This is a genomic window from Pseudomonas quasicaspiana, assembly GCF_021147825.1.
Lineage (GTDB): Bacteria > Pseudomonadota > Gammaproteobacteria > Pseudomonadales > Pseudomonadaceae > Aquipseudomonas > Aquipseudomonas quasicaspiana.
Window position 1 is genome coordinate 1 of the sequence record NZ_JAGTPI010000034.1, and the last position, 56,645, is coordinate 56,645.

Here is a 56,645-nt window from a genome sequence, read left to right on the forward strand (position 1 = left end):
CGATTCGGTCTGTCAGTCGATGAATATATTGCCTGTGCTGACGCGATCGCGGGCAAGCGCGCTCCTACAGATGAAAAAGTACTCCAAATCAAATAGTTGTAGTTTGTTTGATAGGAGCCGGGCAAGCCCAGCTCCCACAGGGAGCGCGTCTAATTCAACAGTGCAGTATCAAGCAGCCAGCAACCAAACACCCGCAGCCGCCGAGGCAGCACCGGCAATTCGCACCAATGGCGCAGCCGCTGTAGGCAGGTAGCGCACAACGGCATAACCAGCAGCGTGCAGGGCAGCAGTGGCGACTACGAAGCCGATGGCGTAGGCCGCCGGGCTGGACATGTCTGGCAGCTCAAGGCCGTGGGCAACACCGTGGAACAAAGCGAACAGCGCTGTGGCGCCTACGGCCATGAACAGCGGTGGACGAATCGCCAGTGCAACGGCCAGACCCAGCGCCAGCACCGAAGCCGCGATACCGCTTTCCAGCGCAGGCAGGTTCAGGCCTTCGAAGCCCAGCAAGCCACCGATCAGCATGGTGCCGACGAAGGTGCAAGGCAGGGCCCAGCGCGCAGCGCCTTTTTGTTGAGCGGCCCACAGGCCTACGGCCAACATGGCCAGCAAGTGATCCAGGCCACCAATCGGGTGGCTGATACCGGCAACGAGGCCGTTGTCGCCATGTCCAGGGTGAGCGAAGGCCAGCGCTGGAACCAGCAGCAGAGCAAGGGTGCCGAGGGCTTGTTTGTAGTTCATGCAAAGCTTCCTTGAGGGAGTGAAAATCAGGCCGCGTTGGTCAGCAGACCCTGGCGTTCGATGAAGGCGATGATCTGTTCCAGACCCTGGCCGGTTTTCTGGTTACTGAACACGAACGGCTTTTCGCCGCGCATCTTCTTCGTGTCGCGGTCCATCATTTCCAGGGACGCGCCCACCAGCGGTGCCAGATCGATTTTGTTGATCACCAGCAGGTCGGATTTGCAGATGCCAGGGCCGCCTTTGCGTGGCAGCTTGTCGCCCGCTGAGACGTCGATCACGTAGATGGTCAGGTCCGAGAGTTCAGGGCTGAAGGTGGCGGACAGGTTGTCGCCGCCTGACTCGACGATGATCAGGTCAAGGCCTTCAAAGCGACGGTTCAACTGGTCGACTGCTTCCAGGTTGATAGAAGCATCTTCGCGAATGGCCGTGTGCGGGCAGCCGCCGGTTTCCACACCAATAATGCGTTCCGGTGCCAAGGCTTCGTTGCGCACCAGGAAGTCAGCGTCTTCGCGGGTATAAATATCGTTGGTGACCACTGCGAGGTTGTAACGCTCACGCAGGGCCAGACACAGCGCCAGCGTCAGGGCTGTCTTGCCTGATCCGACCGGACCACCGATGCCGACACGCAGAGGTTGGCTGTTCATTGAGTTCTCCGTTGAGCTCTGGTTCTTGAGCTCTGTTAGTCATTTGCCAGGTAGAAGATCAGGACCGAAACAGCCGGCTGTATTGACGCTCATGGGCCATGCTCGCCAATGACAGACCGAAAGCGGCACTGCCAATATGTTGTGGATCAAGGTCTGTCGCATGCTGTTGGGCTTGCTGCAGCAACGGCAGCAACTCGCTGGTCAGGCGCTGCGCAGCCTGTTGACCCAGCGGCAGGGTTTTCATCAGGACTGCGAGCTGGTTTTCCAGCCAGCTCCACAACCAGGCAGCCAGAGCGTCCTGCGGGCTGATCTGCCAGGCACGAGCAGCCAAGGCCCAACCCAGTGCGAGATGTGGCTCCTCGGTTTGCGCCAGAAACTCCCGCGCAGGGCGATCAAGCTCTGGCAGCCCGATGAGTAGCTGTTTCAGGGAATAGCCCATTTGCCGACTTTCCAGATTCAGCTCGCGGGTTTCCCGACTGGCGCGATGTTCGTCGCTCAACTGCAGCAACTGGCACCAGTTTTCTTCTGCCGCTGCAACACAATGAGCGAGCAGCAGCGGAGCCTCGAAGCGGGCGAGGTTGAGCAGCAACTGGTCGCCGATCCAGCGTGACGCGCTGGCTGGATCAACCACCCGTTGGTTTTCCACCGCCATTTCCAGGCCTTGGGAGTAGCTGTAGCCGCCAATCGGTAATTGCGGACTGGCCAGGCGCAGCAGCGCCCAGGCGCTGTTCATATACGCACGCCAAACTGGTGCAGTTTCGGCGGGTAGTTGAAATCTTCCTCGCCTGCCCGTGAGTGGTGGTGGCCGCCACCATAGGCACCGGTTTCCGGGGAGAAGGGCGCTTCAATCGATTCCGTCGTTGCGCCCAACTGATCGAGCATCGCCTTGAGCACATAGTCGTCGAGCAGGCGCAGCCAGCCGTCCCCTACTTGCAGCGCAACGTGACGGTTGCCCAGATGGTAAGCGGCGCGGGTCAGTTCGAAGGTGCTGCTGCAGGTGACGTGCATCAATTGTTCGGGACGGGCGCAGACACGGACGATACGGCCGTCTTCGGCCTTTAGAAACTCACCATCGTGCAGCGGTTGCTGACCGCGCTCCAGAAAGAGGCCAACGTCTTCACCGTCGGCACTGTAGCAACGCAGGCGGCTTTTGCTGCGCGCCTCGAAATTCAAATGCAGCTCGGCGGCCCATTCGGTTTGAGAGTCGATTCTTTTGTGAATCACCAGCATCGGAAGGCATCCAGCTAATTGCGATGCTTCAAGACAGAGCAAGGGGCTTGCCAACAGTGCAGGTTGTAGGAAAAAGCCGACGGAAAAGGTGGGAATGAAACGCCGGTCGAGATATTTCGCACCTAAACAGTGCTATTCGTTTGGAGTGCACCAATTTGAGTCGACTGGCTATTCCGCGCTGGGCAGTCCGCGCCAATGTTTGGCACCACTGAAGATGAAACGCAGTTGGTGAGTGATCTTGGCCTGAGGCTTCAAGTGTACGGGCAGCGCATCGCTTGGTGGGTCGATCAGTTCAGGGAGCATGGCGAACACGCTTTTCACGACCAGGTCTGCAAGGATCGACAGCGATGCAGCGTCCAGATGCTGCCATTTAGGCATGGTACCCAAATCTGTCGCGAGGTCGGCACTGATGCCATCACGAAGTGCGCAGAGCGCTTGCCGCACCTGCCGGGAGCCGCCGTATTGCTCGCGGGCCAGAAACAAGAATTGCGCACGTTTGGCTGATACCACTTCGAGAAAGATACGAACCGATGCTTCGATCAGGCCGCCCATGACAAACTCGTTGTGACGCACCAGACGCAGGGTTTCGCGAAATGTCTGACCGACCTCGCTGACCAAAGCGAGACCCAACTGATCCATATCGTCGAAGTGGCGATAGAACCCCGTCGGCACGATGCCCGCGGTGCGCGCCACTTCCCGAAGGCTCAGGCTGCCGAAGCCGCGTCCGCTTTCCATGAGGGTGTGGGCGGCGTTGAGCAGCGCATGGCGGGTCTGTTGTTTCTGTTCGGCGCGGGGCAGCATGACGGTAGACAAATCCGGGATGACAGGCAGCACTTTAGCAAATGCGCTTTGGATGCGTCGAAGGGGTTTTAGCCTGGGCCAGTTGATCGGTCACCCGCAGGCGCTGCTACCTCGTCTACAGCCGCCGCTGTCGCGCTGTAAACACAGGATCTCTAGGAGCGCGCTTGCCCGCGATAGCGTCAGTGCAGCCGACATATTTATAGACTGACATACCGATTCGCGGGCAAGCGCGCTCCTACACAGACTGTGTGAAAACTACTGCAGGCTGGGCACCTTCGGTGCTACGCGCACAATACTGCGTTAAAAACAGGCGAAAAATGCTCATTTAGAACACTAGAGTCGGACGCGACCCCGGCCGTTTTTCGCCTGTTTTTGCCTTGTCTTGCCGTCGCTCGCTACGTTTTCACACAGTCTGTACAGGTTTAAAAGCATTCCAAATATATTGTCTGCATGGGAGATTTTCAGTTTCTAAACCCGCTGATACTGCTTGATCAACTGCGCATGGCCATCCTGCGCAATCGTCTCGTGCAGGGTCTGCATGCCCATCTTCACTTCAGCACTGGGTTCGCGCTCGGGCGCTGGTACGGCCCAGACGTTAGCGGCCAAAAAGGAAAAGGTCAGGGCGAGCCATACGCGTTTCATGATATTCGCTCCTCTCAAGAGCTTGCGGGGTGATGTATGGCAGCGATATTACGCCCGGCCTGTCGATAGAGAAGTTCGTATTCCTGATGGTGAAAATCATCGATATTGATTGATCCTCCAGCCCTTGCTGGCTGTGGCTTGCAGGCGTGGCTTCATATTTCCTCACATAGAAGCTTGGGTTTTAAGCCCTATGCTGTAATTTGCACATCCGATCAAACCCTCAGGTTTTTTGTAAGTCGAAGCTTAAAGTCGACTGCAACAGGCCTGGGCCGGTCTGTTGTTATCTGGAGAGTCATGCAATGACGCGCAGCCGTAAAATTTTTGCCTGGACCGGTGCCATTCTGTTGTTGGTACTGGCTGTATTGGTCGTTGTGATCGCCACGTTTGACTGGAACCGAATCAAGCCAACGCTCAACGAAAAAGTCAGTGAAGCGCTGCATCGTCCCTTCGCGATCAATGGCAACCTTGCGGTTATCTGGGGGCGTGAACCTGAGGAGGGCGGCTGGCGTGCGTGGGTACCATGGCCGCGTTTCGTGGCTGAGGACTTGAGCCTGGGTAACCCGGAGTGGTCGAAAACGCCGCAGATGGTCACCCTCAAGCGCGTCGAATTCCGCCTCTCGCCGTTGCCATTGATCGTGCAGCACGTTGTGATCCCGCGCATTGACCTGACCGGCCCGGATGCAAAACTTGAGCGCCTGGCTGATGGCCGCGCCAACTGGACGTTCGATTTGCCCAAATCTGACCCGAATGCTGAACCTTCCAGCTGGGTGCTGGACATCGGCGCCATCAAGTTCGACAAGGGGCTGGTGAGCTTCAACGATCAGACCCTTAACACTCAGGTGGACCTGGTGATCGACCCGCTGGGCAAGCCCATTCCATTCGGCGATATCGTCGGCAGTGGAGACGCAAAGAAAGCTGAGGAGAAGGGCGTCAGGCCGCAGGATTATGCGTTTGGTGTCACGTTCAAAGGCCAATATAAAGGCCAGAAGCTCAACGGCAGCGGTAAGCTCGGCGGGCTGCTGGCGCTCAAGGATGCTGCTCAGCCATTCCCGGTTCAGGTGGATGCTCACGTCGGTGACACCCACGCGGCTATTGCGGGCACCGTGACCGATCCGCAGAACCTGGGCGCGCTGGATCTGCGCCTCAAGTTGTCAGGCAGCAGCCTGAGCAATCTCTATCCGTTGACCGGCGTGACACTGCCGGATTCGCCGGCTTATTCCACGGACGGTCGACTGATCGCCAAAATCCATGACCCCGCGGGCGCCAACTTCCGCTATGAAGGCTTCAACGGCAAGATCGGCAACAGCGACATTCATGGCGATCTGGGTTTTGTCGCCAGTCAGCCAAGGCCGAAACTCACCGGCACGCTGGTTTCCAATCAACTGCTGTTTACCGACCTGGCACCTTTGATCGGCGCAGACTCCAACGCCGCTCAGAAAAAACGCGGCGGGGAAAGCAAGCAGCCAACGGGCAAGGTGCTGCCTGTGGAAGAGTTCCAGACTGACCGCTGGCGGGCCATGGACGCCGATGTCGAGTTCACCGGCAAGCGCATCGTGCAAAGCCCGGACCTGCCGTTCTCTGACCTTTATACCCACGTCGTGTTGAACGACGGGCAACTGAGCCTGCAACCGCTGCGATTCGGCGTTGCGGGCGGCAAGCTCGACGCCGACATTCGTCTTGATGGTCGCAGCAAACCGATGCAGGGCAGGGCGAAGCTTTCTGCGCGCAACCTCAAGCTCAAGCAGCTGTTCCCGACCTTTGAACCAATGAAAACCAGCTTTGGTGAACTGGCGGGTGATGCCGACATCAGCGGCAAGGGCAACTCGGTTGCGGCGTTGCTGGGCACTTCCAATGGTGACTTGAAGATGCTGGTCAACGACGGCGCGATCAGCCGCAGCCTGATGGAAATCGCCGGGCTCAACGTTGGTAATTATGTGGTGGGCAAGTTGTTCGGCGATCAGGACGTGAAGATTAACTGCGCAGCGTCTGACGTGGGCATCAAGGACGGTCTGGCGACGCCTCGTCTGTTTGTGTTCGATACCGAGAACGCGATTATCTTTATCGATGGCACGGCCAACCTTAAAACCGAGCAACTGGACTTGAGCGTCAAGCCTGAGTCGAAAGGCTTCCGCGTATTCTCGTTGCGGTCTCCTCTTTATGTGCGCGGGCCGTTCGCCAAACCGAATGCGGGCGTGCAGTCCGGGCCGTTGCTGTTGCGCGGAGCGGGGATGGTACTACTGGGTGCCGCAATCGGACCGGCTGCTGGTTTGCTCGCCCTTGTTGCGCCTAGCAGTGGTGAGGAGCCCAACCAGTGCGCGCCCTTGCTGGAGCAGATGAGATCGGGCAAAGCGCCGAAGACGGTGCAGTAACTCCATAGGCGAAATACATCTCTGTTGGAGCCGAGCTTGCTCGCGATATTGGCGACGCGGTTTCATAGCTCAGTACCGCGTCATCGTTCATCGCGAGCAAGCTCGGCTCCCACAGGGTCTCAGCAATCCCGTGGGATCGGCTTTGGCCGGAAAGAGGCCGTTACAGGCACTAAAAAATGAGTCGTCAGAAATACCGCCGTCGCGTCTATTTTGTGGGAGCAGAGCTTGCTCGCGAAGCAGTCGACGCGGTACGTCAGATCTAGCGCGTCATCGTTCTTCGCGGGCAAGCCTCGCTCCAACAGGATCTCTGCCAGTCCTACAGTTCTTCGCATTGGCAGGCACAAAAAAGCCAGGACTCAGTCCCGGCTTTTTTGCATCACGACTCACCGATCACAGGTCGTTGAGAATATCCGCCATGTCGTCGGCGTGTTCTTCTTCCTGAGCCAGGATGGTTTCGAAGATACGGCGAGTCGTCGGGTCATCTTCGCCGATGTATTTGATGATTTCGCTGTAGCTGTCGATGGCGATACGTTCAGCCACCAGGTCTTCGTAGACCATCTCCTTCAGCGTCGTGCCTGCCACGTACTGGGCGTGGGAATTCTTCGACAGCAGGTCAGGGTTGAATTCCGGCTCGCCACCCAGTTGCACAATGCGCTCGGCCAGTAGATCAGCGTGTTCGGCTTCCTGCTGCGCGTGCTCAAGAAACTCGGCAGCGGCGACGCTGGCCTTGAGGCCGGTCGCCATATAGTAGTGGCGCTTGTAACGCAGCACGCACACCAGCTCGGTAGCCAGCGATTCGTTCAGCAGGCGCAGTACCGTTTCGCGGTCAGCGCTATAGCCTTCAGTGACAGCGCCGTTCTCGACGTTCTGGCGCGCACGTGCGCGCAGGGTGCTTACATCCGACAATTGTTGGTCGTGGTTCATGGTTTATCTCCAAAGCTAATCCGGTATCCGTCTCGCTCTTGATGCGCCAATCCTCTACAGCATTGAGTGGCGCCCGGCATGATCGGTAACAGGTGTGAGTGCTCGGCTTCGGGAAAAGTTTTATTCTTTTGCATCATTGGTTGATGAACAAAATATTAGGAAACGACTGTTACACGCCGCGGTCCCAACCTTGAGACGAAAATATATGGAGATACACAATGCTCAAGTTCCTCGGCAGCACCATCGGCATCATCTTTCTGATCGGCCTTATTGTGGTCATCGCCCTGTTCAAGCTGGTTTTCTAAGCGCGAACGACTGCACCTGTAAAAGCGCCGCCCAATAAAAAGCCCGATGCATATGCATCGGGCTTTTGCGTATCAACGACCCGCTTACATGGCGCGTTCGTTGGCTTCGCGTTGCTCGCAGGTCATGAAACCCTTGTTATCCACGCGACCGTTGGCGTTGAAGCTGACGTGATAGACCTGCTCGTGGCCGTCTTTAGTCATCACGTAGTTGTTGCAAACACCCGGATGCACCTTGCGCTGTACACGAGTAGACGGCGTGCCGCCGATGGTCAGCACTTGCTGCTCGGTCATGCCGTCTTCGACTTGCTTGACCAGCGGCTCGTTGCGATAGGTCACGTAATCAACCGGGTTCTGCACGGTGGTGTTGGCGCAACCGCTGACTGCGGCGATAACGAAAGCTGCTGCGAGGCTCTTCTTGATCATGAAATACCACTCCAATGACAGAGCCATTGTTGGCCCGTTGCAGCTTGGAGCTGCGAAGGTTCGCAAGAGTTCGATTATTTGATGGCCTTTGAATACTACGTACGTCGCACGGTGATTTCGTTACCTGACAGTCAGGCATCTGACTGCAATCGTAACCGCCCGTAGGGCAGCAGCCTGACTTGATGAAAGTTGCTCGCACGTTCACGAAAGGGCGCGGTCAATGTGATGGCATGGTCGGGAGATTCAGTTCTCACCTGGGTGCCGTCATCGGTGATGACTACCCCCGACCACCGTAAACCCTGTGAAATTGTTTGTTGAGCACGCCGCGCGCCTCAAGGCTGCGGGCCTTTAGCTATCCCAGCTGTTGTTCGTAGTTTGCCGCCCGGTCGGGTCGGCATTGGAGTGATGCAATGAGCGATAAAGAACACTACGCAATCGAGTACACCCTGGCGGGCGAGCACCACGTGGACGTGATCGAGAATCTTGATGTACCGATCATCGACGTAGTTCACGAGCTGGCACAGAAGCATCACGTCGTACTGGATGACGACGTGCAGAGTTTTATCGCCGTGGATGAGGCAACGGCTCACGCATCGGGTATCACCGATGTGTCGATTCACAGCATCGAAGAAGAGGAACTGCGACTCGACACGCGCAACGTCGGGTAGGTCTGAACTGAGCGGGTCGCGCCGCATATTCCTTGGCTACACTCCAAAGCAGGCCACGCTGGTCGGCATGGCCACTGTGGAGTGGATAACCATGAAAATGCTGCGCGTCCCTGTGTTGTTGGTGAGTCTGTTGATGTGTGCCCAGAGTTATGCGGCCACTGCGCAACAGAACAAGATGACCACCTGTAATGCCGATGCTTCAGCTCAGTCCTTGAAAGGCGATGAGCGCAAGACGTTCATGAGCACCTGCCTTAAAGCGTCACCACCGCAAACCCAGCAACAAAAGATGACCAGTTGTAACGCAACGGCTACGACTGAGGCGCTCAAGGGCGATGCTCGTAAGGCTTTTATGAGCGATTGTCTCAAGAAGAAATAATTTTCCATTGACCGTTCAGGCGCTGGAAAACGTGCCGTTCAGCGCCCTGAAACCTTTAATTCCGGCGTCTGGTGCAGGTGGCTTATTCATCGGTCTGTAGGTCGTTTCCGATGGGGTCGTCTGATCACTGGTCCTTAGCTCAGAACGCTGGCAGACTGCCTGCCTCTTAGCGCCGTTCGTCTTGAGGCTATATGCCAACGTTTTCCTCGCGACAAGTGTTGTTGGCCAGCTGGATTCTGATATTCGGCGGTCTGTTGATGGTTCTGCCGTTCAAACTGCTGCCGAGTCTATTGGCCGGGTTGCTGGTCTATGAGCTGGTCAACATGCTGACGCCCAAGCTGCAAAGGCTGATCGCCGGGGAGCGTGCCCGCTGGGTCGCGGTGGCGTTGCTTGGGACGCTCGTGGTCAGTGTGCTGGCGTTGATCTTCGCCGGAGCCTTCAGCTTCGTGCTGCATGAGGCGGAAAACCCCGGCGCGTCGCTGGATAAATTCATGATCCTCGTGGATCGCGCTCGCGGTCAGCTTCCGCCGTTCATCGACGCTTATTTACCGGCCAGCGCTGCCGAGTTCCGGATATCGCTGGGCGAATGGATACAGAAGCACGTTGGTGAACTGCAGCTGATTGGTAAAGGCGCGGCGCATATGTTTGTCACCATGCTGATCGGCATGGTGCTGGGCGCAATCATTGCCTTGCAGCGCATTTCCGATGTGCATACCCGCAAGCCGCTGGCGGCTGCGCTGTTTGACCGTCTCAGCCTGTTGAGCAAAGCGTTCCGCAACATCGTTTTCGCCCAGATCAAAATCTCGCTGCTGAACACCGCGTTCACGTCGGTGTTTCTGGTCATCGTGCTGCCGTTGTGCGGCATTCACCTGCCGTTGACCAAAACCCTGATCATCATGACGTTCCTGCTCGGCTTGTTGCCGGTAGTGGGTAACCTGATGTCCAACACGTTGATCTTCATCGTCGGCATGTCGATTTCAATCTGGGTGGCGCTGGCGGCGCTGGGTTACCTGATCGTGATCCACAAGGTTGAGTACTTCCTCAACGCGCGGATCGTTGGCGGGCAAATCAATGCCAAGTCGTGGGAGTTGCTGCTGGCGATGCTGATTTTCGAAGCCGCGTTCGGCCTGCCGGGGGTTGTGGCCGGGCCGATTTACTACGCGTACCTGAAGAGCGAGTTGCAGCGGGAAGGGTTGGTGTAAGAGAGCAGCTGCAAGCTTTAAGCTTCAAGCTTCAAGAGGCGCACGGCCTGCTTTTAACTTGTAGCTTGAGGCTTGCAGCTTGCAGCTGCCCTTCAGCCATAGCGCTTCTTCGCCTCAATCGCCAACCCGCTGCCGATGCTGCCAAAGATATTCCCTTCAACATGACGCGCGTTGGGCAGCATGGCCGAGACGCTGTTGCGCAGGGCCGGGATGCCGCTAGAGCCACCGGTGAAGAAGACTGTGTTGACCTGATCAACGCCCGCACCCGCCTTGAGCAGCAATTCGCTCACGCTGTTACGTACGCGCTCCAGCTGCGAATCAATGGCGGCTTCGAACATTACACGGCTCAAGTCCACACTCAAGCCCGGTTCGATGCGATCCATCGGCAGATGACGGCTTTCGGTGTGGGTCAGCTGGATCTTGGTTTCTTCCACTTCCATGGCCAGCCAGTGCCCGGCGCGCTGTTCAATCAGCTTGAACAGGCGATCAATGCCCTGTGTGTCTTCAATGTCGTAACGCATGCTGCCTAACGCCAACTGGGACTTCTGCGAATAGACCGAGTTGATGGTGTGCCACGTTGCCAGGTTCATGTGGTGGCTGGTCGGCATGTACGCCTGGCTTTTCATCCGGCTGCCGTAGCCGAACAGCGGCATGACGCCTTGAATGCTCAGTTGCTTGTCGAAGTCGGTCCCTCCGATATGCACGCCACCGGTGGCGAGAATGTCTTCGTGACGGTCATCGTAGAAGCGGCGGTCAGGTGACAGGCGCACCAGGGAGAAGTCCGACGTACCACCGCCGATGTCGACAATCAGTACCAGCTCTTCTTTGTTAATCGTTGATTCATAGTCGAAAGCGGCGGCGATAGGCTCGTACTGGAACGACACGTCCTTGAAGCCGATCTTGCGGGCGACTTCGGCCAGCGTGTCCTCGGCTTCCTGATCAGCGGTAATGTCGTCATCGACGAAATGCACCGGGCGACCCAGCACCACTTCTTCGAATTCACGACCGGCGTTGGCTTCGGCACGCTTCTTCAACTCGCCGATAAACAGCGCCAGCAGGTCCTTGAACGGCATTGCCGTACCCAGCACGCTGGTGTCGTGTTTGATCAGCTTGGAGCCCAGCAGGCTCTTGAGCGAGCGCATCAGGCGGCCTTCGTAGCCTTCCAGGTACTCGTGCAGCGCAAGGCGGCCGTAAACCGGGCGGCGTTCTTCCATGTTGAAGAACACCACCGAAGGCAGGGTGATCTTGCCGTCCTCCAGCTCAATCAGCGATTCCATGCCGGGGCGCAGCCAGCCGACGGTGGAATTGGACGTGCCGAAATCGATACCGCAGGCACGGGCCGGGGATTGGTCATTCATGTCTTTTACGTTCCAGTCAAAAAACGGCCGCGCAGTGTATGTCAGTGCACGCCGGATGCGTAGGGCGAAACATCGGTTAAATGTAGATAACTGTATTTGTATGCCTGACTTGAACTAACCGACCGGACCCCCAATCTTCAGTGAATTGTGTTCACATCAGGCCGTCGAACCTTTCAGGCATCAAGCGGGCGGGTTGCACGGCCGATATATCTCAACGTATTGGATTCAGAGACCTCACACAGAGGATGCTGTGCGCAGTGTTCAGCGCTGCACGGCGTAACCGGGGAAAGCATTAGATGGACTTTAAAGACTATTACAAGATTCTTGCGGTGGATCCGACTGCGGATGAGAAAGCGATCAAGGTCGCTTACCGCAAGTTGGCGCGCAAGTATCACCCGGACGTCAGCAAAGAGGCTGGCGCGGAAGAAAAATTCAAAGAAGCGAACGAAGCGTACGAGGTGCTGAGCAGCCCTGAAAAGCGCGCCGAATACGACGACTTACGCAAATACGGTCGCCAGGGCCAACCCTTCCAGGCACCACCGGGCTGGCAGAGCCGAGCGGGTGCGGGCGGGTTTGGCGGCGCTGATAACGGCGACTTCTCCGACTTCTTCAGCTCGATCTTTGGTGGTCGTCCGCAGCAGGGCGGCCGATCTCGCAACCCTGGGCGCAAGGGACAAGACGTCGAAATGGAGTTGGCTATCTTCCTGGAGGAGACCCTGTCGGGCGAATCCAAGCAGGTCAGCTTCAAGGTGCCGCAACACAATGCAGCGGGCCAGCGTGTGGCTGATGTCACCAAGACGCTGAATGTGAAGATTCCTGCCGGTGTCACCGACGGCGAGCGTATTCGCCTCAAGGGGCAGGGTGCGCCAGGTGTTGCAGGGGGTGAGAGCGGTGATCTGTACCTGATCATCCGCCTCGCGCCGCATCCGAAGTTCGAAGTCGAAGGCCATGACCTGATCATCACTGTGCCCGTGGCCCCATGGGAAGCTGCGTTGGGTGCCAAAGTCGCTGTGCCGACCCTCACGGGCAAGATCAACCTTACTGTCCGTCCCGACAGTCAGAATGGTCAGCGACTGCGCATCAAAGGCAATGGCTTGCTGAACAAACAAGGACAGCGTGGCGACTTGCTCGCGCAGATCAAAGTGGTAATGCCAAGGTCCAGCGATGAGGCGACTCAGGAACTGTGGAAAAAACTGGCTGACAAGGCAGCGTTTGATCCGCGGGCGCAGTGGTGAGTCAAGCTCCGGCTGCGGCCGCTCCCATAAATGCGGTTTTTATGTGGGAGCCGGGCTTGCCCGCGATAAGATCAACGCGATTTGACTGACATACGCGGCGGCATTATCGCGGGCAAGCCCGGCTCCCACATGAGATTGCATCCATCCAGTCAGCTAAACGCTCTTCGGCAACACCACCGTAAACGTCGTCCCGTCACCTACGTTAGACGTCACGGTAATGCTGCCGCCGTGGGCGTTGACCACTTCCTTGACGATGAACAGGCCCAGACCAAGGCTGGTTGACCGACCGCTGGGCGTCGAGCCCTCGCTGATGGCGCGTACCAATGGGTCAAAGATGCTGCCGATGGCGTCTTCGGAAATGGGGTCGCCGAGGTTGTGCACGATCAACTGCACATGATCCTGCTCACCGCAGACTTTGACGTTGACCTCTTCCTCCCCCTTGCCATGCTGCAGGGCATTGCCGATCAGGTTCTGCAATAACTGGTCGATACGTCCGCGATCCCAATGACCGACCGTATCGCCCTCCACGACCAGATGCGGATGTGAGTCCGGGCGACCGGCACAGGCTTCATCGATGGCCTCGCGGCACGCTTTGCCCAGGTCCATTGCATTGCGTTCAACCGGCAGGCTGGCACCAAGGCGGCTGCGCACGAACTCCAGCAGATCGCTGACCATCGCGCCCATGTGTCGAGTGCTGCTCTTGATCCTCGAAACGTAGCCCTGGGACTTCGCATCAAGTTCTTTTCTGTGCTCCAGCAGGTCGGCGGACATGCTCACCGCTTGCAGAGGTGCGCGCAGGTCATGGCCAAGAATGGCCAGGAAGATATCTCGCGAACGTGCCACCTGCTCGGCATACGCCGCAGTCGATTCGGCCAGGGCTTCGTCAATGGCTTCGTTGAAGCGGATCATGTCAGTGAAGTAGGCCAGGTCAGGCGTTTTCAGGCTTTCGACCCACAACCGGATGACACTGGCGCGCAGATGGCGGAACTCGGAAGTCATCTGCACCAGATCAAACCCGACCATGTGCCGCAGTTCGCCGTGGCTGGCGGCCGCTTCGTCAAGGCTGGGTGTCTTTTGCAGGTCTGCGCCCTTTGACTTGGCCGCTTGCTCGCTTTTGGTCTGCGAGGTGTTCATGTCCCGTGCTGCGGCCAGCAGAATGGCTTGGGCGTGATCGCGCAACTCGACACTGTTCATGGCATCGGCGGCAGGCTTGATGGTTTTTGCGAAGTTTTCCCACTCGTCGACGATACGATCCACATGAGCAACGATGAAGTCCGAGAGGCGCATGGCCGGTTACCTTGCTGCGGGAGCTGTAATGAAGATGGCGCATCTTACAGCCTTTAACCTTCGGGTATCGAGACAGCGACCGGAGGCCAAGGTCATTTCCGGCAAAAGAGGCAAGCAGCGGCCAGGCTTGTCGGCAAAAAATAAAGGCAGCCGTAGCTGCCTTATTTGCGAGTGTAGTGGATCAGAACAGGAAATACCGCTGCGCCATTGGCAGGACATCCGCCGGCTCGCACCACAGCAGTACACCGTCTGCCTTGACCTGATAAGTCTGTGGGTCGACGTCGATTTTCGGCAGGTAGTCGTTGTGGATCAGGTCTTTCTTCTGCACGGACCGGCAGCCTTTGACGACGCTGATCACCTTTTTCAGCCCCAGTGATTCAGGCACACCGGCGTCGAACGCTGCCTGGCTGATGAAGGTCAGGCTGGTAGCGTGCAACGAACTGCCGTAGCTGGCGAACATCGGACGATAATGCACGGGCTGCGGTGTCGGAATCGATGCGTTGGCGTCGCCCATCAGGCTCGCGGCAATCGCTCCGCCCTTGAGGATCAGGGTCGGTTTGACGCCGAAGAACGCAGGGCGCCACAGCACCAGATCAGCCCATTTACCCACTTCCACCGAGCCGACTTCATGGCTTATGCCGTGGGTGATTGCCGGGTTGATGGTGTATTTGGCGATGTAGCGTTTGGCGCGGAAGTTATCGTTGCCTTCACCATCGCCAGGCAGCGGACCACGCTGGCGCTTCATCTTGTCGGCGGTTTGCCAGGTGCGCATGATCACCTCGCCAACCCGGCCCATGGCCTGACTGTCGGAGCTGAGCATCGAGAAGGCACCCAGGTCGTGCAGGATGTCTTCGGCAGCAATGGTTTCCCGGCGAATACGGCTTTCAGCGAAGGCTACGTCTTCGGCGATGCTTGGGTCCAGGTGATGGCAGACCATCAGCATGTCCAGGTGTTCGTCGATGGTGTTGCGCGTGAACGGCCGGGTCGGATTGGTCGAGCTAGGCAAGACGTTGGGGAAGCCGCAGGCCTTGATGATGTCCGGCGCGTGACCGCCGCCCGCACCTTCGGTGTGATAGGTGTGAATCGTGCGGTTCTTGAACGCCGCCAGCGTCGTTTCGACAAAGCCGGATTCATTCAGGGTGTCGGTGTGGATCGCAACCTGCACATCGTATTCGTCGGCGACGCTCAGGCAGTTATCGATGGCCGCTGGCGTGGTGCCCCAGTCTTCGTGCAGCTTCAGACCAATTGCACCGGCTTTGACTTGCTCCACAAGCGGCCCAGGCAGGCTGACGTTGCCTTTGCCGGTAAAGCCGATGTTCATCGGGAAGGAGTCGGCCGCTTGAAGCATGCGCGCCATGTGCCAGGGGCCAGGCGTCACGGTGGTTGCGTTGGTGCCGGTTGCCGGGCCGGTACCGCCGCCGATCATGGTGGTCACGCCGCTCATCAACGCTTCTTCGATCTGCTGCGGGCAGATGAAGTGGATGTGCGTGTCGACGCCGCCCGCAGTGAGGATCATGCCTTCGCCGGCAATGATTTCAGTGGAGGCGCCGATGGCGATGGTCACGTCGGGCTGGATGTCCGGATTGCCCGCTTTGCCGATGGCCGCAATGCGACCGTTCTTGAGGCCCACGTCGGCTTTGACGATGCCCCAGTGGTCGACGATCAAGGCGTTGGTGATCAGCGTGTCGACGACTTCGGCCGCCAGTAATTGACCCTGGCCCATGCCGTCACGGATGACCTTGCCACCCCCGAATTTCACTTCTTCGCCGTAAGTCGTGAAGTCTTTCTCGACCTCAATCCACAGCTCGGTGTCGGCCAACCGTACCCGGTCGCCCACGGTGGGGCCGAACATGTCGGCATAGGCTTGTCTGGAAATCTTCATGGCGATTCCTTGAATTCAAAAAGTGCAGTGCTGAAACGCGGACTGTAGGAGCGCGCTTGCCCGCGATCGGCTGCGAAGCAGTCGCAAAATCAGTGAACACACCGCCGCAGGAAAGTCGTTCCGACTTTATCGCGGGCAAGCGCGCTCCTACCGGGGTTAGAGATCACCCATCACCCGCCCGGCAAAGCCGAACACCCGCCGATGCCCGGCCAGATCCACCAATTCCACATCCCGCGACTGCCCTGGTTCGAAGCGCACGGCGGTGCCGGCCGGAATGTTCAGGCGCATGCCGCGGCTGGCGGCGCGGTCGAAGGTGAGGGCGTCGTTGGTTTCAAAAAAATGGAAATGCGAGCCGACCTGAATCGGCCGGTCACCACTGTTGGCGACGTTTAGGCTGATGGTCCTGCGCCCGGCATTGAGTTCGATTTCACCGGGTTGAATCTGGTATTGGCCAGGAATCATGCGGGTTGTCCCAAGGTCTTGAAGTAGATAGCGGTCGGCGTATAACGGCCGTCCGGGCTTTGGCAGTAGTTGGGCAGTTCGCCGACGCGGGTGTAGCCCAGCGAAAGATAGAACGCTTCGGCGGGTGATCCGGCTTCGGTGTCGAGAAACAACAAGCCGCGCTTGAGCTGACGCGCCGCCTGTTCCAGCGCTTGCATCAATTGCTGCCCCAAGCCGCGCCGTCGCGCTTCTTTGAGCACCATCAGTTTTTGCACCTCGGCACGGTTCAGGCCATTGGCCTTCTGGCAAAGAGCGAGCTGAGTGCTGGCCAGTACCTGCTCATCCTCAACCACAACCCACAACAGCAGGTTGCCGTTGGCGACGTCTTCCCGAAGTCCGTCGCACCAGGCGTACGCGTCTTCGAAGGTCAAGTCGGCCATGAAACCCACCGATGCGCCGTTGTTCACAGCGTCCAGCAGTAAGGTCGCCAGTCCGTGGCGGTAGTGAGCAAAACTTTCATCCGTGACGCGGCGTAGCTGGGCAGGATTCATGATCGCCTCTCAGTTGGAAACGGGAGCTTGTGACGGTGGGGCCGATGCGCCGGGTGACAAATCCAGTTGCATGAATGTCAGGTCCAGCCAGCGTCCAAATTTAGTGCCGACCTGTGGCATCTGGCCGGTCGTGATGAAGCCCAGTCGTTCATGCAGGCTGATAGAGGCCGCGTTGCCGCTTTCAATCGCCGCGACCATGATGTGTTTGTCGCACAGGCGAGCGCGGTCGATCAGAGCGTTCATCAACTTGGGGCCGAGGCCTTTGCCGCGCTGATCGGCGCGCACGTAGACGGAATGCTCTACGGTGTGACGGAAGCCTTCAAAAGGGCGCCAGTCGCCAAACGACGAATAACCCGTGACCTGGCCGTCATCGTCAATGGCGACCAGAATCGGATAACCCTGAGTCTGGCGCGCATCGAACCAGGCCTGACGATTGGCCAGATCTACCGGTTGCTCGTTCCAGATCGCGGTGGTGTTAAGCACTGCGTCGGTATAAATCGCCAGGATGCCCGGCAGATCAGCCGGGAGGGCGTCGCGAATCGTATGGCTCATGATCAGTTCCAGAGTCTCGTTCGGGGTCAGGCGATAGGCTGGTGCACGGTGACCAGCTTGGTGCCGTCCGGGAAAGTCGCTTCGACCTGAATTTCAGGAATCATTTCCGGGATGCCTTCCATGACCTGTTCGCGAGTCAGCAGCGTTGTGCCGTAGTGCATCAGATCCGCGACGGTTTGCCCGTCGCGCGCGCCTTCAAGCAACGCCGCCGAGATGTAAGCCATGGCTTCCGGGTAGTTGAGCTTCACGCCACGGGCCAGCCGCCGTTCGGCAACCAGGCCTGCGGTGAAAATCAGCATCTTGTCTTTTTCGCGTGGGGTGAGATCCATGTTGGTTCCGTGTGTGAGTTTGATTGCTTTACCTGTGGGAGCTGGGCTTGCCCGCGATAAGGCTGGACGCGGTTCACTTTAGATCGCGTCGCTCTTATCGCGGGCAAGCCTCGCTCCCACAGGATCAAGTACTCCAGATCCTCGGCGCCACCGCTTCGCGGCCCAGCACCGCCGGGCGCAGCAGTTTCCATAATTCGATCATCCAGGCCCGGGCATGCAGCGCCTCATCAGCCAGACAGCGGGCAACCAGCAAACCGGGCAGTTGGGTCAGATCACCGCGTACCGGATTGGGCACCGATCGGCAGGCCTCAAGCAATTCGCTGTCAATGTCGCCGGTGACCAGCAACGTGCCAAATACGGTTTTGCCATCCAGACCAATCGGTGACTGGAGCAAGCCGTCGCCACCGATGATGCGTTGCCGTTCATGCCACAGCAACTTGCCGTCGCGGCGCACATCCAGATGCGCCTGGAAATGCCCGGTCTCGAAGCGCTCGCCGCTCGCCGGTCTGCCCAGCGCCACGACGTCCCAGTAAAGCAGCCGCGCATCGCCTTGCAGATCGATGCGAGTGGTCAGTTCGGCCTGTGCGGCACTGAACACGATGGTTTCCTGCGGCAGCCATTCCAGCGTCGCACCGGGCGCGACAGTCAGGTCAAGTTGCTGATACGCCGGACCAGCCGCGCGATACCACTTGGCTGCGCCGGGGCTGGTCAATTGTGCCCAGGCATCAGGGCCAACGCTGGCACTGATGTCCAGTCGGTCGCCGCCGGCAATGCCACCGGGTGGATGAACAATAATGTGCTGGCAAACTTCCGGGCCTTCGGCGTACAGGTGTTTTTGTACCCGCAGCGGCCCTTTGTGGCGGCGCTGGGTCGGTCGCGTGCTGTCGCCAAAACGACCGTAGCCCAGCTCCAGCTCGGCATGCCAGCTGGGCGTGAACAATGCGGTGTGGGCGGGAAGATTCATGTGATCGCTTTCATGCTTTTGGAAAACAACAGTTCTGGAAACTGCACCTTAACGGAATACCACTCAGATGGTCACCAGACCACGCACGCCTTCGGCTTCCATATTCTCGCCCCGGCCCTGCTGAACGATCTCGCCACGGGACATCACCAGATACTGGTCGGCCAGCTCGGCGGCGAAGTCGTAAAACTGTTCAACCAGCAGAATAGCCATGTCGCCTCGCTCCGCGAGCTTCTTGATCACTACGCCGATTTCCTTGATCACCGACGGCTGAATGCCTTCGGTGGGCTCATCGAGGATTAGCAAGCGTGGACGGCTGGCCAGCGCACGACCAATCGCCAGTTGCTGCTGTTGACCGCCGGACAGGTCGCCGCCGCGTCGATGCTTCATCTGCAGCAACACAGGGAACAGCTCGTAAATGAATGCCGGGACTTCCTTTGCTTCAGAGCCCGGGAATCGCGACAGCCCCATCAACAGGTTCTCTTCCACGGTCAACCGGCCAAAAATTTCCCGGCCCTGTGGCACGTAAGCGATCCCGGCGTGCACCCGTTGATGAGGTTTGAAACCGGTGATCTTCTTGCCTTCCCATTGCACTGCGCCTTCTTTTGCAGGCAGCAGGCCCATGAGCACCTTGAGCAAAGTGGTTTTGCCCACGCCGTTACGGCCCAGCAGGCACGTTACTTCGCCGACCTTCACATCAAAGGACAGCCCGCGCAGGATGTGGCTACCGCCGTAGTACTGATGAAGTTGGCTAACGTGCAGCATTTGAGTTCCTCGATCATCAGCTTCAAGCGGCAAGCTTCAAGCTGTAAGAAAAAGCGGGTTTTGCTTTGGCTTCTAACTTGTCGCTTGCAGCTAGAAGCTTGCAGCTGGGCGCTTTAGCGACCCAAATACACTTCGATGACCCTTTCATCCGCCTGCACATCCGCCAGCGAGCCTTCGGCCAATACGCTGCCCTGATGCAGCACGGTCACGTGGTCGGCAATCGAACCCACAAAGCCCATGTCATGTTCCACCACCATCAACGAATGCTTGACCGCCAGGCTCTTGAACAGCTCGGCGGTGAATTCGGTTTCGGCGTCGGTCATGCCTGCGACTGGCTCGTCGAGCAGCAGCAATTGCGGATCCTGGACCAGCAACATGCCGATTTCCAGAAACTGTTTTTGACCGTGTGAAAGCAGACCGGCCGGGCGCTGCATGGACGATGTCAATCGTATGGTTTCCAGTACTTCGTCGATGCGGTCGCGTTGTTCGCCGCTGAGTTTCGCCCTCAGGCTGGCCCACACCGATTTATCAGTCTTCTGCGCCAGTTCGAGGTTTTCGAACACGCTCAAGGCTTCAAACACAGTGGGCTTCTGAAACTTGCGTCCGATGCCCGCCTGAGCAATTTCCACTTCGCTCATCTGCGTCAGGTCCAGGGTTTCACCGAACCAGGCCTTGCCGTGACTTGGGCGAGTCTTGCCGGTTATCACGTCCATCAGCGTGGTCTTGCCCGCGCCATTGGGGCCGATGATGCAGCGCAGTTCGCCGACGCTGATGTACAGATTCAGGTCGTTGAGTGCCTTGAAACCATCGAAACTGACGCTGATGTCTTCCAGCGTAAGGATCGTGCCGTGGCGCGTGTTCAGCCCTTTGCCGACGCTTTGCCCCAGGCCAATCGAATCGCGACTGGTGCCTGCATCAGCATTGGGGTCGAGAATAGGTTCGAGCATGAATGCCGGTGTCGGAGTGGTTTTCATTGTTCGCCCCTCTTCTTGAGCAAACCGATCACGCCTTTAGGCAGATACAGCGTGACGATGATGAACAGCGCGCCGAGGAAGAACAGCCAGTACTCCGGGAAGGCTACGGTGAACCAGCTCTTCATGCCGTTCACGAGGCCGGCACCCAGCAGCGGGCCGATCAGCGTTCCGCGCCCGCCAAGTGCTACCCAGACGGCGGCTTCAATGGAATTGGTCGGTGACATTTCGCTCGGGTTGATGATGCCGACCTGCGGCACATACAGCGCGCCAGCCAAACCACACAGCACTGCGCTCAATACCCAGACAAACAGTTTGAAACCACGCGGGTCGTAGCCGCAGAACATCAGGCGGTTTTCGGCATCGCGCAGGGCGGTCAGCACCCGGCCAAACTTGCTCTGCGCCAGACGCCAACCCACATACAGGCTCGCCACCAGCAGGATCACAGTCGCCAGAAACAGCGTGGCGCGGGTGCCTTGAGAGCTGATGCTGAAACCGAGAATGCTGCGGAAGTTGGTGAAGCCGTTGTTGCCGCCAAAACCGGTTTCATTACGGAAGAACAGCAACATACCGGCGAAGGTCAGGGCCTGCGTCATGATCGAGAAATACACGCCTTTGATCCGCGAACGGAAGGCGAAGAATCCGAACACCAGCGCCAGCAGACCCGGCGCCAACACTACAAGACACATGGCCCACAGGAAGTTATCCGTACCTGCCCAATACCACGGCAGTTCGGTCCATGACAGAAAGGTCATGAATGCGGGCAAGCCATCGCCCGCCGCTTCGCGCATCAGGTACATGCCCATGGCATAGCCGCCGAGTGCGAAGAACAGGCCATGGCCCAAGGAGAGCAAACCGGCGTAACCCCAGACCAGATCCAGTGCCAGCGCGACGATGGCGTAACAGAGAATCTTGCCTACCAGCGTCAGGGTGTAGGCCGACACCTGAAAGCTGTTATCGGCAGGCAGCAAGGACAGCAGTGGCATCGCGAGCAGAATTGCCAGCACGACAACGCCAACCGCCACAGTACCTTTGGGGCCGACTTTTTGTGCGGCAGTGACCATCAATGGTTGGTTCATCAGTCGATCACCCGTCCTTTCAATGCGAAGAGGCCTTGCGGACGTTTCTGGATAAACAGAATGATCAGTGCCAGGATCAGGATCTTGCCTAATACAGCGCCGATTTGCGGTTCGAGAATCTTGTTGGCGATGCCCAGACCGAAGGCCGCCATGACGCTACCGGCCAGTTGCCCGACACCGCCGAGCACCACCACCAGGAACGAGTCAATGATGTAGCTCTGGCCCAGGTCCGGGCCGACGTTGCCGATCTGACTCAGGGCTACGCCGCCCAGCCCGGCAATGCCGGAGCCGAGCCCGAAGGCCATCATGTCGATGCGCCCGGTCGGCACACCGCAGCAGGCGGCCATGTTGCGGTTCTGGGTCACGGCACGCACGTTCAGGCCCAAGCGGGTTTTGTTCAGCAGCAGCCAGGTCAACACCACTACGAATAGCGCAAACGCAATGATCACGATGCGGTTGTAGGGCAGTACGAGGTTGGGCAGTACTTGGAACCCGCCAGAGAGCCATTCAGGGTTGGCCACTTCAACGTTCTGCGCACCGAAGGCCAGACGCACGGCCTGTATCAGCATCAGGCTGATACCCCAGGTGGCAAGCAGGGTTTCCAGTGGTCGGCCATACAGATGGCGGATCACCGTGCGCTCCAGTGCCATGCCGATGGCCGCCGTAACGAAAAATGCCACTGGCAAGGCAATCAGCGGGTAATACTCGATAGCACCCGGCGCATAGCGCTGGAACATCAACTGCACGACATACGTGGAGTACGCCCCAAGCATCAGCATTTCGCCGTGGGCCATGTTGATCACGCCCAGCAAACCGAAGGTGATTGCCAGACCGAGCGCCGCAAGCAGCAGAATCGAGCCCAGCGACATGCCGCTGAAAGCCTGACCGAGTAACTCGCCTACCATCAGTTTGCGTTTGACTTGCGCCAGGCTGGTTTCGGCTGCGATACGCACACTGGCGTCAGTTTCAACGCCCGGTGCCAACAAGGTTTCAAGACGAGTGCGGGCCAGCGGATCACCGGTTTCACCGAGCAGGCGCACGGCCGCCAGGCGGACGGTCGGGCTGGAGTCAACCAGTTGCAGATTGGCCAGTGCCAGTGTGAGTGCGTCGTGGACGTCATCATCTTTCTCATCGGCCAGTCGCACGCTCAGGAATGGCAACTGAGCAGGGCGGGCTGATTTTTGCAATTGCAGCGCCGCTGACAGACGCAGCTTTGCATCCTCAGACAGCAGTTGGTGGCTGGCCAGTGCGGTATCGACCAAACCACGCAAGCGGTTATTCAGGCGCAGTTTGCGCGGCTCATCGGTTGTTGGCGTATCAGCATCGACCGCGACGTATTTGTCGCCGGTTTCGATAAATGCACGTTTGCTGCTGTCAGCAGCGACTCGGCCTTCCTGCAGGGCATTGATCAAATCAATGCGTTCCGGAATGGGCTGGGCGGCCCAGCTCTCGAGGAGTTCGGCCTGTTGTGCGGAACTGGCCGCCACGAAATCACCGGCATCGCTGGCCTGTGCCGCCATGGGCAGCAGCAAGGCGAGGGTGAAGATGAAGCGGTACAGAATGTTGGGCATGGCATTAGCCTGGATGTCGGCGACGGTATTCCAACAGGAAACCGTGTTGAGGCATTTCGCGAATGAATTCGCTCCCACAGGTGGAACGTATTTCAATGTGGGAGCGAATTCATTCGCGAAGGCGTCGTTTCAAACAACAATTTTTGATGGCCCCGGCGCAGAACGCAGGGGCCATCGCTTTACTTAGTTACTCTTCACCGCATGATCCGGCTTCTTGTCGTTACCCGGGATGTACGGGCTCCATGGCTGGGCGCGGATAGGCTCTTTGGTCTGCCAGACGACGTTGAACTGACCGTTGTCCTCGACTTCGCCGATCATCACTGGCTTGTGCAGGTGATGGTTGGTCTTGTCCATGGTCAGGGTGAAGCCCGACGGCGCGGCGAAAGTCTGGCCAGCCATGGCTTCGCGGACTTTATCCACATCGGTGGACTTGGCTTTCTCGACCGCTTGCGCCCACATGTGGATGCCCACGTAAGTGGCTTCCATCGGGTCGTTGGTGACGGCTTTGTCTGCACCCGGCAGGTTTTTCTTCTTGGCGTAGGCTTTCCAGTCAGCAACGAACTTGGTGTTGACCGGGTTCTCGACGGACTGGAAGTAGTTCCAGGCGGCCAGGTGACCCACCAGCGGTTTGGTGTCGATGCCGCGCAGTTCTTCTTCACCCACCGAGAACGCTACAACCGGAACGTCGGTAGCCTTCAGGCCCTGGTTGGCCAGTTCTTTGTAGAACGGCACGTTGGAGTCGCCGTTGACGGTCGAGATAACAGCCGTCTTGCCGCCCGCAGAGAACTTCTTGATGTTGGCAACGATGGTTTGATAGTCAGCGTGGCCGAACGGGGTGTAGACCTCTTCGATGTCCTTGTCCGCTACACCTTTGGAGTGCAGGAACGAGCGTAGAATCTTGTTGGTAGTGCGTGGGTAAACGTAGTCGGTGCCCAGCAGGAAGTAACGCTTGGCTGCGCCACCGTCTTCGCTCATCAGGTACTCGACCGCAGGAATCGCCTGTTGGTTAGGCGCTGCGCCGGTGTAGAACACGTTGGGCGACATTTCTTCGCCTTCGTATTGAACCGGGTAGAACAGCAGGCCGTTGAGTTCTTCGAACACCGGCAGCACGGATTTGCGTGATACCGAGGTCCAGCAGCCGAACACCACGGCAACCTTGTCCTGAGTCAGCAACTGACGACCTTTTTCAGCGAACAACGGCCAGTTGGACGCCGGGTCAACGACTACTGCTTCCAGCATCTTGCCGTTGACGCCGCCCTTGGCGTTGATTTCGTCGATGGTCATCAACGCCATGTCTTTGAGCGATGTTTCGGAGATAGCCATGGTGCCCGACAGCGAATGCAGAATGCCGACCTTGATGGTCTCGGCAGCTTGAACGGTCCATGTAAGGCCCATGGCCGCGATGGACGCGGACAGGGTAAACGCTTTGATCAGACTGCGACGCTTCATTGGGCTAGCTCCGTTATTGGTATTCGATGGGGCACACGAGATAACGCATATCTGATTCCTGTTTAGCAAAGGCTGGGCCAAGGCGCGAAATAGCGCGCCTGAACGGGAAGTTGTCTTGTTGGACAGGAATGTTGCGCACCAGTGTGGAACTTGTCCTGCGCACTGGTGCGTGGCATTGCGCCTTATTGGTGCTTGATCGTCAGAGCATCAGTTCGGTATTGCCGGAATAAAGATCAAACATCTTTTCCGGAGTGGCGGCCGGGCTTTTGAAGTAAACGTAGAAACGCTTGCCGACCAAGCGGCTTGCAACCAGTTGCAACGGAGTTGAGGGTGCAATCGCCACGTGGTCCCCCAAAAAGCTGGTGAACAGGTTTTTCTTCGGCACAGACTCATTGAAAATGACAAATACGGTGCTGTCTTCACTGCCGGCCGCCTCGCGGATGAATCCGTCGCGGCTCCACTGCTCGCTGCTCCAGCGGCTGACAGAAGCAGACTGAATACCGTTATCGACGAACACCTGTCCGATCTCGGTGGTCAGTTTTCGCAGCCCGGCGGCGCTGACCAATGCTGCGCGATAAGCCCGCCCCTGATATTCGTTGAGGCAATAGAACTCGTTCAGAAAACGAAGGGTCCACGGTGTGCGCATTCTGGCGCGCAGCAGGCTGTTGATGGGCTGCGAGCCGCCTTCACAGTAATCCAGTATTTCAGGCAGTTCGCTGGCGTTGGAGGTTTGTGCCAGATGCAGATAGTTACGATTGAATGCCAGTTTGGAGACGGTGCTGACCTCCTCCGCCGAGCTCGGCCAATCCCTTGTTACATCGCCCAGTTCCCTATCCGACTGCCTCAACAGCAGGCTGCTTATCCGGGTGCGCAGGGTTTCTATTTTGCTCCAGACGCCCGGGCTGGATTCCACGGCGTAGGCGCGCTCTGCAATCAGCAAGTCGGGATTAGTGACGTCTACCCGATAGAGCCGACAGTGGCCGAATAGCCAGGGCTGACGTTTGATGAAGTATTGCTGCTCGCCTATCTGGACAGCATGGAACTGGTTAGCATCGTAGGGCACAACGGCGTCAAGGTCTGTGCGTTGCGATGTAGGGCTGGATGATTCCAGATAGCCGATCTGCTCCTCACCTTCAGAGGTGGTGCGCTGTACCAGTGGCGTGGCTGATCGCAGATCCTCCAGCGGGGTGAAAGGCTCGCGATTTATGACCCAGCGACCCAGTGCAGCAGCGCCAAGGTAGCCAACCGCACACAACAACTCGAAGGCAGCACCATGGTAATCACCTTCTCTGAGATGTTGAAAAGCCTCCCAGAGTTTGAACAGGCCTATACCCGCCGCCAAGGCAATGAGTACCGGTGATGGAATGAACAGCATGGCAATATTCAGCGCGATGCTGCCAAACAATGAACCGTGTTTTTTGATCACTTCGGGACGGAAGTGAAGCTCATGCCTGCGGTTATGCTTGAGGTCGTGATGGGTCATGAGGTAGTCCTCGCCCTCCTCAACGTAATCAGGTTCACCAAAAATAAAGCTGGGTAGCCTGGCTGGCGCTTTCAGGTGTTTGTACGTTTCCCGTGCACGAAAGTGCTTGAGCCATTGCTCGTACTCTTCGGCGCTGCATTCAACCGGGCGACTTTCCTCGGGTAACTGGCGTAGCAGGTATCGGGTGAAGTCGGGATGATCCAGAAACTGCTCACGCATGGCCTTCTCGTTGGGGTACCAGCGAAATACCCGACTGTCCGGGGCATTGAGGGTACAGAGCAACATCGGCTGATCGGCTGTTGAATCTTGCGGTGCGATACGCATGACGTCAGGGATCGGGTGTTGCTCAAGGATCATGAAGTCGAGGTTGATCGTTTTGCCATCGACCTGCTGCCGGGTCTCGACGCAGGGGTTATCAATGATGACCTTCATCCATGCCTTGGCCGCGTCGGGTAGCGGGTCAGCCTGAGCCCGTACCTGGTCCATGCGCAATTGGGCGATGGCGAGGCTTCTCACGTTCTCAAGCCAGGCTGTCTGATGACTTCCCTGAGGTTGCGGGCCATCGGGTATGTTTTTGCACAGATGATGCAGCTGGATGATCGATTTACTGTAATCCTGCGCGGCAGCCACCCAGCGTTGCTGGTGCTCGTGGCTGACTGTTGACCACCAGTGCGGCATGCTGCCAGCGATCAGTCGATGGTCGTTGCGATCAAGCATCAGCGCATTGTCCAGATGCGCAGCCTGCGCAAGTCGCTGCGGCAGGGTGCGCGCAAACTGATCTGCGTCCGTCTTCAGCGCTTTTGCCTGGCCTAACAGATAACTGAAATCGGCCTGTTGTCTGGCTAACTGTTGGTCAAACAACACCTGCAGTAGATCGCCATCCATGACCGACAAGCGCCACATTGGGGCTTTGGTCGGGAATGTGAGGAGTTTAGCCCGAGACGCGGCGCTGAGGTTTTGCAGTACAACCTGTTTTTGTATGGCGTCACTAAAGCGCATCTCCAGCGAGTGGATCATCGCTGCGATGTTTGCAAAGCCTTCCAGGCCTTGATGTTCAGTGCGCAGCAACACCTCCCCCAGACTGCTGTCATTCAATGCGGGCGGGACCAGACTATGGGTGTGCGTGAGGACAAACGCCCCGGGAAAAATATGCACTTCGCCCTGGCCATCTGTCAGTGCCAGTTGAAAGGCCCCGTATTTCTGGACGGTGTCGTCATCGGCGGTACGTGGCCTGTTGAGTTGATCTTCAAGCATGGCGTGCTGGCTAATAGTGAGCAGGTTTTGCTCGACTGCCGCTTCGGACTCCAGCCGTAATGCTTTTTTGCGCTCGGTGATGAATCGCTCGCGTCGGCTGATGCCCTTGTCCAGGTAGCTCCAGTAGTCAGCCAATTGCTGGCGATAAGCAGGCTCAAGCGCACTGTTGAAGTTCGTGTACAGATTCAGAATGTGCTCACATTCGAGATGCGCGATTTCGTCGGATTCAGCCACTGTGTCGGCGGCTTTGTAGAAGCCTGCGTGGGCCGACAAATCGAAACTCTTGCGACCCAGAGCATGATCGAGGAGCGTGGCTCGAACCGGTTCCGAATACCGGAACTGACGCAGTGAGCGTTCAATGGTGGGGTGGCCTTGCACGGGTAACTGGGTGAAAGGCGGGATCGTCAGGCTTTTCAGCATGTAGGACGTCAGCCAGGTGTGGTTGATGTCGATGCTGACGCCAGGGTGATCGCGCTTGAGCAGGCGCAGAAACTCCTGTTCTGCGACGGTACGCAAATCGGGTGGGTACGTCGCGTTGCTGGCAGCGGGTGAAGCAGATTGAGTCGTCATGATTCCGTTTCGTTTTGTGAAAGATGCAGCTCACGAAATCGGATTTAGGGGAGGGTGTCTGTCGGCTGGAGGGCTTTTCTTGTTGGGGTTATTCTGCAAGAGCTGTAGGCATCAGGTCTGTGAGCCCTGTAGGACTGGCTTTAGCGGTGAACTTGAGGTTGATGCATATCTTGTGGGAGCGAATTCATTCGCGAAAGGGCCGATAGATTCACAGCATTTTCGTCGTCAGGGATGCGGCCCTCCTGGCTAAAGCCAGTCCTACAAGATCAAAACCCTGTCAATGACTGTGCGCGGATGCCCCAGGCGGCTGCTTCAGCACTTCGACCTCTACCGTGACCGCACCTGACTTCTCGAAATGCAGGGTCAACGGGAAGCTTTTACCCTCCGTAAGCGCAGCCTTGTCCTTCAGGTCCAGCAGCATGACGTGATAACCCATTGGCGCGAATACGGCGTCGCCTCCCGCCGGGACTTCCACGTTTGGCACTTGCTGCATCTTCATCAAACCGTTGGCGTGAACGTGTTCGTGAAGCTGAGCCGTGCCTGCGATGGGCGTGTCTACGCTGAGCAGGCGGTCTGTGCTCTGCCCATTGTTGTGAATGACAAAATAGGCCGCGACGTTGGGCGCATTCGGCGGCAGCTCCATTGACCATGGGCTGGCAATATTCAGCTCGGCGGCGCGATAGTCATTGGCGTTGGCGTAACTCACTGGCAGCAACAACGCTGTCAGCATGAGCAGGTGCTTCAACATTAAAGAGACTCCTGTCGATTGAGCTGCCATTTAGCCTGAACAGCCTAGCGATGTAAAAAGCCCGGAATGTGGCGCGATGCCGCGCTGTCGCAAAGCAACGTAGGACCTGCAGGAGCGCGCTTGGTCTGGGCCGCATCCGGACGATAACGTCAGCACAGCCGATATATTTATTGGCTGACACACCGAATCGCGGGCAAGCGCGCTCCTACAGGTAAAAAATCCTTCAGCAATCAGCATCAGAGCTGATACTGATCCAGCGCCTCAAGCAATGCCGCCGCAGAACCAAACTCCCGATCCACCTGCGGTAACTCCGGACGCTGGAGTATCAACACCGGCACTTTCAGTTCCCGCGCGACTTCCAGCTTGGCCTCGGTCGCATCACCACCGCTGTTCTTGCTGATCAGCACGTCAATGGTGCGCCTCTCAAAGAGCGCGCGCTCGTCCTCAAGCAGAAACGGACCACGCGCACCGATGACTTCGCAGCGCTCGTGCTGCGGCACGTCGCGCAGGGTATTTTCGAGGGCGCGTAACGTCCAGAACTGATGTGTGGGGATTTCATCCAGATGCTGCAAGGGTTCACGACCCAAGGTGAACAATGGACGCTTGAAGGGCTGCAGCGCTTTGATCAGCTCGGCCCAGTCCGCCACTTCGCGCCAATCGTCGCCCGGTCCCGGTTGCCAGGCGGGCCTGCGCAATGCCCAGCACGGCACGTTGGCGAGCCCGGCGGCGCGGGCCGCGTTCTGGCTGATTTGGGCCGCGTAAGGATGGGTCGCGTCGACCAGTAAATCGATGCCTTGCCCGGTAATGAACTGCGCCAGCCCTTCAGCGCCGCCGTAACCACCGACTCGCACTTCGCAGACAAGATCAGTCGGTACCCGGCCTACGCCTGCAAGGCTGTAAATATGCTGCGGCCCCAGCGTGCGGGCGATGGTCAGTGCGTCGGTCACTCCGCCAAGCAATAACACGCGCTTCAAGCACTGACTCCGGCTGTTCCGACGATGCCGCCCTGACGATCAATCGCGAAGACTTCCACTTCAACCTGCGATGGCACAACGCTGCGGGCGAAGTCCAGTGCGTGCTGGCAAACGATGTCACCCAGCGGCACCTCTGCTGCCGAGCACATCGCCAGAGCCTGCTGGCTGGTATTGGCTTCGAGAATGGCCTGCTGCAGTGCTTCATCGGCTCCTCCATCCGCCGCCCAGCGCGCCAGTTGCGGCAGGTCGATGCTGGAATGACGGCTGTGCAGGTCCATATGTTTTGCAGCCAGTTTGCTGATCTTGCCGAACCCGCCGCAGATACTCAGTTTGGCCACTGGCACCTTGCGCAGGTGTTTGAGCACAGCCCCGACGAAGTCGCCCATCTCGATCAAGGCGATGTCCGGCATCTGATAGAAGCGGCGCATGGTGTCTTCGCTGGCGTTGCCCGTACAGGCAGCGATGTGTTGATAACCGTTGGTTTTGGCGACGTCGATGCCCTGGTGGATCGACGCAATATAGGCCGCGCAGGAGAATGGCCGGACAATGCCGCTGGTGCCCAGAATCGACAGCCCGCCGACAATTCCGAGGCGCGGATTCATGGTCTTCAGCGCCAGGGCCTCACCGCCTTCGACATTGACCGTGATTTCAAAACCGCCGGTGTAATTGAGCTCGTTGGCCAGCGCTTGCAGGTGTTCGATGATCATCATCCGTGGCACCGGATTGATCGCCGGCTCGCCCACTTTCAGGACCAGACCCGGTCGCGTGACAGTGCCTACGCCCTGACCTGCAATAAAAATTACCGTCGCAACATCCAGCAGCCGCACCCGGGAAAAAACCAGTGCGCCATGGGTGACGTCGGGGTCGTCCCCGGCATCCTTGATAGTACCGGCTTCTGCACCGTCCCCCGCCAATCGGCAGAACTCCAGGCGCATTTGCACGTGCTTGCCCTTGGGCAGGACGATTTCCACCGCATCGTTGACTTCACCGCCCAACAACAACCGCGCCGCCGCCAGACTGGTGGCGGTTGCGCAACTGCCGGTGGTCAGGCCACTTCGCAAGGGGGCGGGTTGTTCTGCGGTTTCGTTACGCATCAGGGTTTGACCACATCCAGCAGAGTGATAGGCAGAGCCTGACGCCACGTATCGAATTCGCCCAGCGGTTTGGCGTGGGCGATGTGGATGCGGGTCAGTTCACCGCCATGTAGATCACGCCAGGCCATCAACGTTGCTTCGCTTTGCAATGTGACGGCATTGGCTACCAGTCGGCCGCCCGAGCGCAGTTGCTGCCAGCAGGTATCCAGCACACCGGGGCGGGTTACGCCGCCGCCGATAAAAATCGCATCGGGACGTTCCAGCCCGGCCAGCGCCTGAGGCGCACTGCCGCGCACCAGTTGCAGGCCCGGCACGCCCAGCGCATCGCGATTGAATTCGATCAGTTGCTGGCGGCCTTCATCGGCTTCAATGGCCAGGGTTCGGCAGGTGGGATGGGCGCGCATCCATTCGATGCCAATCGACCCGCAACCCGCGCCGACGTCCCACAATAACTCGCCCGGTACCGGGGCCAGGCGCGCCAGGGTGATCGCCCGCACATCGCGTTTAGTCAGTTGGCCGTCATGCTCGAAGGCTTCATCGGGCAAACCGGCCAACGGCGAAAGACGCAACGCGCTGGCATCGGCACGGCAATCGATCGCCACTACATTCAAGGCGGCGATTTCGGGGTTGGCCCATTCACTGGCCAACCCGTCCACGCGACGCTCGGCCGGACCGCCCAGATGCTCAAGCACGGTCATGTGGCTTGGGCCGAAACCACGTTCACGCAGCAAACCGGCAATCGCCGCCGGGCTCGTGCCGTCATTACTCAGAATCAGCAGGCGCACACCGTGATGGAACCGGGCATTCAACGCGGCCAGCGGTCGGGCCACCACGGACAGCGTGACCACGTCCTGCAACGGCCAGCCCAAACGGGCCGCCGCCAGGGAATAGGAGGAGGGTGCCGGCAGGATCAGCATTTCTTCGACAGGCACAACGCGCGTCAGGCTGGCGCCTACCCCAAACAGCATCGGATCGCCGCTGGCCAGCACGCACACCTCAGCGCCGCGTTGTTCGAGCACAGGGTTCAGAGAGAAAGGGCTGGGCCAGGCGCGGCGTTCAGCCTTGATGCAAGGCGGCAGCAACTCCAGCTGACGCGGCCCGCCGAACACCTGATCGGCGTGCAATAGAGCGTGCCGGGCGTTCTTGCCAAGGCCTTTGTAGCCGTCTTCACCAATTCCCACGACCGTCAGCCAGGGCGACATTTGCGTACCTCAATCCGATCTTCCGACAGAGCGGCTTTTCATGCCTGCGGACAAAGCAGGCATAATACCGCGCCTGATAGACACAAGTGCCTATTCAAACCAATTGATGGTGATCCATTGACCGAGCCGAAGTTCGCTCGCACGCCTCTAACGTCCTTACGCCCCTCGGCTTGTCCGGGGTTGCTGCGTATCGTCCCGGCACTGGATGGCGGCATCTGCCGGATCAAGCTGGCAGGCGGCTCGCTCAACGCGGCGCAGGCTAACGCCGTTGCACAGGCGGCGCACGCCTACGCCCATGGGGTGATCGAAGCCACTAATCGCGCCAACCTGCAGATTCGCGGCATTGGTGAGCAACAGGCGCAACTGATCGACACGCTGCTCGGGGCCGGGCTCGGCCCGAACAACCCCGACAGCGATGACGTGCGCAACCTGATGCTCAGCCCCGTGGCGGGCCTGGACCCACAGATGCTGCTGGACGTGCGACCTTTGGCCGCGCAGATTCTGGCTGCGCTGGAAAGCAATCCGCGCTTTCATGACCTGTCGCCCAAGTTCGCCCTGTCTCTGGACGGCGGCGAAGGCATGGTGATGCTCGAACATCCCCATGATCTGTGGCTGTCGGCGCTCAACGTGGACGGCGATATCATGCTGGGCTTCGGTCTTGCGGGTTGTCCTGCTCAAAGTTCGCCCTTGGCAGCGGTTCCGGTGGCTAGCGGGCTGGAGCTGGTATTGGCGGTTCTGGAGCTGTTTCTGGATCTGGCGCGTCCCGAGCAGGTGCGCATGCGACATCTGTTAGAGGAAGTTTCGGCGCAGCAATTGCTTGAACAATTACAGCTGCGTCTGAGTGTTGAACTGCGAGCTGATCAAAAAGTGACCACCTGGCGTCGTCCTGCAATCAGCCCGAACCAGCACTTGGGAATTTATCCACAGCGGCAAACCGGCCTGGTAGCAGTAGGCGGTGCTGTGCCATTAGGGCGCATTGATCCGGCGATGCTGAACACTGTTGCGCAACTGGCGACCGGGTTCGGCGATGGCAGCTTGCGCCTGACCCCTTGGCAAAGCGTGCTGTTGCCGAATATCCCGAGCGGGCAGGGTGCACAGGTGCTGTCGGCGTTGCAGGACGCCGGGCTGTTGTGCTCCGCCGATCAGCCGTTGGCACAGATCATCGCCTGCACCGGTTCGACCGATTGCGCCAAGGGACTGGCCGACACCAAGGCCGATGCAAAGCTGCTGGCCGGGCAATTGCAACGCAGCGGAGTCAGCCGACCAGTACATCTTTCAGCCTGCAAGCGTTCGTGTGCAGCGGCGCATCTGGCCTCGGTAACGTTACTGGCGGTTTCTCCCGGCCACTATGACCTTTATTTTCGCGATGCAGCGCAGTCCGGTTTCGGTGCCCTGCAAGCGCGTGACCTCACTATTGAAGCAGCCGGCGCATTGTTGATCGCCGACTCACGGAGCAGTACCCATGATTGATTACATCCGCGATGGTCAGGAGATTTATCGCAACTCCTTCGCGATCATTCGTGCGGAAGCGCGCCTGGATACGATCCCTGCCGACCTGGAAAAACTCGCCGTGCGCGTGATCCATGCCTGCGGCATGGTTGAGGTCATCGAAGACCTGCGTTTCTCGGAAGGTGCTGGCAAGGCCGGGCGCGACGCGCTGGCCGCTGGTGCGCCGATCCTGTGCGATGCGCGCATGGTGTCCGAGGGCATCACGCGTACTCGCCTGCCTGCCAACAATCAGATCATTTGCACATTGCACGATGAGGGTGTGCGGGAGTTGGCTCTGGAGCTGGGTAACACTCGTTCCGCCGTAGCGCTGGAGCACTGGCGTGAACATCTTGAGGGCAGCGTCGTGGTGATCGGCAATGCGCCGACCGCCTTGTTCTATCTGCTGGAAATGCTTGATGCGGGCGCGCCTAAACCGGCCCTGATTCTCGGCTTCCCGGTCGGTTTCGTCGGGGCGGCCGAATCCAAGGCCATGCTTGCCGCCGACAGTCGTGGCGTACCGTTCGTGATCATGCAGGGGCGTCGTGGCGGCAGTGCCATGGCCGTGGCTGCCCTCAACGCACTGGCCACGGAGATCGAATGATGCAGGCACGCGGTCGATTGATTGGCCTGGGCGTCGGCCCTGGCGACCCCGAGCTGATTACCGTCAAAGCCCTGCGCTTGCTGCGTGAGTCGCCAGTGGTCGCGTACTTCGTGGCCAAGGGCAAGAAGGGCAATGCGTTCGGCATCATCGAAGGTCATTTGCAGGACGCCCAGACCTTGATGCCGCTGGTCTACCCGGTGACAACCGAAGCGCTGCCTGCACCGATGTCTTACGAAAAAGTCATCAGTGATTTCTACGATGAGGCCAGTTTCGATGTGGCGGCCCATCTGGACGCTGGTCGTGACGTGGCGGTGATCTGCGAAGGCGATCCGTTCTTTTACGGTTCCTACATGTACCTGCATGACCGCCTTGCCGATAAATACGAAGCTCAGGTCATACCGGGGGTCTGTTCGATGCTGGGGGGCGCATCGGTGTTGGGCGCGCCGCTGGTGTATCGCAATCAGAGTCTGTCGGTCTTGTCCGGCGTGCTGCCCCATGAAGAACTCAAGCGCAAACTGGCCGATGCCGACGCAGCGGTGATCATGAAGCTGGGTCGCAACTTTCCAAAAGTCCGCCAGGTGCTGGAAGAATTGGGCCTTGCAGAGCGGGCGCTGTACGTTGAGCGGGCGACCATGGCCAATCAGAAAATCGTACCGCTGGATGAAGTGGTGCCGATGTCTTCGCCGTACTTCTCGCTGATCATTGTTCCTGGCGAAAGGTGGCGGGGCTGATGGCGCACAACATTCCAGCCATTGTGATTCTGGGCAATGGCAGCCTGGCGACTGCCCGACGCATTCAGCAGCTCTATCCGGACTCGCTGATTTACGGCTTGATTGATCGAGTACAGGACGCGGACCGGACCTACAGCGAGTTTGGTGCAACCTTGCGTCAGTTCTATCAACAGAACACGCCGATCATTGCCCTGTGTGCGGCGGGTATCGTGATTCGCACCCTTGCACCTTTGCTGCTGGAAAAAGGCGCTGAACCCGCCGTGCTTGCCATCGCTGAAGACGCTAGCGCCGTAGTACCGCTGCTGGGCGGCCTCGGCGGGGTCAATGTCATGGCCCGGGAAATCGCTGCCGGTCTGGGTATCGCGCCTGCGATCACCACCAGTGGCGAATTGCGTTTCGGCACGTGTCTGCTCAATCCTCCGAGTGGCTATGCGCTGGGTGATCTGGAACTGGGCAAGCGTTTTGTCTCTGATTTGCTATCCGGAGAAAGCGTACGCATTGAAGGTTCTGCGCCCTGGCTGGCCGATGCAAAACTGCCGGAGGACGAGCAGGCGCAATTGGCAATTCACGTCAGCTGCACCGAGCGTGAGCCGTCGGCCCATGAACTGCTGATCTACCCGCGCAGCGTAGCGGTGGCTGTAACGGTAACCAGCACTGAGCTGGCTGTTGGCATCCGCGCTGCGCTGCACGATGCGGGTATCGCTATTCAGTCACTGGCCTGTCTGTTGGCGGCTGATTCGCAGATGGCCGATCCGTTGCTGCATCAGGCGGCCCGCGAACTCGACGTGCCACTGCGTTTTGTTACTGCGGCTTCAGCGGTTGATATGGCTGCGCAAGCCGTGCCGCAACTGCTGCCGCCGATCAGCGTCAACGAGGGGTTGGCAATTACTGTAGCCCCTCAACCGCTGGATGTTGAAAAGATTGGCAAGGGGCGCGGCAGGCTTGCCGTTATCGGCCTTGGGCCGGGTGCCGCAGAGCTGATGGTGCCCGCCGTCAAGGCCGAACTGGCCCGGGCCAATGACATTCTGGGTTACGAAACCTATGTGCGCATGGCCGGGCCGTTTCGGGCTGATCAGGTCATGCACTGCACCGATAACCGTGAAGAAATGCAGCGCGCCCGACATGCCTTTGAACTGGCAGCTTCCGGGCGCTCAGTCGTGGTCGTGTCGTCCGGCGACCCCGGTGTGTTTGCCATGGCCGCAGCGGTGCTGGAAGCGCTGCACGAATCGACCGATGCCGATTGGCACAACGTCGAGCTGGAAATCCTGCCCGGAGTCTCCGCGTCGCTGGCAACCGCCGCTCAGGCAGGGGCGCCGTTGGGCCATGACTTCTGCGTGATGTCGCTCTCGGACAATCTCAAACCGTGGGACATCATCGAAAAGCGTCTGGATCTGGCCTCTCAGGCTGATCTGGCGCTGGCCTTCTACAACCCGATTTCCCGCTCCCGTCCCTGGCAGCTGGGGCGCGCGCTGGAAATCGTCCGCCAGCATCGCACGCCTGAAACGCCTGTCACGCTGGGGCGAGATATAGGCCGACCGGGGCAAACCTTGCGGATTCTTACGCTGGGCGAGCTGACACCTGATCAGGTGGACATGCGCACCATGGTGCTGATTGGCTCTTCGACGACCTGCACATTTGCTCGGGCAGATGGCAGTCAATGGGTTTACACGCCCCGTTGGTATGGCGAAAAGCCGACTGGCTAGCGCAGGCATTCGAGTGGGCAGCATCCCGGTTTGTATGCTTCCAGCACACAGGATCGGGAGCTGCCGACAGCAGCTTCCTGCTCGTCAGATCACCTCCTGAAGCAGCAGGCGCTATCTTTCAGTGCCCGGACTACTACTTCCCATATTTTTTATGTATTCATTTCGTGTAGGAATATACGACTTCTGACCGGCTTTCTATAACTTGTCCTGTCCGAAAGTTATTTTGTGGAAGTAAGGATCTAGTCTCCAAGCCCTGTTTGCTGCAAGTTGCCAATGTAATAAATTATGTGTCATGGATGATCGACAGTTGCTATCGGTAAATGACTTGCCTAGGCTGAGCGTGTGGTCTTGATGTTGCGGATGTTATGAGTTTGACCATTTGATTTGTTACCGCTTCTGAAAGGACATCCCATTATATTTATTGGCTTTATGTCGATGAGGTGAAATTTGACCTTGTCAGTCCGCATGGCCTGAATACGAACTCGTGGACGAGTCGTTAACTAAAAGGAATTTTTTATGAATGATGCATTGGACTTTCGTAAAAGTCCGGCTGAACGGATCAGTTTTGTACAAGGGCTGGACTTCGATACTGCTTCACCGGTCGCCATGAACCGTACACGAATGACGCGGACGCTGGACCTTGATCCAAAGAACGATGAAGCGGCCGTGGTTGCCAACACTATTCTGGGGTTCGTCGCGGGGATGTCGCGAGAAAACAAGGATGCCGTGAAAAAGACGGTATTGCTGGCGGTGCTCGTTGCCGACAACGCATTTGGTCTGGAGCGCGGGGGCGAAAACTGGTTCAACAAATTTTACAGCGTCATGAATGGGGTGGGCTGGGTTCCGGAACACTGGGATTACGCTCAATACCGGACGACCGATCAGCGCTTCACCATGGAGCAGGTCGGGCTCAAAATTCTCGGTTCGGCTATTGCCACCATGGCAGGCTCAGGTCCAGCCGCAATGATATTGGCCAAAGTTGCAAAGGACGCTATCGAGGCGCTTCAAGTCAGCAACGAGCCAGTGGAACTGTTCAAAAGGCATACCCGCGACTACGACAAAGGAAATTTCTGTATTGGCTCGTGTATTGAATCTCAAGGGGAAGTTTATTTTGCATTAGGTGCGCTGCGTTGCAACGTGCGGATCAATACGGTCGACGTATTGTTCACGGAGTGGCATAACTCCACGATCAATATTTCTCGCGGGGAGGCTGCCTGGATTCTCGATCAGGAAGAGTACAGCTTCCACCGTGGGGCTATTGTCAGCAAGTTGCGTGACAAAGCAACGCGCGATATTGCCAGCTATCCGATCTGAAGTTATCAAGGGGGGTGTGAGCCCCCCGTCTATTTTATATTCGGGAGGAATGCCATGTGTGATATCACACTGGATGCTTATGTTAATGCCCGGGATTTTATAATGTTCGACCGGCGGGTTGAATCCACCGTGAAGTCGGATATTCTTGCGTCGACACTTTATACGCAACTTGCAGCCGATAACAAAGTACCGAGCGTTTCCGATTATTCCAGGTGGCGGCAAACTTATCTGGACGCAATGACTACCTTTGGCTGGCGGTTATCCACCAGCAAGGCATATAGCCATGCGCCGGATACTTCAGTCGGGTTTAACGTGTGGACGCTGATCACCGATATTTTTGCGCGGTCATGCGTGACAAGGTTACCTGATGCCGCGTCTGGTCTGGCTGCTCTGGCCAGCCCGTTGCTGGCACAGATGAGGCAAAGAGAGGGGACCGCTCGCATCGCTCATACAACACCGATCGGGTTGTCCAGCCAGCAGGTTCAGGTCAGCTTTGTGTCTGCAGAGCACATCCTGTACTCGGTATTGGTTTCGATTAATACAACGCAACCTCTTGATGATGATCCGCTGCTGAAGTCGCTCGATCCAGCGCTCATTGTCGGTGCCATTGACGTCATGTTCTTTTCCGCAGAACTGCTGGATATCCACTACGAGATGTACCGGGATGCTTTCGAATCGGCCTTGGCTGAGAGAAAGAAGGCGCTGACTGTAAGAGTAGGGGTGGGCGATGAGTGAGATGACATCGAGTGTCGTAGTCGCTGGCAGTAACCTTATTTCCTTCATGGCAGGGCTCACGCGTGAAGAAAAGAAAGATGTCTCGGATTTGCTGAGGTACGCCGACTACTTTGCCAGCCAAACCTACGACCGCAGTGAGTTATGGACCAGCTGGATGGGGTACTACCGTAACCGACTGGAGAAATTCAGCACGGTAAAGGCTCGCATTGTAAAAGAGCCCATGGTGATAACCGACGCTGAAGAGCTGGAGCAGATCACCGCCAGCGTCGTAGGGACGACTGGCTCGACCAGCCTCGCCAGGCTGATGCAACACAGCCTCAGGACGGTCAGAATCGACAAGGACGCTCAATTGTTTTTCCAGCATGGCCGGGGCAGTGGTCGTCTGCGTACGTTCCAGGTGGTTGGCTGCGAGAAGACGCCTGCCGGTCAGATCTTGATCGTGCTGTGCGCCTTACACGCCAATGCTTACACCGAGGTGGATATTCTGGGCCTTTCCGAGCGGATCCAGCGCGACATTGTGCTGCGTATCAGCGGCGGAGTGTATGAGTTGGATCGTGAGCAATATGCGATGCAGCGGGAAAGCATCACGTCGAAACTGAGGTACGTCACCCGCCTTGCAATTCAGGACATATGATCAAGGCACGAGATAGCCGCGAACGCCGGTAAAGATAATCTGCGCGGCCAGCGCACATACAAACAAACCCATCAACCGGCTGACGATCTGCAAGCCTTGTTCGCCCAGAATGCGTTCAATGTTGTTGGCCAGGTACAGCACCACGCCAACAGTGAGACTGGCCAGGGCAATACTGACAATGGCTGTCAGCTTGTCATCCCAGTGAGGCTGGCTCACGCCCATCACCAACAGCGCACCAATAGTACCGGGGCCGACAGTGAGCGGAATTGTCAGCGGGACGATGGTCACGTCCTGCTGAACATTGTCGGTCTGTACCGCCGATTTGCCTTGCGCCATGCCCAGCGCCGAAATGAACAACACGCTGCCCGCGCCAATCCGGAAGGCATCAACGGTGATGCCGAATACACTGAATATCACTCGTCCGAACAAATACAGCAGCACGCTGGAAATCAGGGTTGCCAGCGCCACCTTCCACGCCAGACGTCGTTGCTCTTTGCGGGAGTGGCCACGCGTCAGGCTGATGAAGCAGGACAGGACGAAGAACGGGCTGTAAAGCACCAGCATCTTCAGATAAACGCTGAACAACACATGGAGCATGGCTTGGGCTCGGCAGCAGATAAGACGGGGCGAGTCTATCAGGGCGCAATAGACGTCGATGACAACAGATCAGTTTTGTTGGTACAAGTCACCGGCCGAGGTCAGCGTACGAACCTTCTCACGTTGTGCGACCCAGTGCTCCACCAACTCGCGCAGTTGCGACAACTCCACAGGTTTGGCCATGTGTCCATCCATGCCCGCCTGACGGGCGCGATCCTTGTGTTCGGTAAGAATGTGCGCAGTCAACGCTACCACCGGTGTTCTGACCCGTTGATTGCCGACTTCCCAGGCCCGTAGCTGTTCGGTGGCAGAGAAGCCATCCAGAATTGGCATCTCGCAGTCCATCAACACCAGGTCATAGCGCTGGGCCTTCATTGCGCGCAATGCCTCTTCGCCGTTGCTGGCGGTGTCCGGGTTCAGGTTGAGTTTGCCCAGCATGCCGCGAATCACTTTGGTGGAGATGTTGTTATCTTCTGCGACCAGAATGCGGAAGTCGCTGGGTACCTTGACCGGTATGTTTTGGATCGGCGTCACCAGATGCGCCGTTGCACCCTTGTTCAGTTGGGTGAGTTCGTCCGCCAGCGTGGTTTTGAGGGTATAACCTGCAACGGGTTTGGCCAGAATTCTTTTGATTCCCGCGTTGCGGGCGATAACCTTGCTCGGCGCGTTGCTGATGCCGGTCAGCATGATCAGCAGGATGTCGTGGTTCAGGCTCGGATCTTCCTTGATCTTGGCCGCCAGTTGCATGCCGGTCATGCCGGGCATGTTCTGATCCAGCAGCACCACATCAAAGTAATCACGCAAATGTGCCTTGGTTCGCAACAGCGCCAGCGCTTCTTTGCCGGACGACACGGCACTGACGTTCAAGCCCCATGCGCTGCATTGCTGGACCAGTACCTTGCGGCAGGTTTCGTTGTCATCGACCACCAGCACGCGAGCGCCCTTGAGCGGGCTGTCGAGATCCAGTGGCGGCTGCTCCAGACGATCAGCATCCAGTGGCAGGCTCAGCCACAGGGTGCTGCCGTGAGTGCCGCCGGACTGGATACCGAATTCGCCGCCCATCAGTACGATCAACTGGCGAGCAATGACCAGGCCCAGATGCCCGCCCAGTTTGCTCGATGCCATGAAATTCTTGCTGTGCAGTTCTGCGTGAAGCAGTGCTTCGCGCTCATCGCTGGAGAGTGCTTCGCCGCTGTCCTGCACGGCAATGCGCAGGCGAGGTTTACCGGCGCGTGAGTCGAGTGCGACCACCACCAGAATTTCGCCCTCGTCGGTTTTCTTCAGGGCGTTTTCCAGCAGGCTCAAGACGGTCTGGCGCAAGCGTGTCGGGTCACCGCTGATGACACGAGGCACTTGTGGCTGAATCAGACTGATCAGCTCCACCTCCTGCTGCTCGGCCTTGGCGCGGAAGATATTCAGGCAATCTTCGATCAGTGCGCTGAGGTCGAATTGCACATCATCCAGCTCGATCTGACCCGATTCGAGTTTGGTGATGTCGAGAATTTCGTTGATCAGGCTGAGCAGCTCGTTGCCTGCGCTGTGAATCGTCTGCACGTAGTCGCGCTGTTTGACCGACAGCGGAGTGCCCAGTAGCAGTTCGGTCATGCCCAGCACACCGTTCATAGGCGTGCGGATTTCATGGCTGATCTTGGCCAGAAACTCTGCTTTGGCGTTGATTTCTGCAGTACTGGCGGCCTTGTCACGGCTGATGCTGAAGTTGTCTTCGGTGAAGCTGCGGTGACGCTCGCTGATTGCCACGCTCATCAACAGGCCGCTGAAGCAAAACACCGCCAGCAGTGTGAGGATTAGCCATTGCGGGGAAATCCAGGTCAACCACAGCAGCGCGGGCAGAATGACCAGGCAGCCTATGTTGAAGGTCACCATCGATAGCACGAACAGGCGGGCGGGCCAGTAGCCTTTTTGCCAGTGGTAAGCAGAGACGAACAGAATGCCCACGGTCGCGAGTGTCACCAGTCCAAACGTGATCACGTTGAGTGGCAGCGTGTCGACGAACAGTATCAGCAGGCAGCCCAGAGCTATGACCACCAGACTGCCCATCAACAGGCGATTGAGTGCGACGACATTGCGATGGGCAAAGAAGGAGTGCGCGTACATCAGGCCTGCGAGTGCTGCGAACAGCAGGGTCAGATGCGCCGCGGGTGTCTGGGCGATGTGCCAGGTCTTGAGCCATGGGGTCAGCAGGTTTAGCAGCAGGGCCGCGCTGAGCGCCAACAACCCTTCACAGCTCGCGAGCCACAGGTTGCTGCGTGAGCGGGTGTGGGCGTAACGCGTCAGATTTTGCAGAATCAGCATGGCCAGCGAGCCGAATAGAAGGCCGAACAGAAACGGCTCGCGCTCGTCGGCGGCACTGTAGATTGCCGGTTGCAGGCTGATATTGGGGCGAAGTTGCTGGGTTGAGACCAGCCGCAGATAGATATCCACAGGGGCGTTACTTTGCGGGATTGGCAGCATGAAGTCGCTGGACCGCAGGACATCACTTTGAGGCGCGACGCTGTTGCCGGTGCGCGTATGGTTGAGCAGTTTGTCGCCTTCAAGGACATAGAGGTCCAGGCTGGCAAGGTCTGGCGCGAAGATGCGCAGGAGCTGTTCGTGATCGCCGGGTTGCAACTGATAGTGCAGCCACAGAGCGCTATTGCGATCGGCCGCGGTGACCTGATCAAGGTCAGTCGGGCTGAGCTGGTTCTGATAACGGGCCGAACGGACGTCGCTCAATTGCAGGTTTGCCTGCGTGTCGAGCAATGTTGACCAGCCCGCACTTGGCTGGGCATGCGCCGACAGCACGAAGAGCAGGGTCAACAGCCCTACAGTTAAACCTTTGGCAATCCTGAGCCAGCGCACGTTGAGATCCCTTCGTAAGATGAATGCCCGATCACTCTAAACTCTATTTTTAATCTTTGCGTGTAGTCCTGTGAGGGCCGGCCGGACCCGACAGGCCGGGAGAACGCTGTTGCGCTCGTCCCGGCCTGTCGAAGCCTGGCTGAAGGCTTATTACAGGTCTTCACCACGCTCGCGGGCAATGGCGCGATAGCCGATGTCACTGCGATAGAAGCAACCTTCCCAATCAACCTTTGCGGCCAGAGCATAGGCGTGTTTTTGAGCATCGCCCACTGTTTCGCCCAATGCAGTCGCACAAAGCACGCGACCACCACTCGTGACTACCTGACCGTCTTGCAGTGCTGTGCCTGCGTGGAACACTTTACCCGGCAGTTGTGCGGCGTCATTCAGGCCTTTGATCGCTGCGCCTTTGGCGTAATCGCCAGGGTAGCCGCCAGCGGCGAGGACGATGCCCAGACTCGGGCGTGGATCCCACTGAGCTTCCACTTTATCCAGCGCCTGGGCCAGAGCAGCTTCCACCAGCAACACCAGGCTCGATTGCAGACGCAACATCACCGGTTGGGTTTCCGGATCGCCGAAGCGGCAGTTGAACTCGATAACCTTCGGGTTACCCGCCTTGTCGATCATCAGCCCTGCGTACAGGAAGCCGGTGTAGACATTACCTTCGTCAGCCATGCCACGCACGGTTGGCCAGATGACCAGATCCATTACGCGCTGGTGAACCTCGGCGGTGACGACCGGGGCAGGGGAGTAAGCACCCATGCCGCCCGTGTTCGGGCCACTGTCGCCGTCGCCGACGCGTTTGTGATCCTGGCTGGTGGCCATCGGCAAAACGTTCTTGCCGTCGACCATGACGATGAAGCTGGCCTCTTCGCCATCAAGGAACTCTTCGATGACAACCCGCGAACCGGCTTCGCCGAACGCGTTACCAGCCAGCATGTCGCGCACGGCGTCTTCGGCTTCGGCCAGGGTCATGGCGACGATTACGCCTTTGCCTGCAGCCAGGCCGTCGGCCTTGATGACAATCGGAGCACCTTTTTCGCGCAGGTAGGCCAGCGCTGGCTCGATTTCAGTGAAGTTCTGATAGTCGGCAGTCGGGATCTTGTGACGTGCCAGGAAATCCTTGGTGAACGCTTTCGAGCCTTCCAGTTGGGCAGCGCCAGCAGTAGGGCCGAAGCAGTCCAGATTGCGGCTGCGGAACAGATCAACCACGCCGGCAACCAGTGGCACTTCCGGACCGACGATGGTCAGTGAGACGTTCTTTTCAGCGAAATCCGCCAGTTGCTCAAGGGCCAGCACGTCGATGGCGACGTTCTCGCACTTCGCTTCGATAGCGGTCCCGGCATTGCCCGGTGCAACAAAAACCTTCACGACGCGTGGGTCCTGAGCGACTTTCCACGCCAGAGCGTGTTCGCGGCCACCACTGCCAATGATCAATACGTTCAAAGAAAGACTCCTTCGGAGAAGCTGCAAGCTAAAAGCGGCAAGTAAAAGCAGATTGTGCGGCTTTTAACATGGCTCATGGCTTTGAATTAGTAAGGCTGCAAGGGCGGGCAAGAGGATCGAAAATCTGCTTTTGCTTGCCGCTTGCAGCTAGAAACTTGCCGCTGACACTTTAGTGTCTGAAATGCCGCATCCCGGTGAACACCATGGCGATACCGGCTTCATCAGCCGCCGCAATCACTTCGTTGTCACGCATCGAACCGCCTGGCTGGATCACCGCAGTGATGCCCACCTTGGCGGCGTTGTCGATGCCGTCACGGAACGGGAAGAATGCGTCGGAAGCCATGACCGCGCCCGCTACCTGCAAACCGGCGTGTTCGGCTTTGATTGCGGCGATGCGGGCCGAGTTTACGCGGCTCATCTGACCTGCGCCGACACCGATGGTCTGGCGATTCTTGGCATAGACGATGGCGTTGGACTTGACGTATTTGGCCACTTTCCAGGCGAAGATCAGGTCGTGGATTTCTTTCTCGCTTGGCGCGCGTTGGGTGACCACTTTCAGGTCATCAGCGGTGATCATGCCGATATCGCGACTCTGAACCAGCAAGCCGCCATTGACGCGCTTGTAGTCCCACGCGGCGCTGCGTTCAGCGGCCCATTGGCCGGTGCTCAGCAGACGCACGTTGGCTTTGGTGGCAACAATGGCCTGTGCTTCGGCGCTGACGCTCGGGGCAATGATCACTTCAACGAACTGACGCTCGACGATGGCCTTGGCCGTTTCGGCGTCCAGCTCACGGTTGAAGGCAATGATGCCGCCAAATGCAGATTCGGTGTCGGTCGCGTAGGCCAGTTCGTAGGCCTGACGAATGCCGCCTTCGTTGTCCAGCGCGACTGCAACGCCGCAAGGGTTGGCGTGCTTGACGATAACGCAGGCTGGTTTGACGAAGCTTTTCACGCATTCCAGTGCAGCGTCAGTGTCGGCCACATTGTTGAACGACAGTTCTTTACCCTGTAACTGGGTTGCAGTGGCGATACCGATTTCAGCCGGGTTGGCTTCAACGTAAAACGCCGCGCTCTGGTGCGGGTTCTCGCCGTAGCGCATTTCCTGAGCCTTGACGAACTGGCTGTTGAAGGTGCGCGGGAATTCGCTGCGGCCTTCGGTGCTCAGGGTCTCGGCCTTCTGGTCAATGCTGCCCAGATAGTTGGCGATCATGCCGTCGTAAGCTGCGGTGTGCTCGAATGCCTTGAGCATCAGGTCGAAACGCTGTGCGTAAGTCAGACCGCCAGCCTTGAGGCTTTCCAGTACTTGACCGTAATCGCTGGCATTGACCACGATAGCGACATCTTTATGGTTTTTTGCTGCAGAACGGACCATGGTCGGGCCGCCGATGTCGATGTTCTCGATGGCAGTCGGCAGGTCGCAACCCGGTTTGGCAACCGTGGCCTGGAACGGGTAGAGGTTCACTGCAACCAGATCGATCGGGTTGATGCCGTGCTCGCTCATGATGGCGTCGTCGATGCCGCGACGCCCCAGGATGCCGCCGTGGATTTTCGGGTGCAGGGTCTTGACCCGGCCGTCCATCATTTCCGCGAAACCGGTGTAATCAGCGACTTCTACCGCTGCGACGCCATTGTCCTGCAACAGCTTGAAGGTGCCGCCAGTGGACAGGATCTCAACGCCAAGGGCTTCCAGTTCACGGGCAAATTCAAGGATGCCGGTCTTGTCGGAAACACTGATCAAGGCGCGGCGAATCGGCAGGCGGGTAGTCTGGTCGGTCATTTCAATTTCCATCAAGGCAAAAGCAAATGGATTCAGCAAAAAAGGCGACCTCGATAAGGGTCGCCTTTTTTGTATGGAATGCTTAAAGCAGGTCGTACTGCTTGAGTTTCTTGCGCAAAGTGCCGCGATTCAGGCCCAGCAGTTCGGAGGCCTTCGTCTGGTTTCCCTTGACGTAGTTCATCACGCACTCGAGCAGCGGCGCCTCGACTTCCGACAACACCAGGTTGTAGACATCAGTGACGGAAGCACCTTCAAGGTGGGCGAAATAATTGTGCAGCGCCTTCTCAACGTTGCCGCGCAGGGTCTGGCCCTCTTCGCTCGGCGTGTTGAGGTGCTGTTTCAAATTGACGTTGTCGCTCACGGGTGTCGTTCCACTCACTAAAGTCTCAGTCATCATCGTCATGCGGCCACCTCTTCTTCTTGCCCTGTTTTCGGGCTTTTGTAGCGTTCGCTGAAGAACTCGCGAACGTTGGCGCACTGTGCTTCTGTATCTTGCAAACGATTGAAGTGGGCGCGAAACTCCCTGGCGCCCGGCAAGGTTGCGAGATACCAGCCAACATGCTTGCGTGCTATTCGCACGCCCAGCACATCGCCGTAGAAAACGTGAAGCGCTGCCAGATGCTCTAGCAGAATGCGTTCCACTTCCTCCAACTGCAGCGCCGGCAATATTTCGCCAGTGCGCAGGTAGTGTTCTATTTCGCGAAAAATCCAAGGACGCCCTTGAGCAGCCCGTCCAATCAACACCCCGTCGGCACCGGTGGCTTGCAGCACATGCCGGGCTTTCTGGGGTGAATCAATGTCGCCATTGGCAAATACCGGAATCGAAATGGCCTGCTTGATCGCGGCAATCGTGTCGTATTCGGCTTCACCGGTGTACAGGTCGGCGCGGGTCCGTCCATGAACGGCCAAGGCCTGAATGCCTGCCTGTTCGGCGATTTTCGCCACCGTCAGGCCGTTCTTGTTGTCCCGGTCCCAACCGGTACGAATCTTCAGAGTGACCGGCACATCGACTGCGGCGACAACGGCCTGCAGGATCTCGCTCACCAGTTGTTCGTCTTTCAATAACGCTGAACCGGCCGCCTTGTTACAGACCTTCTTGGCCGGGCAGCCCATGTTGATGTCGATGATCTGTGCGCCCAGTTCGACATTGGCGCGCGCTGCATCGGCAAGCATCTGCGGATCACCACCGGCGATCTGTACCGAGCGTGGCTCGGGATCACCTTCGTGGATCATGCGCAGGCGCGATTTGCGACTGTTCCACAGGCTCATGTCACTGGTGACCATTTCCGACACCACCAGACCTGCGCCAAGCTGGCGACAAAGCTGACGGAAAGGCTGGTCAGTGACGCCCGCCATAGGAGCGAGAATCAAGCCGTTCTGCAATGTATACGGACCGATGCGTACCGCCGACATAGGTGTGCCTGTTGTGGGGCCGAATCATGGCAAACCGTGTGTAATGTGTTATCTACACGGTCCGTTCGAGCCCGGCCTGACAAGTGCTTGCGCGCCTTTCAGACCGAATCCAGAGTAAGAAAAAGGGTTGGCATGATACCCGCTCTCGATGACTGGATAAAGGCTGAATTGGATAAAATCTGAACAGTTGTTGCCGGGCAGATCACGGTTTTTCGGTCGACTGCACTGCCGTTACGTGCTGCTGGCGTTTTTTGGGGTGAATAGCGTCCGATCAGCGGCTGTTCATTTCGTCGTTCGTTGTTGCCGGACGATTACTCGGGGGAGCGGAAACTGAGGCTGTAGTTCACGGCTTTGGCGCCCGGATCGAGGATGTCCAGCGCGATATGAATCGGCGTCTGCGGTGGCATCTCTTCTTTCCCGGCGATTTCACCGCTCAGGTATTCAGCGGGTTTGAAGCGACGACTGGCGATCAACTGCCCGCTGGTGTCGGCGAAGCGCAATTCCAGCAGCGGGAATGGCTGAGAAAATGGAGCGCGGTTGTAGATGATTGCATCGACAACCAGCGCGCCTTTGAACTCGGGATGGCTGCGCACTACCAGATTGCTGCTCTTGAGCTGTTTGATATCGACCTTGGACGGGACTTTGCAGTCGATCTGCGGGCAGATCATCTGGAACCATGGCCGGTACTGATCCTGACGTGCCAGTTCGTCGAAGTGATACCACACGTATTGCCCGGCCAGTCCGACCAGGGCGATCAAGGTGAGCAGGGTCCAGACCAGTTTGCGGCCCCATCGGGATTTGGGAGGCTGCCAGTCCAGTTGCAACGGATCGTCGGTCAGGTCCAGCAGCGCCTGATCCCGCACGCCGGGCTCGGTGCGATCGCGGCGTGAACGAGGTTCCGGTTGCGGCTCGTCCAGCTCCTCGTCACTGTCGTTATCCAGCGCCGAAAAGCGTTGCGGCTTTTCATTGCCCGGTGTCTTGCGTGGAGCCGGAGCGGGGACCGTCGGTTCGTCGTCATCCAGATGGCTGTCAATGAGCGAAAACGAAGGTTCGGTCCTGCCATCGCGGGAATCGGATTCTGTCTCCGAGAGGATTTCGGGTTCCGGAATCACTTCAGCGTGCAATTCGGGCAGTTGACTGACGTCGTCATTGTGCAGGCTGTCGACCCAGTCATCAGAATCGGTCTGTGCGCCATCGCGACGCGCAGAGATTGCCGAGTCATCGTTACGGGACGACTCCCTGCCAAACGTCTCGGGTAACTGGATTTCACGCTGTTCAAGACGGGCGAGTTCTTCGTCCAGATCCAGATTGTCCAGATCCATGGCGTTGCCGCGCCATGACTGCGGAGCCTGAGCGGGCTCGGATGCTGGTGGCTGAGTTGCAACCACCTCGCTTTGCACAATCGGCAGTGTTTCAACGACTACCGGAGCAGAGGGAGCGGGCGTTACCGGCAATTCTGCCTGTTGCGGAGCTGGCTGCTGATTGCTGCGCTGTTCCAGCAGTTGCTTTGCAGCATTGAAAACCTGCAGGCAGGCACCGCAGCGCACCACGCCGCGTGCCACGCTCAACTGTGCGTGGCTGACTCGGAAACTGGTCTGGCAGTGCGGGCACTGAGTGACAAAACTGTCGGTCATGCGGCTATCCGGTTAAAGCGGCTATTAACTAACGGCGACGGCCAGTGATGCGAACCCAGCCATCACGGTTGGCGATCGGATCCAGCTCGAAGGTGTCGGCATAGGCAGCGGCAACTTCTTCGCCCTGTTCGGCAAGAATGCCGGAAAGCGCCAGGCGACCACCGGTTTTAACCAGTGTTGCCAGTTGCGGCGCCAGGGCGACCAGCGGACCGGCAAGAATGTTGGCGACCAGCACGTCGGCCTGTTGTGGCGGCATGTCTTCAGGCAGATACAGCTCGAAGCGCTCCGGCGCAATATTGTTGCGACCGGCGTTATCGCGTGATGCTTCCAGTGCCTGCACGTCGATGTCGGTGCCCACCGCCTGTTTGGCGCCCAGCAGCAGAGCGGCAATGGCCAGAATGCCTGAGCCGCAACCGAAGTCCAGCAGGTCGCAACCGTTCAGGTCCTGACCGTCGAGCCATTCCAGGCAAAGTGCGGTGGTCGGGTGCGTTCCAGTACCAAACGCCAGACCTGGATCCAGCAGCAGATTGACAGCTTCCGGTTCCGGCGCGGCGTGCCAGCTTGGCACGATCCACAGACGTTGACCGAAGCGCATCGGCTGGAAGTTATCCATCCAGCTACGCTCCCAGTCCTGATCTTCGATGACTTCGCTCATGTGCTCCGGCAGCTCGGCGTCGGTCAGCAAGCGCAGGTGCGCCAGAACGTGCTCGGCGTCAGTGTCGGCTTCAAACAATGCCAGCAGATGCGTGTGCGACCACAGCGGCGTGGTGTTGAGTTCCGGCTCGAAGATCGGTTGATCTTCAGCGTCCATGAACGTGACCGATACGGCGCCGACTTCGAGAAGGGCGTCTTCGTAGGTTTCGGCTTGTTCAGGACTGATGGCGAGACGGACTTGCAGCCAGGGCATGGCGGGTTACCTATGGAAATAGCAGGAAAGCCGCGAAGTTTACTTCAGGTTTGCTGTAATTGCTCGTTGGCAAACGTATCTGGATCAGCCAGTCCGCCATTTGGCCTGGTGTTCATTACGCCTTGAAATCGTAGGTGCCGTCTCCTTCAAGATTCAGATTGGTTTGTAGGGGCGTTATGTAGAAGAACCGCCCTGAAAATCGCAGGCCTTCAGGCGCGAAATCTACATGTACATAGCCCTCCATGCCGACTCGAATCGCCTCAAAGTCATCAGGCCCGGTCGGCTTGTTCCAGATGTAGGTGTACACAAATCCCGGCTCGGGCGTCCCTGGCTGGGAAATGAATTGATGCTGAATGGGGGTTTCGGCAGTGGCAGCAGGGATGCGCAGCTGAAACTGTTGGTAATCGCGTCGCTGTGGATTGCCTTTGCTGGCGTAGATTAGCCAGGCGCCGTCTTGCCACTCGACAATGATAGAGTCGGCCACGATCTGGCCGTGAACGTGGCTCCACTGAAAATCACCCACTGCTCTCAGTCCATTCTCTAAGGCTTGAATCGGGTCTTTACTTTGGTTGTCCATGATGGGGTTTCCATGAATGAGCGCGTTATGCGCAGATGCAGGGTTGCCCCATCGTGGCCAATGGAACAACTGTCAGAAATGACAGTTGCAAGCCCGGAAACGAGAAGGCCCCGACAAGTCGGGGCCTTCAGGCTTAGAACATTTGCTGATGAACGTTATTTCTGTTCAGCCAGCTTGTGTTCCAGGTAGTGAATGTTGACACCGCCTTCGCAGAAGCCTTCATCACGGGTCAGATCACGGTGTAGCGGGATGTTGGTCTTGATGCCGTCGACCACGATTTCGTCCAGAGCGTTGCGCATGCGGGCCATGGCTTCATCGCGGGTTGCGCCCCAGGTGATCAGCTTGCCGATCAACGAGTCGTAGTTCGAAGGAACCTTGTAGCCGCTGTACAGGTGCGAATCGACCCGCACGCCGTTGCCGCCTGGCGCGTGGAAGTGCTTGACCATGCCTGGGCTTGGAATGAAGGTTTTCGGATCTTCAGCGTTGATCCGGCATTCCAGCGAGTGCCCGTGAATGACAACGTCATCCTGGGTAAACGACAGTTTGTTGCCGGCGGCGATGCTGAGCATCTCCTTGACGATGTCGATACCGGTGACCATTTCCGAAACCGGGTGCTCTACCTGAACGCGGGTGTTCATCTCGATGAAGTAGAAACGACCGTTCTCGTAGAGGAACTCGAACGTGCCGGCGCCACGGTAGCCGATGTCGATGCATGCTTTTACGCAGGCTGCGAACACGTCTTTACGGGCTTGCTCATCGATGAACGGTGCCGGCGCTTCTTCCAGAACCTTCTGGTGACGACGCTGCAGGGAGCAGTCACGGTCGCCCAGGTGGATCGCATGGCCCTGACCGTCGGAAATAACCTGGACTTCCACGTGACGCGGGTTGGTCAGGTATTTTTCCAGGTAGACCATCGGGTTGCTGAACCAGGCAGCCGCTTCAGCGCGAGTCTGCTTGGCCGCTTCGATCAGGTCTTCTTCCTTGTGCACAACGCGCATGCCGCGACCACCGCCGCCGCCAGCGGCTTTGATGATCACCGGATAGCCCACTTCGCGGCCAATACGCAGCGCGGTTTCTTCGTCTTCCGGCAACGGGCCGTCGGAACCAGGAACAGTCGGTACGTTGGCCCGTTTCATGGCGTCCTTGGCGGAAACCTTGTCGCCCATCAGGCGGATGGTTTCAGCTTTCGGGCCAATGAACGCGAAGCCGGACTTCTCTACCTGTTCGGCAAAATCGGCGTTTTCCGCGAGGAAACCGTAGCCTGGGTGAATCGCTGTAGCGCCAGTCAGTTCTGCAGCAGAAATGATGGCCGGGATGTTCAGGTACGACAGGTTCGCTGGCGCCGGACCGATGCAGACAGTTTCGTCCGCCAGGCCCAGGTGCATCAGCTCACGGTCTGCCGTGGAATGGACCGCGACGGTCTTGATGCCCAGTTCTTTACAGGCACGCAAGATGCGCAAGGCGATTTCGCCGCGGTTGGCGATCAGGACTTTTTCCAACATCGCAGGCTCTCCCCGGTTCAAACGATGGTGAACAGCGGCTGGTCATACTCAACCGGCTGACCGTTTTCTACCAGGATCGACTCGATCACACCGCTGACTTCAGCTTCGATGTGGTTCATCATTTTCATCGCTTCAACGATGCAGATGGTGTCGCCTTTCTTGACGGTCTTGCCGACTTCAACGAACGCTGGCGAGCCAGGCGCTGGAGTGCGGTAGAACGTACCTACCATTGGCGATTTGACAACGGTGCCGTTCAGTTTCGGTGCCGAAGGTGCTTCAGCAGCGGCAGCAACCGGAGCAGCAGGCGCTGCAACTGGCGCGGCTACCGGGGCAGGCGCGTAGTACGGTTGTGCTGGAGTCTTGCTGTGACGGCTGATCCGTACGGATTCTTCGCCTTCACGAATCTCCAGTTCGTCGATGCCGGACTCTTCCAGCAGTTCGATCAGTTTCTTGACTTTACGGATATCCATTAATCATCAACTCCCAAAGGTCGGTCAGGGGTAAAAGTTGTTAGTGGTTCGGGTCATGCAGCGCAGCCTGTGGCTGTGCGGTCATGGCTTCGAACTGACGGCCAATTGTTCCAGGGCGGCTTCAAGGGCCATTCGGTATCCGCTGGCGCCAAGGCCGCAAATCACCCCTACAGCAACATCTGAAAAGTAGGAGTGATGACGGAAAGCTTCACGTTTGTGCACGTTCGAGAGGTGCACTTCGATGAATGGGATGCTCACTCCCAGCAACGCGTCACGTATTGCAACACTCGTATGCGTAAAAGCGGCCGGATTGATCACAATGAAATCCACGCCCTCATCACGGGCAGCATGGATACGATCAATCAATTCGTACTCGGCATTGCTTTGCAGATACATCAAATGGTGGCCGGCATCGCGCGCCCTTTTTTCCAGGTCCTGATTGATCTGGGCCAGAGTCACTGCGCCGTAGATCCCCGGTTCACGGGTCCCGAGCAGGTTCAGGTTAGGGCCATGCAGTACCAGAAGAGTCGCCATCGGATGATCCTTGTTATGGTTACGAGCATCAAAGCCCGGCGACTATGCCGCAAACATCCATGTACTGTCCAGTTAACTGCAATAGCTCGCACGATTACCGAAGTTCGCGAAAAGTTTGTGACTCAACGATTAGATTTGGTCATTTGCTCTAATCAGCCGCTCTACAAGGCCTTTCGCGTCGATTTCGCCGACGACGCGAACATCGCTGCGCTCCTCGCCATTTTTGCCGAAGATCAGCAACGCAGGCGGGCCAAACAGCTTGTATCGATCCAGCAGGGCGCGTTGTTCGGCGTTGCTGTCAGTCATGTCAAAACGGATCAGGCGATAGCCTTTAAGCTGGGCGATTACATCGGGATCCGGCAGCACTTCATGCTCGATGACCTTGCAGCTGATACACCAGTCCGCGTACCAATCGAGCAACAAAGGCTGACCTGCATTTTTTGCTTCGCTCAACACCCGGTCCAGTTCGGCTGCACTGGTGATGGTCTGCCAGTTGGAGGTATTAGCGGTCGCGGGACCGTTGTTGCTCAGTGTTGCCTGTGGTCGGCCCAATGGGCGGGTTGGGTCGGTCTGACCGCTCCACGCGCCGAACCAGCAGGTCAGCGCATAAACCAGCAAAAAAAGCCCCAGCAGTTGCGCCAGACGTTGGCGAGTGCTTTTCGGACCAAACTCCAGCGTGCCCAGAAACAGCGCGACGCCCGCCGCCAGCAGGCCGGTCAGCAGCAACGTGATCTGGCCCGGCAATACGCGACTGAGCAAAGCAATAGCCAGACCCAGCAGCAGCACGCCGATGGCATTTTTAACCGTCACCAACCATGGGCCACTTTTCGGTAGCCAGGTCGCGCCGCCGGTTGCGACCAGCAGTAATGGAGCGCCCATGCCCAGGCCCAACGCGAACAGCTTCAACGCACCGCCCAGCGCGTCGCCGCTGGCGCTTATATAAAGCAGCGCACCGGCCAGCGGTGCAGACACGCAAGGTGAAACCAGCAGGCTGGAAACTACACCCAGCACCGCCGCGCCCCACAACGAGCCGCCTTCGGTCTTGCCAGCAATACGATCGAGTCGGTTACTGAGGGCTTGGGGCAGACGCAACTCGAAAGCGCCGAACATCGCGATCGCAAAGATCACGAAGAACAACGAAAACGGCACCAGCACCCAGGCAGATTGCAGACGCGCCTGCAAATTCAGGCCTGCGCCGAACATGCCCATCAATGCGCCAAGGGCGGCAAAACTGATCGCCATTGGCAACACGTACGCCAGCGACAGGCTCAAGCCGCGCAGCCCACCCACCTGACCACGCAAGACCACGCCGGACAGAATCGGCAGCATAGGCAAAACGCAGGGGGTGAAGGTCAGGCCGATGCCGGCGAGGAAGAACAACGCCAGCTCTTTCCAGCTCCAGGCGGTAGCGGCTGACGGTGCAGGGACGGTGCTATTAGCCGCTACGGCGGGATCACCGATGCTCAGTCGCTCGGTTTCAGGTGGATAACACAGGCCTTTGTCTGCGCAGCCCTGATAGGTCACCACCAGCGTGAACGGTCGGTTGTCACCCGGTTTGCGTGGCAGGTCGATGTCGAGAATGCCGTGGTAAACCTCAACGTCGCCGAAATATTCGTCGTGCTTCTTCTCGCCAGCCGGCAACTGCGCAGCGCCCAGGCCGATGTCTGCGGGTTCGGTGCGGAACTGAAAACGATGGCGATAAAGGTAATAGCCTTCGGTGGCGACGAAACGCAGCTTGATCGACTCGGAAGTGGTGTCGATCAGGTTCAGTTGAAAAGCCTGACGGACGGGCAGGAAATCCTTGCTGTTATCCAGCGCCGCGCCACCCAGCGTGGCATTCGGACGGCTGTCCAGCAGGCCAGCCCCCGCAGCGGGCATGGCGATGATCAACAGCATCAGGCAGAGCAAACGGCGCATAGCAGTCTCGAATCGCAAAAGTCCGCGCATGATAGCGGAGTGTTTCAAGGTGTGCAGGGATGGGGTTTGTAAGATGGGGTTTCCGAGGGAATGGGCCATCAGACACCGCGCTGACGCGCCCACCTATATATTTGTAGGAGCGCACGAGCACCGCGAGGCCGCGATAGCGGTTCATCAGACAGGACGCCATCGCTGCCTCGCGGTGCTCGTGAGCTCCTACAGAAAGTTATTTCAAATCAGGTAGTTGCGTTTTGTGTGATAAAAACGTTCGCCCGCCATGAGCTCAGGCCTTGTCAGCCACGCTCAGCAGCATCGAGCTCTGCTTCGCGTCGTATTCCAGGAACACATGATTACGCCCGGCATGCTTGGCCCGGTACAGCGCTTCGTCGGCGCGCGAGGCCAGTAGCAGGCTGTCGTCCTTTTCACCCATTTCCACAACGCCAGCGCTGAAGGTGCAGAACAGGTCAGCTGGTTGCGCGGGGTAATGGATTTCAGCGAAGCGACGGCGGATTTCATCCAGCGTGAAGTGGGCGCTCTGGATATCCGTGTCAGGCATCACGATGGCGAATTCTTCTCCGCCATAACGGCCAATGTAGTCGGTCTTACGCAGTCGCTGTTTGAGGAACAACGCCAGGCTCTTTATCACCCGGTCGCCCATGGGATGCCCATGGCTGTCGTTGACCTTTTTGAAGTGGTCAATATCCAGCATCGCGAAGCACAGCCGCTGATTTTCCCTACGGGCACGGAAGCAGCAGTCTTCCAGCAATTGCAGAATATGGGTGTGGTTATACAGGCCGGTCAGGCTGTCCCGAACCATGCGCGCCTTGAGATTGCGCGCCCGCGCAGCACGGTTGCGCACGGTGGTAATCAGGTGGCGCGGCTTGATCGGCTTGGTCAGGAAGTCATCGCCGCCTTCGCTCATCGCATCCAGCTGCTTGTCCAGATCATCTTCAGCAGACAGATAAATGATCGGGACACTGACGTAGCGGTCGTTATGGCGGATCACTTTGGCCAGTTCGGTACCGGTACAGCCCGGCATGTACATATCGAGGATGATCAGGTCCGGCTGGAAGTCAGCGAGTTCAGCCATGGCCTGAATCGGGTCAAGCAATGTACGGGTCACGATCCCGGCACTGTTGAGCAGGCGCTCGGTGTGCAAAGCCTGGGCGCGGGAGTCATCAATAATCAGCACCTTGTAGGGCTCGTACTGCGCCACGCAGGTGAGGATTTCGATTTTCTCCAGCAGGCTTGAAGCTTCCAGCGTACCGGTCAGAAACTCCTCACCACCGGCGCGCACAGCGGCCAGACGTGTCGGGGTATCCGTTTCGTGATGACTGAAAAAAATCAGCGGCAGTTTCTGTTCAAGCCCCTGCTGGACACCCGCCGCCAGTTTCAGGCCTTCGCCCTGGCCGCAGAAATCCACATCGATCACGATGGCAGAGGGATGACGATTAGCCATGGCTGTCTGGAAATCACTTAGACCGTCCAGCGCCTGAGCGTACAGCCCAAAAAAGTCCAACTGCTTGCTCAAGCGCTCGGCTCGTTCGAAATCCTGCAAGGCAATATAGATAGGCTTGCGCAACGGCGGTAGCGAGGTTTGCTCGAAACGATCGCCATGACGCAGACCTGTGCGGGACAGCCGCTGCATCAAACTGTTGAGTTCAGTAATCAGGTTGCTGGTTAAACGTCCACGATTCGCTTCGACCGCTTCCAGCGACGCATTGATGG

Annotated in this window: 53 protein-coding genes and 1 pseudogene (1 of these 54 running past the window's edge); 14 read left to right on the plus strand and 40 right to left on the minus strand. The window is 58.1% G+C overall.

Features of this window, described 5'->3' with window-relative positions:
- Positions 1–168: 168 nt before the first annotated feature.
- The 6 genes from KDX30_RS18575 to KDX30_RS18600 form a co-directional block, all read right to left on the minus strand.
- On the minus strand, positions 169–741 hold the full coding sequence (locus KDX30_RS18575) for a HupE/UreJ family protein (RefSeq protein ID WP_027902253.1): 573 nt from the start codon (positions 739–741) through the stop codon (positions 169–171).
- 26 nt (positions 742–767) lie between these two features.
- Positions 768–1,385 (minus strand): urease accessory protein UreG, encoded by a 618-nt coding sequence (gene ureG / locus KDX30_RS18580; protein ID WP_027902252.1) that lies wholly within the window; start codon positions 1,383–1,385, stop codon positions 768–770.
- A 58-nt stretch (positions 1,386–1,443) separates the two neighbouring features.
- Positions 1,444–2,118, minus strand: coding sequence for an urease accessory protein UreF (locus KDX30_RS18585; protein ID WP_099267800.1), 675 nt, complete (start codon positions 2,116–2,118; stop codon positions 1,444–1,446).
- Entirely contained in the window at positions 2,115–2,615 is a 501-nt protein-coding gene (gene ureE / locus KDX30_RS18590) for an urease accessory protein UreE (protein WP_099267801.1), read from the minus strand. Before ureE ends, KDX30_RS18585 begins: the two co-directional genes overlap by 4 nt.
- A 168-nt stretch (positions 2,616–2,783) precedes the next feature.
- Complete coding sequence (locus KDX30_RS18595; protein WP_231677185.1) at positions 2,784–3,416, minus strand: TetR family transcriptional regulator; 633 nt, start codon at positions 3,414–3,416, stop codon at positions 2,784–2,786.
- A 468-nt stretch (positions 3,417–3,884) separates the two neighbouring features.
- A complete protein-coding gene (locus KDX30_RS18600; protein ID WP_161628615.1) occupies positions 3,885–4,058 on the minus strand; it encodes a hypothetical protein in 174 nt (57 codons plus the stop codon).
- A gap of 299 nt (positions 4,059–4,357) precedes the next feature.
- Here KDX30_RS18600 and KDX30_RS18605 point away from each other — a divergent pair, with 299 nt between their 5' ends.
- On the plus strand, positions 4,358–6,427 hold the full coding sequence (locus KDX30_RS18605) for an AsmA family protein (RefSeq protein ID WP_231677157.1): 2,070 nt from the start codon (positions 4,358–4,360) through the stop codon (positions 6,425–6,427).
- A 390-nt stretch (positions 6,428–6,817) separates the two neighbouring features.
- On the opposite strand, the gene KDX30_RS18610 is transcribed toward KDX30_RS18605, so the two are convergent.
- The gene (locus KDX30_RS18610; RefSeq protein ID WP_231677158.1) at positions 6,818–7,351 is read right to left on the minus strand and encodes a ferritin-like domain-containing protein; all 534 of its coding nucleotides are present in this window, start codon (positions 7,349–7,351) and stop codon (positions 6,818–6,820) included.
- A 218-nt stretch (positions 7,352–7,569) separates the two neighbouring features.
- Between KDX30_RS18610 and KDX30_RS29975 the strand changes: the two genes are divergently transcribed.
- Positions 7,570–7,656 carry a small membrane protein YohP gene (locus KDX30_RS29975; RefSeq protein WP_441343355.1) on the plus strand — a complete coding sequence of 29 codons (87 nt, stop codon included), beginning with the start codon at positions 7,570–7,572 and terminating at the stop codon, positions 7,654–7,656.
- A gap of 84 nt (positions 7,657–7,740) precedes the next feature.
- Here the strand turns inward: KDX30_RS29975 and osmE are convergent, their stop codons facing one another.
- A complete protein-coding gene (gene osmE, locus KDX30_RS18615; protein WP_122708718.1) occupies positions 7,741–8,079 on the minus strand; it encodes an osmotically-inducible lipoprotein OsmE in 339 nt (112 codons plus the stop codon).
- Between the two features lie 191 nt (positions 8,080–8,270).
- On the opposite strand from osmE, the pseudogene KDX30_RS18620 reads away from it, so the two are divergent.
- The 4 genes and pseudogenes from KDX30_RS18620 to KDX30_RS18635 all read left to right on the plus strand — a co-directional run.
- Positions 8,271–8,431, plus strand: a pseudogene (locus KDX30_RS18620) (triacylglycerol lipase); the annotation flags it as partial.
- A gap of 58 nt (positions 8,432–8,489) precedes the next feature.
- Positions 8,490–8,747, plus strand: coding sequence for a hypothetical protein (locus KDX30_RS18625; RefSeq protein WP_027902911.1), 258 nt, complete (start codon positions 8,490–8,492; stop codon positions 8,745–8,747).
- A 91-nt stretch (positions 8,748–8,838) separates the two neighbouring features.
- A complete protein-coding gene (locus KDX30_RS18630) occupies positions 8,839–9,123 on the plus strand; it encodes a PsiF family protein (protein ID WP_231677159.1) in 285 nt (94 codons plus the stop codon).
- Between the two features lie 191 nt (positions 9,124–9,314).
- Entirely contained in the window at positions 9,315–10,325 is a 1,011-nt protein-coding gene (locus tag KDX30_RS18635) for an AI-2E family transporter (RefSeq protein ID WP_231677160.1), read from the plus strand.
- Positions 10,326–10,417: 92 nt separating this feature from the next.
- On the opposite strand, the gene KDX30_RS18640 is transcribed toward KDX30_RS18635, so the two are convergent.
- Complete coding sequence (locus KDX30_RS18640; RefSeq protein WP_231677161.1) at positions 10,418–11,683, minus strand: Hsp70 family protein; 1,266 nt, start codon at positions 11,681–11,683, stop codon at positions 10,418–10,420.
- A gap of 296 nt (positions 11,684–11,979) precedes the next feature.
- Here KDX30_RS18640 and cbpA point away from each other — a divergent pair, with 296 nt between their 5' ends.
- On the plus strand, positions 11,980–12,918 hold the full coding sequence (gene cbpA, locus KDX30_RS18645; RefSeq protein WP_027902531.1) for a curved DNA-binding protein: 939 nt from the start codon (positions 11,980–11,982) through the stop codon (positions 12,916–12,918).
- 153 nt (positions 12,919–13,071) lie between these two features.
- Here cbpA and KDX30_RS18650 read toward each other — a convergent pair whose 3' ends face one another.
- The 17 genes from KDX30_RS18650 to cbiE all read right to left on the minus strand — a co-directional run bounded on the left by KDX30_RS18650 (position 13,072) and on the right by cbiE (position 32,081).
- Positions 13,072–14,205 (minus strand): sensor histidine kinase, encoded by a 1,134-nt coding sequence (locus tag KDX30_RS18650; protein ID WP_231677162.1) that lies wholly within the window; start codon positions 14,203–14,205, stop codon positions 13,072–13,074.
- 181 nt (positions 14,206–14,386) lie between these two features.
- Positions 14,387–16,087: an urease subunit alpha gene (gene ureC, locus KDX30_RS18655; protein ID WP_027902529.1), complete on the minus strand. Its 1,701-nt coding sequence runs from the start codon at positions 16,085–16,087 to the stop codon at positions 14,387–14,389.
- A gap of 156 nt (positions 16,088–16,243) precedes the next feature.
- Positions 16,244–16,549 carry an urease subunit beta gene (locus tag KDX30_RS18660; protein WP_027902528.1) on the minus strand — a complete coding sequence of 102 codons (306 nt, stop codon included), beginning with the start codon at positions 16,547–16,549 and terminating at the stop codon, positions 16,244–16,246.
- Positions 16,546–17,079, minus strand: a complete 534-nt coding sequence (locus KDX30_RS18665) for a GNAT family N-acetyltransferase (RefSeq protein ID WP_231677163.1) — start codon at positions 17,077–17,079, stop codon at positions 16,546–16,548. Before KDX30_RS18665 ends, KDX30_RS18660 begins: the two co-directional genes overlap by 4 nt.
- A 9-nt stretch (positions 17,080–17,088) precedes the next feature.
- Positions 17,089–17,631, minus strand: a complete 543-nt coding sequence (locus KDX30_RS18670; RefSeq protein ID WP_231677164.1) for a GNAT family N-acetyltransferase — start codon at positions 17,629–17,631, stop codon at positions 17,089–17,091.
- Between the two features lie 26 nt (positions 17,632–17,657).
- Complete coding sequence (locus KDX30_RS18675) at positions 17,658–17,960, minus strand: urease subunit gamma (RefSeq protein WP_027902525.1); 303 nt, start codon at positions 17,958–17,960, stop codon at positions 17,658–17,660.
- Between the two features lie 124 nt (positions 17,961–18,084).
- The gene (locus KDX30_RS18680) at positions 18,085–18,924 is read right to left on the minus strand and encodes an urease accessory protein UreD (protein ID WP_231677165.1); all 840 of its coding nucleotides are present in this window, start codon (positions 18,922–18,924) and stop codon (positions 18,085–18,087) included.
- A 63-nt stretch (positions 18,925–18,987) separates the two neighbouring features.
- The gene (gene urtE / locus KDX30_RS18685) at positions 18,988–19,686 is read right to left on the minus strand and encodes an urea ABC transporter ATP-binding subunit UrtE (protein ID WP_231677166.1); all 699 of its coding nucleotides are present in this window, start codon (positions 19,684–19,686) and stop codon (positions 18,988–18,990) included.
- Positions 19,687–19,799: 113 nt separating this feature from the next.
- Complete coding sequence (gene urtD, locus KDX30_RS18690; RefSeq protein WP_231677167.1) at positions 19,800–20,660, minus strand: urea ABC transporter ATP-binding protein UrtD; 861 nt, start codon at positions 20,658–20,660, stop codon at positions 19,800–19,802.
- On the minus strand, positions 20,657–21,736 hold the full coding sequence (gene urtC / locus KDX30_RS18695; protein WP_099267813.1) for an urea ABC transporter permease subunit UrtC: 1,080 nt from the start codon (positions 21,734–21,736) through the stop codon (positions 20,657–20,659). Before urtC ends, urtD begins: the two co-directional genes overlap by 4 nt.
- The gene (gene urtB / locus KDX30_RS18700; protein WP_231677168.1) at positions 21,736–23,307 is read right to left on the minus strand and encodes an urea ABC transporter permease subunit UrtB; all 1,572 of its coding nucleotides are present in this window, start codon (positions 23,305–23,307) and stop codon (positions 21,736–21,738) included. The genes urtC and urtB overlap by 1 nt, the downstream gene beginning before the upstream one ends.
- A 183-nt stretch (positions 23,308–23,490) precedes the next feature.
- Positions 23,491–24,756 carry an urea ABC transporter substrate-binding protein gene (gene urtA, locus KDX30_RS18705; protein ID WP_027901346.1) on the minus strand — a complete coding sequence of 422 codons (1,266 nt, stop codon included), beginning with the start codon at positions 24,754–24,756 and terminating at the stop codon, positions 23,491–23,493.
- 199 nt (positions 24,757–24,955) lie between these two features.
- Entirely contained in the window at positions 24,956–28,063 is a 3,108-nt protein-coding gene (locus tag KDX30_RS18710; RefSeq protein ID WP_231677169.1) for a hypothetical protein, read from the minus strand.
- A gap of 277 nt (positions 28,064–28,340) precedes the next feature.
- On the minus strand, positions 28,341–28,811 hold the full coding sequence (locus KDX30_RS18715) for a copper chaperone PCu(A)C (RefSeq protein ID WP_231677170.1): 471 nt from the start codon (positions 28,809–28,811) through the stop codon (positions 28,341–28,343).
- 236 nt (positions 28,812–29,047) lie between these two features.
- On the minus strand, positions 29,048–29,785 hold the full coding sequence (locus KDX30_RS18720; protein ID WP_231677171.1) for a cobalt-precorrin-6A reductase: 738 nt from the start codon (positions 29,783–29,785) through the stop codon (positions 29,048–29,050).
- A complete protein-coding gene (locus KDX30_RS18725) occupies positions 29,782–30,879 on the minus strand; it encodes a cobalt-precorrin-5B (C(1))-methyltransferase (RefSeq protein WP_231667698.1) in 1,098 nt (365 codons plus the stop codon). Before KDX30_RS18725 ends, KDX30_RS18720 begins: the two co-directional genes overlap by 4 nt.
- Positions 30,879–32,081: a precorrin-6y C5,15-methyltransferase (decarboxylating) subunit CbiE gene (gene cbiE, locus KDX30_RS18730; protein ID WP_231677172.1), complete on the minus strand. Its 1,203-nt coding sequence runs from the start codon at positions 32,079–32,081 to the stop codon at positions 30,879–30,881. The genes KDX30_RS18725 and cbiE overlap by 1 nt, the downstream gene beginning before the upstream one ends.
- A 117-nt stretch (positions 32,082–32,198) precedes the next feature.
- Between cbiE and cobG the strand changes: the two genes are divergently transcribed.
- From cobG to KDX30_RS18765, 7 genes are all read left to right on the plus strand, one after another.
- Positions 32,199–33,551 (plus strand): precorrin-3B synthase, encoded by a 1,353-nt coding sequence (cobG, locus tag KDX30_RS18735; protein ID WP_319946091.1) that lies wholly within the window; start codon positions 32,199–32,201, stop codon positions 33,549–33,551.
- The gene (locus tag KDX30_RS18740; RefSeq protein ID WP_027901353.1) at positions 33,544–34,170 is read left to right on the plus strand and encodes a precorrin-8X methylmutase; all 627 of its coding nucleotides are present in this window, start codon (positions 33,544–33,546) and stop codon (positions 34,168–34,170) included. Before cobG ends, KDX30_RS18740 begins: the two co-directional genes overlap by 8 nt.
- Complete coding sequence (locus KDX30_RS18745; protein ID WP_406643954.1) at positions 34,167–34,901, plus strand: precorrin-2 C(20)-methyltransferase; 735 nt, start codon at positions 34,167–34,169, stop codon at positions 34,899–34,901. The genes KDX30_RS18740 and KDX30_RS18745 overlap by 4 nt, the downstream gene beginning before the upstream one ends.
- Positions 34,901–36,604 carry a precorrin-3B C(17)-methyltransferase gene (cobJ, locus tag KDX30_RS18750; RefSeq protein ID WP_231677173.1) on the plus strand — a complete coding sequence of 568 codons (1,704 nt, stop codon included), beginning with the start codon at positions 34,901–34,903 and terminating at the stop codon, positions 36,602–36,604. Before KDX30_RS18745 ends, cobJ begins: the two co-directional genes overlap by 1 nt.
- Before the next feature lie 516 nt (positions 36,605–37,120).
- Positions 37,121–37,918, plus strand: a complete 798-nt coding sequence (locus tag KDX30_RS18755) for a hypothetical protein (protein ID WP_231677174.1) — start codon at positions 37,121–37,123, stop codon at positions 37,916–37,918.
- A 54-nt stretch (positions 37,919–37,972) separates the two neighbouring features.
- On the plus strand, positions 37,973–38,653 hold the full coding sequence (locus tag KDX30_RS18760; RefSeq protein ID WP_231677175.1) for a hypothetical protein: 681 nt from the start codon (positions 37,973–37,975) through the stop codon (positions 38,651–38,653).
- A complete protein-coding gene (locus tag KDX30_RS18765) occupies positions 38,646–39,287 on the plus strand; it encodes a hypothetical protein (RefSeq protein ID WP_231677176.1) in 642 nt (213 codons plus the stop codon). Before KDX30_RS18760 ends, KDX30_RS18765 begins: the two co-directional genes overlap by 8 nt.
- Here the strand turns inward: KDX30_RS18765 and KDX30_RS18770 are convergent, their stop codons facing one another.
- The 14 genes from KDX30_RS18770 to KDX30_RS18835 form a co-directional block, all read right to left on the minus strand.
- Positions 39,288–39,884 carry a MarC family protein gene (locus tag KDX30_RS18770; protein ID WP_027901358.1) on the minus strand — a complete coding sequence of 199 codons (597 nt, stop codon included), beginning with the start codon at positions 39,882–39,884 and terminating at the stop codon, positions 39,288–39,290.
- Between the two features lie 69 nt (positions 39,885–39,953).
- A complete protein-coding gene (locus tag KDX30_RS18775; RefSeq protein WP_231677177.1) occupies positions 39,954–42,743 on the minus strand; it encodes a response regulator in 2,790 nt (929 codons plus the stop codon).
- Between the two features lie 150 nt (positions 42,744–42,893).
- The gene (purD, locus tag KDX30_RS18780; protein ID WP_099267827.1) at positions 42,894–44,186 is read right to left on the minus strand and encodes a phosphoribosylamine--glycine ligase; all 1,293 of its coding nucleotides are present in this window, start codon (positions 44,184–44,186) and stop codon (positions 42,894–42,896) included.
- Positions 44,187–44,355: 169 nt separating this feature from the next.
- The gene (gene purH, locus KDX30_RS18785; protein WP_231677178.1) at positions 44,356–45,963 is read right to left on the minus strand and encodes a bifunctional phosphoribosylaminoimidazolecarboxamide formyltransferase/IMP cyclohydrolase; all 1,608 of its coding nucleotides are present in this window, start codon (positions 45,961–45,963) and stop codon (positions 44,356–44,358) included.
- 82 nt (positions 45,964–46,045) lie between these two features.
- Positions 46,046–46,366 carry a DNA-binding transcriptional regulator Fis gene (gene fis / locus KDX30_RS18790; RefSeq protein ID WP_027901362.1) on the minus strand — a complete coding sequence of 107 codons (321 nt, stop codon included), beginning with the start codon at positions 46,364–46,366 and terminating at the stop codon, positions 46,046–46,048.
- The gene (dusB, locus tag KDX30_RS18795) at positions 46,363–47,376 is read right to left on the minus strand and encodes a tRNA dihydrouridine synthase DusB (RefSeq protein ID WP_231677179.1); all 1,014 of its coding nucleotides are present in this window, start codon (positions 47,374–47,376) and stop codon (positions 46,363–46,365) included. Before dusB ends, fis begins: the two co-directional genes overlap by 4 nt.
- A gap of 311 nt (positions 47,377–47,687) precedes the next feature.
- Positions 47,688–49,010: a DUF3426 domain-containing protein gene (locus KDX30_RS18800; protein ID WP_231677180.1), complete on the minus strand. Its 1,323-nt coding sequence runs from the start codon at positions 49,008–49,010 to the stop codon at positions 47,688–47,690.
- Between the two features lie 28 nt (positions 49,011–49,038).
- Positions 49,039–49,917 (minus strand): 50S ribosomal protein L11 methyltransferase, encoded by an 879-nt coding sequence (gene prmA, locus KDX30_RS18805; RefSeq protein ID WP_027901365.1) that lies wholly within the window; start codon positions 49,915–49,917, stop codon positions 49,039–49,041.
- A 115-nt stretch (positions 49,918–50,032) separates the two neighbouring features.
- Positions 50,033–50,494: a hypothetical protein gene (locus KDX30_RS18810; RefSeq protein WP_231677181.1), complete on the minus strand. Its 462-nt coding sequence runs from the start codon at positions 50,492–50,494 to the stop codon at positions 50,033–50,035.
- Positions 50,495–50,649: 155 nt separating this feature from the next.
- Positions 50,650–51,996 carry an acetyl-CoA carboxylase biotin carboxylase subunit gene (accC, locus tag KDX30_RS18815; RefSeq protein ID WP_095101822.1) on the minus strand — a complete coding sequence of 449 codons (1,347 nt, stop codon included), beginning with the start codon at positions 51,994–51,996 and terminating at the stop codon, positions 50,650–50,652.
- A 17-nt stretch (positions 51,997–52,013) separates the two neighbouring features.
- Positions 52,014–52,466 (minus strand): acetyl-CoA carboxylase biotin carboxyl carrier protein, encoded by a 453-nt coding sequence (accB, locus tag KDX30_RS18820; RefSeq protein WP_027901367.1) that lies wholly within the window; start codon positions 52,464–52,466, stop codon positions 52,014–52,016.
- An 81-nt stretch (positions 52,467–52,547) separates the two neighbouring features.
- On the minus strand, positions 52,548–53,000 hold the full coding sequence (aroQ, locus tag KDX30_RS18825) for a type II 3-dehydroquinate dehydratase (protein ID WP_122708699.1): 453 nt from the start codon (positions 52,998–53,000) through the stop codon (positions 52,548–52,550).
- A gap of 129 nt (positions 53,001–53,129) precedes the next feature.
- Complete coding sequence (locus KDX30_RS18830) at positions 53,130–54,917, minus strand: protein-disulfide reductase DsbD (protein WP_264760329.1); 1,788 nt, start codon at positions 54,915–54,917, stop codon at positions 53,130–53,132.
- Between the two features lie 283 nt (positions 54,918–55,200).
- On the minus strand, positions 55,201–56,645 hold the 3' portion of the coding sequence (locus tag KDX30_RS18835; RefSeq protein WP_231677183.1) for a diguanylate cyclase. Its footprint extends 214 nt past the window's final position; the window shows 1,445 of its 1,659 coding nt (coding positions 215–1,659); its start codon lies beyond the right edge, outside the window; the stop codon is at positions 55,201–55,203.

What these genes read in the sequence shown, in the direction of transcription:
- KDX30_RS18575 (WP_027902253.1), bottom strand. Translation starts at nt 741, where the DNA reads ATGAACTACAAACAAGCCCTCGGCACCCTTGCTCTGCTGCTGGTTCCA.
- ureG (WP_027902252.1), bottom strand. Translation starts at nt 1,385, where the DNA reads ATGAACAGCCAACCTCTGCGTGTCGGCATCGGTGGTCCGGTCGGATCA.
- KDX30_RS18585 (WP_099267800.1), bottom strand. Translation starts at nt 2,118, where the DNA reads ATGAACAGCGCCTGGGCGCTGCTGCGCCTGGCCAGTCCGCAATTACCG.
- ureE (WP_099267801.1), bottom strand. Translation starts at nt 2,615, where the DNA reads ATGCTGGTGATTCACAAAAGAATCGACTCTCAAACCGAATGGGCCGCC.
- KDX30_RS18595 (WP_231677185.1), bottom strand. Translation starts at nt 3,416, where the DNA reads ATGCTGCCCCGCGCCGAACAGAAACAACAGACCCGCCATGCGCTGCTC.
- KDX30_RS18600 (WP_161628615.1), bottom strand. Translation starts at nt 4,058, where the DNA reads ATGAAACGCGTATGGCTCGCCCTGACCTTTTCCTTTTTGGCCGCTAAC.
- KDX30_RS18605 (WP_231677157.1), top strand. Translation starts at nt 4,358, where the DNA reads ATGACGCGCAGCCGTAAAATTTTTGCCTGGACCGGTGCCATTCTGTTG.
- KDX30_RS18610 (WP_231677158.1), bottom strand. Translation starts at nt 7,351, where the DNA reads ATGAACCACGACCAACAATTGTCGGATGTAAGCACCCTGCGCGCACGT.
- KDX30_RS29975 (WP_441343355.1), top strand. Translation starts at nt 7,570, where the DNA reads ATGCTCAAGTTCCTCGGCAGCACCATCGGCATCATCTTTCTGATCGGC.
- osmE (WP_122708718.1), bottom strand. Translation starts at nt 8,079, where the DNA reads ATGATCAAGAAGAGCCTCGCAGCAGCTTTCGTTATCGCCGCAGTCAGC.
- KDX30_RS18625 (WP_027902911.1), top strand. Translation starts at nt 8,490, where the DNA reads ATGAGCGATAAAGAACACTACGCAATCGAGTACACCCTGGCGGGCGAG.
- KDX30_RS18630 (WP_231677159.1), top strand. Translation starts at nt 8,839, where the DNA reads ATGAAAATGCTGCGCGTCCCTGTGTTGTTGGTGAGTCTGTTGATGTGT.
- KDX30_RS18635 (WP_231677160.1), top strand. Translation starts at nt 9,315, where the DNA reads ATGCCAACGTTTTCCTCGCGACAAGTGTTGTTGGCCAGCTGGATTCTG.
- KDX30_RS18640 (WP_231677161.1), bottom strand. Translation starts at nt 11,683, where the DNA reads ATGAATGACCAATCCCCGGCCCGTGCCTGCGGTATCGATTTCGGCACG.
- cbpA (WP_027902531.1), top strand. Translation starts at nt 11,980, where the DNA reads ATGGACTTTAAAGACTATTACAAGATTCTTGCGGTGGATCCGACTGCG.
- KDX30_RS18650 (WP_231677162.1), bottom strand. Translation starts at nt 14,205, where the DNA reads ATGCGCCTCTCGGACTTCATCGTTGCTCATGTGGATCGTATCGTCGAC.
- ureC (WP_027902529.1), bottom strand. Translation starts at nt 16,087, where the DNA reads ATGAAGATTTCCAGACAAGCCTATGCCGACATGTTCGGCCCCACCGTG.
- KDX30_RS18660 (WP_027902528.1), bottom strand. Translation starts at nt 16,549, where the DNA reads ATGATTCCTGGCCAATACCAGATTCAACCCGGTGAAATCGAACTCAAT.
- KDX30_RS18665 (WP_231677163.1), bottom strand. Translation starts at nt 17,079, where the DNA reads ATGAATCCTGCCCAGCTACGCCGCGTCACGGATGAAAGTTTTGCTCAC.
- KDX30_RS18670 (WP_231677164.1), bottom strand. Translation starts at nt 17,631, where the DNA reads ATGAGCCATACGATTCGCGACGCCCTCCCGGCTGATCTGCCGGGCATC.
- KDX30_RS18675 (WP_027902525.1), bottom strand. Translation starts at nt 17,960, where the DNA reads ATGGATCTCACCCCACGCGAAAAAGACAAGATGCTGATTTTCACCGCA.
- KDX30_RS18680 (WP_231677165.1), bottom strand. Translation starts at nt 18,924, where the DNA reads ATGAATCTTCCCGCCCACACCGCATTGTTCACGCCCAGCTGGCATGCC.
- urtE (WP_231677166.1), bottom strand. Translation starts at nt 19,686, where the DNA reads ATGCTGCACGTTAGCCAACTTCATCAGTACTACGGCGGTAGCCACATC.
- urtD (WP_231677167.1), bottom strand. Translation starts at nt 20,660, where the DNA reads ATGAAAACCACTCCGACACCGGCATTCATGCTCGAACCTATTCTCGAC.
- urtC (WP_099267813.1), bottom strand. Translation starts at nt 21,736, where the DNA reads ATGAACCAACCATTGATGGTCACTGCCGCACAAAAAGTCGGCCCCAAA.
- urtB (WP_231677168.1), bottom strand. Translation starts at nt 23,307, where the DNA reads ATGCCCAACATTCTGTACCGCTTCATCTTCACCCTCGCCTTGCTGCTG.
- urtA (WP_027901346.1), bottom strand. Translation starts at nt 24,756, where the DNA reads ATGAAGCGTCGCAGTCTGATCAAAGCGTTTACCCTGTCCGCGTCCATC.
- KDX30_RS18710 (WP_231677169.1), bottom strand. Translation starts at nt 28,063, where the DNA reads ATGACGACTCAATCTGCTTCACCCGCTGCCAGCAACGCGACGTACCCA.
- KDX30_RS18715 (WP_231677170.1), bottom strand. Translation starts at nt 28,811, where the DNA reads ATGTTGAAGCACCTGCTCATGCTGACAGCGTTGTTGCTGCCAGTGAGT.
- KDX30_RS18725 (WP_231667698.1), bottom strand. Translation starts at nt 30,879, where the DNA reads ATGCGTAACGAAACCGCAGAACAACCCGCCCCCTTGCGAAGTGGCCTG.
- cbiE (WP_231677172.1), bottom strand. Translation starts at nt 32,081, where the DNA reads ATGTCGCCCTGGCTGACGGTCGTGGGAATTGGTGAAGACGGCTACAAA.
- KDX30_RS18740 (WP_027901353.1), top strand. Translation starts at nt 33,544, where the DNA reads ATGATTGATTACATCCGCGATGGTCAGGAGATTTATCGCAACTCCTTC.
- KDX30_RS18745 (WP_406643954.1), top strand. Translation starts at nt 34,167, where the DNA reads ATGATGCAGGCACGCGGTCGATTGATTGGCCTGGGCGTCGGCCCTGGC.
- cobJ (WP_231677173.1), top strand. Translation starts at nt 34,901, where the DNA reads ATGGCGCACAACATTCCAGCCATTGTGATTCTGGGCAATGGCAGCCTG.
- KDX30_RS18755 (WP_231677174.1), top strand. Translation starts at nt 37,121, where the DNA reads ATGAATGATGCATTGGACTTTCGTAAAAGTCCGGCTGAACGGATCAGT.
- KDX30_RS18760 (WP_231677175.1), top strand. Translation starts at nt 37,973, where the DNA reads ATGTGTGATATCACACTGGATGCTTATGTTAATGCCCGGGATTTTATA.
- KDX30_RS18765 (WP_231677176.1), top strand. Translation starts at nt 38,646, where the DNA reads ATGAGTGAGATGACATCGAGTGTCGTAGTCGCTGGCAGTAACCTTATT.
- KDX30_RS18770 (WP_027901358.1), bottom strand. Translation starts at nt 39,884, where the DNA reads ATGCTCCATGTGTTGTTCAGCGTTTATCTGAAGATGCTGGTGCTTTAC.
- purH (WP_231677178.1), bottom strand. Translation starts at nt 45,963, where the DNA reads ATGACCGACCAGACTACCCGCCTGCCGATTCGCCGCGCCTTGATCAGT.
- fis (WP_027901362.1), bottom strand. Translation starts at nt 46,366, where the DNA reads ATGACGATGATGACTGAGACTTTAGTGAGTGGAACGACACCCGTGAGC.
- dusB (WP_231677179.1), bottom strand. Translation starts at nt 47,376, where the DNA reads ATGTCGGCGGTACGCATCGGTCCGTATACATTGCAGAACGGCTTGATT.
- KDX30_RS18800 (WP_231677180.1), bottom strand. Translation starts at nt 49,010, where the DNA reads ATGACCGACAGTTTTGTCACTCAGTGCCCGCACTGCCAGACCAGTTTC.
- prmA (WP_027901365.1), bottom strand. Translation starts at nt 49,917, where the DNA reads ATGCCCTGGCTGCAAGTCCGTCTCGCCATCAGTCCTGAACAAGCCGAA.
- KDX30_RS18810 (WP_231677181.1), bottom strand. Translation starts at nt 50,494, where the DNA reads ATGGACAACCAAAGTAAAGACCCGATTCAAGCCTTAGAGAATGGACTG.
- accC (WP_095101822.1), bottom strand. Translation starts at nt 51,996, where the DNA reads ATGTTGGAAAAAGTCCTGATCGCCAACCGCGGCGAAATCGCCTTGCGC.
- accB (WP_027901367.1), bottom strand. Translation starts at nt 52,466, where the DNA reads ATGGATATCCGTAAAGTCAAGAAACTGATCGAACTGCTGGAAGAGTCC.
- aroQ (WP_122708699.1), bottom strand. Translation starts at nt 53,000, where the DNA reads ATGGCGACTCTTCTGGTACTGCATGGCCCTAACCTGAACCTGCTCGGG.
- KDX30_RS18830 (WP_264760329.1), bottom strand. Translation starts at nt 54,917, where the DNA reads ATGCGCCGTTTGCTCTGCCTGATGCTGTTGATCATCGCCATGCCCGCT.